The sequence below is a fragment of the Pseudoalteromonas sp. SWXJZ94C genome, from assembly GCF_015864385.1.
Lineage (GTDB): Bacteria > Pseudomonadota > Gammaproteobacteria > Enterobacterales > Alteromonadaceae > Pseudoalteromonas.
The window spans coordinates 1-57671 of record NZ_JADYXF010000027.1; the positions used below are offsets into that span (position 1 = coordinate 1).

Sequence of the window (57671 nt, forward strand, 5' to 3'; positions counted from 1 at the left end):
GGAGCGGTACACGAGGCTCGAACTCGTGACCTCGACCTTGGCAAGGTCGCGCTCTACCAACTGAGCTAGTACCGCATTTTTATTTCTTCAGTTATCTTACGTTGGTGCGCGACAGGTCGCGTTCAACATTCTAGCAACTGAGCTAGTACCGTATTTTTATTTCTTCAGTTATTTTACGTTGGTGCGCGACAGGTCGCGTTCAACATTCTAGCAACTGAGCTAGTACCGCACTTTTATTTCTTCAGTTATTTTACGTTGGTGCGCGACAGGTCGCGTTCAACATTCTAGCAACTGAGCTAGTACCGTATTTATTGATGGTAATTCAATCACTCAAACACACTAACCCCGCGTGGGTTATCGTCTTGAGCGGGGCAGGATTCTACAATAATGAGCTCTATTTGCAAGTGTTTTTTATAAATTAAAAAACTTTTCTCTGTAGACCTTCAATTCCATAATCGAATCGATAATATCATCCAAAGCAAGATGTGAGCCTTTTTTGTTCACTTGAGCAAGAACTTCAGGCTTCCAACGGCGCGCTAATTCTTTAATAGTACTTACATCGAGATTTCGATAATGAAAAAAGTCTTCAAGTTCGCGCATATACTTATTCATAAAGCGTCTATCTTGCCCAATAGAGTTACCACACATTGGCGAAGCGCCAGCTGGTACCCATAGCTTTAAAAACGCTAAAGTTTGCTCTACAGCATAGGCTTCATCAAAGGTACTTGCCTTACAACGAGCAGTTAAACCTGACTTACCGTGCTGAGTGGTACACCACTCGTCCATACCATTTAGTAATTCATCACTTTGATGAATAGCTATAGTTGGTCCTTCGGCTAATATATTCAAATCTGCGTCAGTGACAACAGTCGCAATTTCGAGTATTTTATCGGTCTCGGGTTCGAGCCCTGTCATTTCAAGGTCGAGCCAAATTAAATTTGATTTATTAATAGTCATAATTACCTAAGCGGTGCTTTCCTTTAGATCCAACGCATTTCGATATATCATATTAGCATCATACGTCGAGCTAAAGCTTTTTTTAGGAAAGTCGACATTTAACTAAGGTTATAGGCCTCCAGTGGCAAAACAGAAAAAATTAAGTAAAGGTCAATCTCGTCAGATTAAGGCCAACCATCAAAAGCGTATTAACAGCGCAGATGCAAAACCGGCTAAAAAAGGGGCGCAAGAGTGGCAAACCGATAATTTAGGTCAAGTAGAAAGCGCCGTTGTAATTAGTCGTTTTGGTCAGCATGCCGATGTCGAAACTGAAAATGGCGATGTACTTCGCTGTAATATACGCCGTACTGTGTCTAATTTAGTGTGTGGCGATGAAGTATTATTTCGTCGTGCAAAAGTAAGCGAAGGTGATTTAGCTGGTGTAATTGAAGCCACGCAAGAGCGTCGCTCACAACTTACCCGCCCTGATTTTTACGATGGCGTAAAAGTAATTGCAGCAAATATAGACCAAATATTAATGGTATCGGCTGTATTACCTGAATTTACCCCTAGCATTATCGATCGTTATTTAATTGCCTGTGAAGATATGGGCATTGAGCCAATTTTAGTGCTCAATAAAATTGATTTGATTGATGCTGAAGGTCTTGCCGCAATAGATAAAATCCTCGATATATACCGTAGGCTCGACTACAAGGTATTACTTGTTAGTAATATATCGAGCGAAGGTATAAACGAATTAAAAGAAGTACTTGTTGGGAAAAATAATATTTTTGTTGGGCAAAGTGGCGTAGGTAAATCTACCCTAGTTAATACCGTACTACCCGATGCAGCAATATTAACTAAAGAAGTATCTGAAAACAGTGGCTTAGGGCAGCACACTACAACTGTATCGCGCCTCCACCACTTACCAAGTGGCGGTAACTTAATCGATTCACCAGGAATTCGTGAGTTTGGGTTATGGCACTTAGATGTTGAGCGTGTAACGTGGTGCTTTAAAGAATTCAGAGAATTTATAGGCGGATGCCGTTTTAGAGACTGTAAACATTTAAACGATCCGGGCTGTATAGTTAAAGAAGCTGTCGCTGATGGAAAAATTTCGCAATTGCGTTTTGACAGCTACCACCGAATTTTAGAAACAATGGCTGATGGTCGTGCAGGCTCTCGCGCGCCTCGCGTATAATTTAGGAAAAAACTGTGAGTTTAGACAAATTTAAAATCGCAATGCAGTATGCAATGCCAAAACATTTTATTTCACGCGTGGTGGGTAAATTAGCCGCAGCTAAAGCGGGTGCGTTAACCACCACGTTAATTAAACTATTTATTAAGCAATACAAAGTAGATATGAGTGAAGCGCAATATCCAGATCCCGCTCATTATAAAAGCTTTAATGAATTTTTTACTCGCCCTTTAAAAGACGGCATGCGTCCAATGGTCGAAGATAGCAATATTATTATTCATCCAGTGGATGGCGCAATCAGCCAGCTAGGCGATATTGTTGACGGACAGCTAATACAAGCTAAAGGTCACGATTACAGCTTACAAGCGCTATTGGGCGGCTCACAAGACGACACTATACCGTTTTTAGGCGGTAAGTTTGCGACTATTTATTTAGCACCAAAAGATTACCACCGTATTCATATGCCAGTTGATGGTACGCTAAGTAAAATGATTTACGTACCCGGTGATTTATTTTCAGTGAATCCGCTTACAGCGCAAAACGTGCCTAACTTGTTTGCACGTAACGAACGTGTAGTAGCAATTTTTGAAACTGAAATTGGTCCGCTTGCTATGGTGCTTGTTGGCGCAACAATAGTGGCAAGTATAGAAACTATTTGGGCAGGTACAGTAACGCCACCAGCAGGTAGTGATGTATTTAGTTGGAAATACCCAACCACTGGCGATAACGCTATCACGCTTAAAAAGGGTGACGAAATGGGTCGCTTTAAATTAGGCTCTACTGTGGTACTTGCATGGGGTGCTGATAAAGCTGAAATACTGGACGATCAATTACCAGAAGTGGTTACTCGCTTAGGTACTGCGTTTGCAAAAATTAACGACTAAAATCAATCGTTAATTAGAAATCAAAAAAACCCCGTTTAATTAACGCGGTTTTTTGTTGTAGACGTAGCCCATCACGCCAGCAAGCTGTGCGTCTACGGTGTTTATTACATCGAATTTGACATGAAACGCGCTGTGTTGTAGACGTAGAGCTTGCTCACGTTAAAAGCGCTGCTTTTAGCTTATACCTACTTGCAGGCTGCACCGTTTATATTTTTATGGGCTTCCCCCATAACGCCAGCAAGCTGTGCGTCTACGGTGTTTATTACATCGAATTTGACATGAAACGCGCTGTGTTGTAGACGTAGAGCTTGCTCACGTTAAAAGCGCTGCTTTTAGCTTATACCTACTTGCAGGCTGCACCGTTTATATTTTTATGGGCTTCCCCCATAACGCCAGCAAGCTGTGCGTCTACGGTGTTTATTACATCGAATTTGACGTGAAACGCGCTGTGTTGTAGACGTAGAGCTTGCTCACGTTAAAAGCGCAGCTTTTAGTTTATACCTACTTGCAGGCTGCACAGTTTATATTTTTATGGGCTTCCCCCATAACGCCAGCAAGCTGTGCGTCTACGGTGTTTATTACATCGAATTTGACGTGAAACGCTGTGTTGTAGACGTAGAACTTGCTCACGTTAAAAGCGTCAGCTTTTAGTTTATATCTACTTGCAGGCTGCACCGTTTATATTTTTATGGGCTTCGCTCATCACGCTAGCAAGCTGTGCGTCTACGGCGTTTATTACATCGAATTTGACGTGAAACGCTGTGTTGTAGACGTAGAGCTTGCTCACGTTAAAAGCGTCAGCTTATATCTACTTGCAGGCTAGGCTACACCGTTTATATTTTTATAGGCTTCGCCCATCACGCCAGCAAGCTGTGCGTCTACGGCGTTTGTTACATCGAACTTGACGTGAAACGCTGTGTTGTAGACGTAGAGCTTGCTCACGTTAAAAGCGTCAGCTTTTAGCTTATACCTACTTGAAGGTTACACCATTTATATTTTTATAGGCTCCCTCCATCACGCCAGCAAGCTGTGCGTCTACGGCGTTTGTTATATCGAATTTGACGTGAAACGCGCTGTGTTGTAGACGTAGAGCTTGCTCACGTTAAAAGCGTCAGCTTTTAGTTTTTTAACGCCGCATGTAATAACAGGCACAAGCCCCTCAAAAACCTATTTTCCACACTCTTTACACTCTAAATCTTTAATCACTTTAAAGTGCTGTTGTTTTAAGGTGAGCGCATCAAAGGTTATAAACACGCCCCCCTCTGCATGCCCCAGCAATAAGTTAAGCGTAAGTTGCGCCTGCATAGAGCCTATTACACCAAGTAGCGGGCTAATTACTCCTGCGTTACTGCAATTTATAACTGGTGTAGCTTCACTTTGTGGAAAAACACAGCCATAGCACGGGCTATCATTTTGCCTAAAATCAAAGCCCATTAACTGCCCTTTAGTTGCCAATGCAGCACCCGAAATTAACGGTGTTTTATTAGCAATACAATAACGATTAACGCAATAGCGAGTGCTAAAGTTATCAGAGCAATCAAGTACGATGTCAGCACCTTTTAGCATGTTAGCTGCATTACTCTTATCTAACTTTTGGCAATGCGTTACTATTTTTATTTGATTATTAAGACTCGCTAATATTTTACCCGCTGCAGCCACCTTGTTTTGCCCTAAGTGGTTTATTTTATAAAGCACTTGACGCTGTAAGTTTGAAAGCTCAACTTCGTCATCATCAATTAAAATAAGCGTTCCAACACCCGCAGCGGCTAAATATAAAAGTGCAGGACTACCTAACCCGCCAGCACCCACGACTGCAACCGTTGAGGATTTAAGTGCTAACTGCCCTTCAAGCCCAACTTCTTCAAGCAATAAATGGCGACTGTAACGTAGGGTTTCTTTATCGCTTAGCTCATTCACTTTTACTGACCTTGTTAGTATTAATACGCAGTACTTATGGCTACTTGCAGAGCGCTTATAGCCTCTACGTAATTATCAGCCTCGGTAATCGCACGCACTACGGCAACACTGCCTACGCCGGTTTTAGCTACCTGCTCAGCACGGCTTAAATCAATACCGCCTATCGCCACTGTTGGATAGCTTTGCATAAGCGGTACAAATTTAATCAGCTTTTCAAGACCTTGTATTTGGCCTGTCATGTCTTTCGTGGTGGTTGGGTAAATAGCACCAAATGCCATGTAACTAGGGCGATAATTATGAGCACGCAGCATTTCATAAAAGCCATGGGTAGAAAGCCCAAGCCTTAACCCAGCGTCTTTAATAGCGGCTAAATTAGCAATCTCTAAATCCTCTTGTCCTAAATGCACGCCATATGCACCGTGCTTAATAGCTAACTGCCAGTAGTCGTTTATAAAAACCTGTGCGTTGTATTGCTTGCCCAGCTCAACAGCTTGCTTAATGAGCTCATCAAGCTCGTCTTGCGTTTTATTTTTAACGCGTAACTGCGCTGTTTTAATGCCTTGTTGTAAGCATTTTTCTAGCCAATCGGTACTATCTACAACCGCATATAAACCAAGCGATTTACTTTCACAAGGTGAAAAATCAGCAGCCATATTAAAATCAAGCGGCACATCAAAATCTAGTTCATCGCCCAGCCAGCTACCTGGCTCAATTACTTGTGGGTAGTCAGCTAAATTAGTGGGGAACGAGGTCTGAGCAACCGGCCCAATCCCCTCGCCGTATCGAACAGACTGTTTTAGTCCTTGGTTTATATACGCTTTAGCTAAAATAAATGCATCTTTTAATGGGTAGTCTTTAGCTAAACACGCAGCAATGACCGAAGCCATGCTACATCCGGTGCCGTGGTTATGCGGTGTTTGTATTTTTTGGTTGCCTAACCAGTATTCTTCACCATTTTGCATATTACTATCAATACAATAATCAATGCAGTAGCCACTTGGGTAATCCCAATGTCCGCCTTTAATAACAACGGCTTTAGCGCCCCAGCTTAATAACTTATTAGCCGCTTCTTTTATTGCAGTCGGACCAATTAAATACACACCGGTTAATAACTGTGTTTCGTGTGTGTTTGGAGTTATTACATCTACCAGCGGCAGTAAACATTCTTTTATTGCGCTTACCGTGTCTTCTTCTGTTAGTAAGTCACCGCTTGAGGCAATAGCGACAGGGTCATATACAATAACGGGAGGCACTGGCCATTTAGCTTTATAATGACTTATATGCTCGCTGATTAACTGAATTTGCTGCACGTTGGCTAACATGCCAATTTTTATCACTTTGGCTTTCATGTCTTTTTCGAGTGCAAGTAACTGCGATTCAATAATCTCAGTTGACACTGCATTAATAGCTTCTACACCTAAACTATTTTGCGCAGTCAATGCTGTAATAGCAGTACACCCATGTACACCAAAACTTTGCATTGCTTTTATGTCTGCTTGAATGCCTGCACCGCCGCCAGAATCAGAGCCGGCAATTGTCCATACTACGTTATTCATATTTGTCTCCTCACAGCGATTACATTGAACTAACGAGCTATTTAATTAGATAAAATGCTCATATTTTTAATAAAACTGCTATTTTTCTTGGTGCCAAAATGGCATGCCCATTGTTGGGGTTGATGGAGCTGCAACGTCTTTTTCAGGCATCGCTTTTGCTTTGTATGCAAAGCGCCCTGCTTCAACTGCGGCTTTAAATGCGCGGCTCATAGTGATTGGGCAGCCAGCACCTGCAATGGCTGAATTTAATAATACCGCATCATACCCCATTTCGAGTGCTTGGCAGGCATGTGATGGCAAACCTAAACCAGCATCTACTATCAATGTGGTATCAGGTAGGCGTTCTCGAATAGTTTTTAAATTATAGCTATTTAACAATCCCTTACCGGTGCCTATTGGTGCTCCCCATGGCATAAGCACCTCACAACCTAGCTCATTTAAACGCTGGCAAAGTACTAAGTCATCGGTGCAATAAGGCAATACTTTAAAGCCATCATCAATCAATATTTTTGTCGCTTCAAGCAATGCAAAAGGATCTGGTTGTAAATTGTAATCATCGCCAATCAGCTCTAGCTTTATCCAATCGGTGGCAAATACCTCTCGGCACATTTTTGCAAGCGTTATAGCTTCTTTAACACTGTGACACCCTGCGGTATTAGGGAGTATTTTTAAACCTGTATTTTTTATTAACTGCCAAAAGTCATCACCGGCTGCTGCACTTTGCTGGCGCCTAAGCGAGACGGTTACAATTTCAGCCCCAGAGGCGACTATCGATTGGGTCATAATGTCGGGCGATGGGTAGAGCGCAGAGCCTATTAATAAGCGACTCTTTATTTTCTCTCCATAAATATTTAAACAGTCTTTAGTTTGCATAAGCCTTATCCGCCTTGAATAGGCGACAATAGCTCAATATTGTCGCCTTTATTAAGTACATAGTTACCGTGCTGACTTTGTGGAATAAATTCGCCATTAACAGCCACAGCAAAAGGCGCGACTGCACCAAAACTTTGAAGTACCTCAACGAGTGCTTTGCTATTAACATTAAGTAGCTCACCATTAATTGTAATGTTCATTTTATTCTCACTCTATTCGTGAAATTACTTCAGCTACTAATGCTGGCGCCAACATATAACCATGGCGATACAATCCATTAATGCTAATTACACTGCCAACTTGTGATACTTCTGGGCGGTTATCACTAAATGCGGGCCGCAATCCGGTTTGAATATTAAGTAGTCGTGCTTCGGCAAATCCGCTGTGTACGGTATAAGCCGCTGAAAGTAACTCAAGAGTTGAGCGCACTGTTGCCGCGCCGCTGTCTTGTGACTCTATTTCAGTCGCACCTATTACATATTCATTATTGGGTTTAGGCGCTATATAAATTGGATAACGCGGGTGCATTAAACGCACTGGTCGCGTTAAACTGACCTCTGGTGCGTATAACCTTGCTACTTCGCCACGCACGCCTCTAAGCGGTTTATCACTTTGAGTATTTTTAGCACCAAGCCCACGACAATCTATAATGTAATCGAATGGTCGATTGTTTATTTTGTTGTCGCTAATGGTTACGCGCTGATTAAATACAAATTTTACTTTGCGTTTATTGAGCTGTGTAAAACTGGCTTTATAAAATGCTTGGTTATCTATTTGTCCCTCGCAGGGTAAAAATAGACCTTGATTAAAACGCCCTGCAAGTTCAGGTTCAAGCATTGTAATTTGCTGGGTATTCACATGCTCAGCAGTATAACCAGCTAACGGTTTTATACGTTGTGCAAAGCTTTGTAAATCGCCTTTATCTTGCTGATGCGCAATTACCAAAGTGCCTTGCTGCTGAAAAAAAACGTCACTTTCAAGCTCAGCAATAATGCCGGGCCAGCGCTTCATTGAATCAAGACCCATTAAAGCTAAATCAGCCTCGCATAACACCGACTCAGCAAGCGGGGCGAGCATTGCCGCAGCTACTTTGCCCGCACTATTTTTTGTATGCTCGTCGTCCGCTTCAAAAACAGTCACTTGGTGCTGTTTACTTAGCCCAAGCGCTGCCAACCTGCCCGCTAAACCAAACCCAACCACCGCAATGTTATAAAACATAAAAACCTCCAAAAGCAGTTATTAGTAATACAAGTAGATGAGAATTTACTTCGCGCCTCTAAAATCAATTAAAAAGCGAGGCATAAAATCTCATCTATCATTTATATCTAACTTCTAGCCGATAATTACTTTATACCGCTTTGTGGTAAATCTCTGAGCCTGTTTGCTTAAACTCAGCTGACTTAGCTTTCATTTCGGCTTCTACATCAATCATTTTTATTTCAATAGCGTCGCCAGCGTTGTTTGGATCAATACCGCGTGATTCGAGATCTTTAGCGTAATCGCGTACTTCTTGGCTAATTTTCATTGAACAAAATTTAGGACCACACATAGAACAAAAGTGAGCAACTTTACCTGATTCTTGCGGAAGGGTTTCGTCGTGATACTCGCGAGCTCGGTCTGGATCTAAACCAATATTAAATTGGTCGTACCATCTAAACTCAAAGCGCGCTTTAGACAATGCGTTGTCACGCTCTTGCGCGCCTGGGTGCCCTTTTGCTAAATCGGCGGCATGTGCAGCTATTTTGTAAGTAATTAAGCCTTCTTTAACATCTTCTTTATTTGGCAGACCTAAATGCTCTTTAGGTGTTACATAACAAAGCATTGCACAGCCGTACCATGCTATTTGAGCAGCACCAATACCTGAGGTAATATGGTCGTACCCTGGTGCAATATCGGTCGTTAGCGGACCTAATGTATAAAATGGCGCTTCGTCACAATGTTTTAATTGCTCGTCCATATTGGCTTTAATCATGTGCATTGGCACATGTCCTGGACCTTCAATAAATACCTGCACGTCGTGCTTCCACGCAATTTTAGTCAGTTCACCTAATGTACGTAGCTCACTAAACTGCGCTTCATCGTTGGCATCAGCAATCGAACCAGGGCGAAGCCCATCACCTAATGAAAAACACACATCGTATTGTTTTAAAATTTCGCAAATATCTTCAAAGTGCGTGTATAAAAAGTTTTCTTTATGATGCGCTAAACACCATTTAGCCATAATTGAGCCACCGCGCGACACAATACCGGTTACACGTTTAGCGGTCATTGGTACATAACGAAGTAATACACCGGCATGAATAGTAAAGTAATCAACACCCTGCTCGGCTTGCTCAATAAGCGTATCGCGAAAAATTTCCCACGTTAAATCTTCAGCCACACCGTTTACTTTTTCAAGTGCCTGGTAAATAGGTACTGTGCCAATAGGTACAGGCGAGTTACGTACAACCCATTCGCGGGTTTCGTGAATGTAACGCCCAGTCGATAAGTCCATTACGGTGTCTGCGCCCCAGCGGGTAGACCACACCATTTTTTCTACTTCTTCTTCAATAGATGAGCTGACCGATGAATTACCAATATTGGCGTTAACTTTTACTAAAAAGTTACGACCTACAATCATAGGCTCTGTTTCTGGGTGATTAATATTGTTTGGTAAAATAGCGCGACCACGGGCTATTTCGTCGCGTACAAATTCTGGAGTGATAAATTCAGGAATACTCGCGCCAAACGACTCGCCTTTATGCTGCGCCGCAAGTAATTCTTTACGAATTTCTGCACGCCCCATATTTTCGCGAACAGCTACATATTCCATTTCAGGAGTAATAATCCCTTGGCGTGCGTAATGCATTTGCGTTACGTTTTTGCCTGTTTTACCACGGCGAATTTTTGGAAGGTGATCAAACCGAATATGATCCAGCCCTTCATCTGCCATACGTTGCTGCGAAAACTGCGACGTAACTGACTCTAAAACTTCTGTATCACCACGGCTTTCAATCCATTGTTCACGGAATTTTGGTAAGCCTTTGCGTACGTCTAGTTCAAAATTAGGATCGGTATACGGACCCGACGTATCGTAAACACGTAGCGGATCGTTTGACTCATAAACAGGGTTTTCATCTGTACCGCCAATAAACGTATCACTTAATGTAATTTCACGCATACCAACGCGCACGCCAGGTTGAGCACCTTCAACGTATACTTTATGAGAGTTTGGGAACGGTTGACCCGTTAAGTTATAAATATATTCAGACGCGGCAGCACGAGTTTCTCGGCGCGACGCTTTATTTGTAGTATTTGACATGACTTACCTCATTGCTTAAGGATTGTCTTGCCAGATATTCCGAGGAATAGAGAAAGATCGTAAAGTAGCGTTTATGCTACTTTGCAGCCTAAAATAATTAAAATCACTTTATTGTGCGCATAAAAAAAGACGCACAAGCGTCCCATTTTAGGCAGCTTGTTCCCTACGCAGGTATTAACCTGATCAGGTTCACGGATCCCGCTTTCGCGATCTCAGCCACAAACTAATTACTTAGCTTTGGCACTCCGACAAGTATTGATATATAAATTCTGTTCGTTGATTTGAAAATACTATCCATCAAATCTGCGCTGAGTGTACGTCAGTTAAAAATTGCCCGCAAGGGGCTGTTTTTCAAAAATTCAAAATTATTTAGGAATAAACACAAATGTTTGCTCGCCTTGCATGACTAATTGTTGGTCTTGCATTTTAAGCTCTGCACCTTGTTTAAGCGCTTTTAACAACTGTTGCTCAAACTCATCAAGTTCTTCGCCGCACGACTTTCTAGTCATACCAATTTTGTTTACAGTTAGGCTACTCTCTTCAAGCTCACCTTCACCAAAAAACTTATTACACCCAGCAAAACCATTTACTTGTAGCGCTTCAATAAAACTCATTGAGGCATTAAAAGAAGGCGGAATTGCTAAACCATCTACACGTGATAATTGCCATTGCGTGTATTTAAGCTGCTCACTAGTAACCGTCCCTGTCGATGCGCAACCAACACACAAACCGATTACAAGCATCGGTATTGCTGCTAATTTCATACTATTGCTAACTCATTGTATAATTACTTTAATAATAACAATATTTATGCGATTTATCCGTTAATAATGCATGTTTTAAATGTAAATTTTGTTCTATGATAGTTTAAAAGTTGTTCTTTTAATCATTAAGTTGTAGTTTTGAACACGTTATTTATTTGCTCCGGTAAAAAAGGTCGTCCTTTTTCATTAACCGCAGTTCCTATTACTAATGCATTAAGCATTACTTTTTCATCGTGCTTACGAACTATCGTTTGCTTAAAACCAAACTTTAAACGGCTAATACGCAAAGGCTCTACAACAACATAAAATTCATCACTCGGTAATAGTGAGTGTTTATAATCCATTTCACTGCGCATAACAACAAGGTGAATTTTATCTTTTGTAAGTTGAGCAAAATCAACTCCATGTGCGTATAAAAACTCATGGCGAGCGTGTTCTAAATAATTAAAATATACACTGTTGTTTACAATACCTTGTAAGTCACATTCGTAATCACGTACTTTAAAGTCTACTTTAAAGGTCATATTAGTAATCCTGATTATTTAACGTATAATTGCCGCGTTTATAGCATATGTGTTGAAATAATTGCTACCATACGAGTCCCTAAAATGGAGTTAAGTAACCCAATGAACTTACGTTTGTCTTTAATTACCGCAGCAATATTGCCGCTGTTCGGTGCACCACTTGTAGCTCACGCTGATGATAGCGACCTAGAAAAAATTGTTGTTACCGGCGATTTCCAACGAGAAAGCATTCAAACTTTAAGCGCTAGTGCAAGCTTATTCAGTGAAGACGAAATTAATCAACGTGGTGCAAGTTACTTAGATGAAATTTTAGGCAGTGCTGCCAATGTTAATTTTGCATCGGGGGCATCGCGTGGTCGTTATATTCAAATTCGTGGCGTGGGACTTCGTTCACAATTTGTAGATCCGATCAATCCATCAGTGGGTTTAGTTATTGATGGTATTAACTATTCAGGCCTTGGTGGCAGCTCGTTATTATTTGATATTGACCAAGTAGAAATTTATCGCGGGCCGCAAGGTACACGCTTTGGCGCAGACGGCATGGCAGGTATGATCCAAATGCAGTCAGCTAAGGCAACAAACGATCCTAGCTTAAAATTACAGGTAGGCGCAGGCACTTATAACAGCCGAGAAGCAGGTCTTGCAGCAAGTACAGGCTTAACCGACGATACAAGCGCTCGCGTTAGTTACTTTAGAAGAAAGTCAGATGGTTATGTAGATAACCTATATTTAGACGACGAAACTCAACAGCAAGACGAACAAGTAGCGCGTTTCAAATTAAACAGCCAACTCACAGCTGATTTACATACCGAATTAAACCTTCACTACATCGATATTAATAACGGCTACGATGCGTTCACTCTCGATAACAGTCGCAACAGTGTTGCCGATGAGCCTGGTCAAGATAATCAAGAAAGCTACGCAATTGGTCTCGCTAATACCTACACCGGTCTTGATGCATTCGATGTAAATCTAAATTTATCAGCCATTGATACCGAGTTACTTTATAGCTTTGATGAAGACTGGGTATGTAATGATGCAAGTGAGCCACAGTTATGTGCTGCTGGTTTACATCCTGATGGATACAGCTCAACAGATCTTTACAGCCGCGATCGCGATGATCAATCAGTCGACCTACAATTTAATTCTAAAACGGGTAATTGGGTTGCCGGTATTTATTACCAAAGCCGTGATGTAGATTTAGAACGCCAATACACGTGGCTAGCAAGCCCATTTACATCAACATACGAAACCAGCAATATTGCTGTATATGGTCAAGTAGCAACACCAATTGGTCCTAAAACGACATTAATTACTGGTTTACGTGTTGAGCAATACCAAGGTGACTACACCGATAGTAACGGCTTTATAGAAGATACTGACGATGTAATGGTTGGCGGTAAAATTGCTCTAGAATATCAAGTAATTGATCGTACCATGATCTACACCAGCATAACCCGTGGCTACAAAGCCGGCGGTATTAACTCAGAAGCACTAGCGAAAGCTAAAGATGAAGGCTTGAACCTAAGCGCTGACTTTTTCCAACAACATACTAGTTTTGATCCTGAGTATTTATGGAGTGGTGAATTTGGTGTTAAAGGCTCATCACTTGATGACAAATTTACGCTTCGCTTAGCTGCATTTTACATGCACCGCGACGACATCCAGTTAAAAGCATGGCAAGTAGAAGGTCAGCAATTTACCGGTTATGTTGATAACGCAAGCTCTGGCAGTAACTACGGACTTGAAATTGAAGGTAGTTACCAAGTAACTGATAACTTATTTGTTACCGGCAGCGCTGGTTACTTAGAAACAGAAATAGATGATTTTGTAACGCAGTCTGGCTTAAATCAAGATGGTCGCGAACAAGCACAATCGCCTAAATATCAATATGCTTTTACTGCTCGCTATAACTTTACAAGTGAGCTTTACGGTATGATTGGTGTTGAAGGTAAAGATAATTACTACTTCTCTGATAGCCACAACTCACAAGCACCAAACAGCAACTTAGTTAATTTAAGCTTTGGCTACGAAGCTGATATGTGGGCAGTACGTGCATGGGCTCGTAACGTGTTTGACGAAACAGTACCTACTCGTGGTTTTGAATTTGGTAATGACCCACAAGATGGTTACGCAACGCATACATACACACAACTAGGTGAACCTCGCGTAGCAGGTGTCACGTTTACGCTTAATCTGTAAAACACAGCAGTTGGCTTTCAAATGAAAGCTTTCAGCAAGTAATAAAAAACACCGCGTTTAATTTAAACGCGGTGTTTTTTATTTATAGGTGAGGTTTTATACCTCGCTTTTTATAAAGTTAAATTACACGAGCGCGAAATAAATTCGCACCTACAGGTTTGGCGTATGTTGTTGGGTTTGATTTTTATTGTAGGTTTGATTTTTATTGTAGGTTTGATTTTTATTGTAGGTGAGGTTTTATACCTCGCTTTTTATAAAGTTAAATTACACGAGCGCGAAGTAAATTCGCACCTACAGGTTTGGCGTATGTTGTTGGGTTTGATTTTTATTGTAGGTGAGGTTTCATACCTCGCTTTTTGCTTTTTAAAATATTAAAGCCAAGTTACACGAGCGTGAAATAAATTCGCACCTACGGTTCGGGTCTACATTTTTATTGTAGGTGAGGTTTTATACCTCGCTTTTTACTTTTTAAAATATTAAAGCCAAGTTACACGAGCGTGAAATAAATTCGCACCTACAAGTTTGCTACTTGCGCCTACAGGCAAAGCATCACGCTCTTTGCACGTCAAACGCAATTACGTCTTTAATTTTTTGTTTATTGGTTGCTAGCATTACAAGCCTATCAATCCCCAAAGCAACACCTGCGCATTGCGGTAACCCATGCTCTAGCGCTTTAATTAAACGCGTATCCATTGGCACTTGCTTTAAACCGTTATTAGCCCGATATTCGTTATCGTCGTTAAACCGTTTAGCTTGCTCGCTGGCATTAGTGAGTTCGTTAAAACCATTCGCTAATTCCATATTTTTATAATAAAGCTCAAAGCGCCCTGCTACGCGTGCATCGTGTTCACAAATTTGTGCAAGTGCCGCTTGAGAAGCTGGAAAATGATAAACAAAACACGGTTTTTCTTGCCCTATCGTTGGCTCTAGCTTCATACAAAACAATAATTGTAGCAAAGTGTCTTTATGCGTTTCGTTTTTGGCTATATCAGCAAATCCTTGCTCACAGGCAAGTTGCTTTAATTGCTCTATGTTTGCTGTTAACGGATCGAGCCCTAATGCTTGTTCAAACGCTTGCTGATAAGTAAGCCTTGTTGCCGGCTCTACACCTAAAACGAGCTGCATTAGTTCATCCATTTCATCCATTAAAGCAAATTCATCAAAGCCTGGGCGATACCATTCCAGCATAGTAAATTCTGGATTATGATGACTACCCGCTTCTTCATTTCTAAATGCTTTACAAAGCTGAAAAATAGCGCCTGAGCCTGCCGCTAACAAGCGCTTCATAGCAAACTCTGGAGATGTTTGTAAAAACAATGAAAGTCCATCAGCGTGCCCTGGACCTACAAATGTGGTATTAAAACTGGCTAAGTGCACGTCGGTTACACTCGCACCACTCAAACTTGGCGTTTCTACTTCTAAAACATCACGCGCATAAAAAAACTCACGAATGCGACGTAATATTGCTGCACGTTGCTTTAGTGTTTCAATACTTGCGCTAGGTGCCCAAAGATCTGCTGACATATTTTCTCCAAAAAAAATCCCAGCGTAAGCTGGGATTTATTAAGCTGAGTTAAGTGTTACTTAACACGGCTTACGTATTCACCGTTACGAGTGTCTACTTTAATTACTTCGCCAATTTGTACGAATAATGGAACTCGTACTACAGCACCAGTACTAAGCGTTGCTGGTTTACCGCCAGTGCCCGCTGTATCACCTTTAAGACCAGGATCTGTTTCAGTGATCTCAAGCTCAACAAAGTTAGGTGGAGTAACTGCAATAGGGCTGCCATTCCATAATGTAATTGTACATAGGTCATTTTCAACTAACCATTTTACTGCATCGCCTAGTGCTTTTTCGTCAGCGGCAATTTGCTCAAATGATTCGTTGTTCATGAAATGCCAAAATTCGCCGTCTGTGTATAGATACGCTAAATCTGTATCCATTACATCAGCACCTTCAACTGATTCACCCGATTTAAAGGTTTTTTCAAGCACCTTACCAGAGATAAGTTTACGGATACGAACACGGTTAAACGCCTGACCTTTACCAGGTTTTACCATTTCATTTTCTAAGATACTGCAAGGCTCGCCGTCCATCATAATTTTTAGGCCGCCCTTGAACTCGTTGGTGCTATAATTCGCCATCGTTTCCTCTATTTATATTTTTTCGAGTAATCTACGTGCCAATGATACAAAGAAATGAAGCAAATTTGCATAAAAACTGGCAAAAAGAATTAGCAAATGTAGTTACCTGCCCAAAAACCTTGCTTGAAATGGTCGGTTTATCGAGCCAAGTCCATGAAAACGACCTAAAAGCCCGTAGTTTATTTCCGGTACGCGTGCCTATCCCTTTTATAAAAAAAATACGCAAAGGCGATCCAAACGATCCCCTTTTGCTGCAAGTAATGCCACGTCATCAAGAGTTTTTAACTAAATCGGGTTTTAATAAAGATCCCCTACTTGAGCAAGATAACGACCAACCTGGCCTTTTACATAAGTATAAATCACGTGTTTTGGTCATGTTTAAAACCGGCTGTGCTGTAAATTGTCGTTACTGTTTTAGAAGGCATTTTCCGTATCAAGAAAATCAGCTCAATAAAAAAAGTCTGCTTGAAACACTGAGCTATATAAAATCAGATGCTGATATTAACGAAGTAATTTTAAGTGGTGGCGATCCACTTATGGCAAAAGATGATGCAATAAGCTGGTTTTTAGATGAGCTTGAGCAATTACCACAAATTAAACGAATGCGAATTCATAGCCGTTTGCCAGTGGTTATTCCTGCGCGAGTTACCGATGAGTTATGTGAGCGATTAGCAAAATCGCCATTAAAAATTATTTTTATTAATCACATAAACCACGCCAACGAAATAGACGCTGACTTTAAAGCCGCAATGCAAAAACTTAAAGTTGCAGGCGTTACGCTTTTAAACCAGGCTGTTATTTTAAAAGATATAAACGACACCGTTGATGCGCAAATAAACCTAAGCGAAGCATTATTTGATGCAGACGTATTGCCATATTATTTATATTTACTTGATAAAGTTGAAGGGGCGAGCCACTTTGATATTAACGAAGCACAAGCAATTGAAATAATGGCAGAGCTATTAAAAGCTCTGCCTGGATTTTTAGTGCCTAAATTAGTAAGAGAAATAGGTGGTCAAAAAAGCAAAACACCTATCGATCTTAAGCTAATTTAAGCTAGCATTTAAACGTATATATTTACGTTATTACCCAATGATGCAGTTACCGATTTAGCCGGTGTTTGCGCACTTGACGATTGTGCAGCACCTTCAATAAGTGCAAGAGCCGCCGCGCCATCTGCTAATTGCTGCTTTTTAGATAAAGCAGCGCTGTAAAGCTCACTGCCTTGGCCTGAGCCAGAAACAGCGGGTAAACTTGTGCCTGATATATTCATATAACAAACCTGACTTTTAAATGTAATCCAAGTATTATGTCGGCAATGCAGTGCAAAGCTTTAGGAAAACCATGGATTCTATTATTGAACAACTCAATGCCAACTTAAAAATTGTTTACCGTCAGGCACTTGATGCTGACAAAAAACTCGACGAGCTTCAACAGCAAGGTCTCGGTAAGTTTAAAGCCTTATTTACTGCCGATTCAGGCTTTAACTTTGAAGCTAAACGTTTTAAACCGTATGTACTTGATGTGGCAGCCGATGTCGAAAGCTTATCTACCGATGGTTTTAACGAAGAAAAGCTTAAAACAACCGTTATTAAGTTACAGCAAATCCTAACGCTGCTAGCTACTTTTAAGTAATACCAATCAGCTTAAAAATAAAAATGCCGCTATTTAGCGGCATTTTTATGTTAGGGCTGTTTATTTTTCGAGGTTGAACAAGTTTCAATCCTCAAAGGTCAACACTTCCTAATCTAAACTCGGTAATATTTGCTCACCAAACCACTCTGTCAGTAAACGTTTTTCGTAATAAAACGACTCATCTCTACCCATTTTAATCTTATTCATAAAGCCCATATCTTTAAGCTCTACGTCACTATCTTTACTAAGTACGGTACCGTCTTTGTCGGTTAAGGAATAGTCTATTTTGATGCGTGGGAAGTAGATTGGTTTTACTACGCGAATTTCATCCATACCGCCGTAACGCACGTCACCCGCTAAATCTAAATCGATAAATTCTACATTTAATTTATAATCTGTTGGCAACTGCTCTGCTAATTTAGCCATATGCTTTTCAAAACTAGCGGCAATATTTTTATGATACGAACCTTTAGCTTGGTTTGATGGGCGTACATCGCGATAATCATTAAAGTCATGCCATTTAACAATTGACTCGCCTGCATGAGCAAATGCAGGTAATGCTATACACATTGCCATTGCTATTTTTTTAACTGAATTCATATCTTTCTCCACAAAAGGGGGTCTAACTACAATAGTGTAGTTAGGGTAAGCACTGTATCAATATTAAAATATTTAGTACTCTACTATTAATATACCAATACTCAGTACTACATTTATATTAGCAGCTATTTATTAACTATAACTTAATCACGAACCTAAGTAGCGTCTAAAGTACATAAAAATATAGAGAAAAATAAGTTAACTGCCTTATTAAAGAAAGACCTAATTTAAACAATAAAAATTACAGATAAAGCATGTAAATAATCGTAATGTATGTTGAAATTAATACAACTGAAAATGTTACCCATGGAGCTTTTATGACTATTTTAGTAACCGGCGGCGCAGGCTATATTGGCTCACATACCGTTTTAGAACTTCTACAGCAAGGCAAAGATGTTGTTGTTATTGATAATTTAAGTAACTCATCACAAGAATCACTCACACGTGTAAAAAAAATCACAGGCAAAGACGTTACTTTTTACCAAGGCGACATTCTCGATAAATCTTTTTTAGATTCTGTATTTGCTAAGCACACTGTTGATAGTGTTATACATTTTGCGGGCTTAAAGTCAGTGGGAGAATCGGTTGCTAAACCGGTTGAATACTACCAAAACAACGTACAAGGTACTTTAACGCTTGTTGATGCTATGCGTGACGCTGGTGTATTTAAGTTAGTATTTAGCTCATCTGCTACTGTATACGGCGACCCTGCTAGCTTACCTATTAAAGAAGACTTTCCTGTAGGCGGTACTACAAATCCGTACGGCACATCTAAACTTATGGTTGAGATGATGCTGCAAGACATTGTTAAATCAGACGAGCGCTTTGCGTTTGCTATTTTGCGTTACTTTAATCCTGTTGGCGCGCACGAGTCGGGCTTAATTGGTGAAGATCCTAATGGTATTCCAAACAACCTTTTACCATTTATAGCGCAAGTTGCGGTAGGTAAATTAAAACAACTTGCTGTTTTTGGCGATGACTACGATACCGTTGATGGCACTGGCGTGCGCGATTACATACACGTAGTAGATTTAGCAATTGGTCATTTAAAAGCGCTCGATAAAATAGCGACTAACACGGGTGCGTTAGTTTATAACCTAGGTACTGGTAACGGATATTCTGTACTACAAATGGTTAACGCATTTATTAAAGCTAGCGATCAAGCTGTGCCATATCAAGTTTCACCTCGTCGCCCTGGCGATATTGCAGCTTGTTATGCCGCACCAGAAAAAGCACTTAACGAACTTGGTTGGGAAGCTGTGCGCGGTATAGACGCGATGATGCAAGATACATGGCGCTGGCAATCAAACAATCCCAACGGTTATAAAGGATAAGTAAAAAAACATAAAACATAGAAATCACGAGCTTTGCTCGTTACGCCAGCAAGCTGCGCGTCTACAAGTAAATTTAACCACAGCGTTAAGTTTTGGCTGTAGGCGCAGAGTTGCTCACGCGAAAAGCGCCGCTTTTAATATTTATAATGAATAGCTGTTCATTGATTTCTCTAAAGTGAAGCGCCCTCTTAACCTCTTTGTGAATAAATTACTTAAAATACGATTGCACAAAAAGAAGTGAAAAAGGGGTAAATGAGAAGACACCAAAGAATAGAAATTACGAGCTTTGCTCGTCACGCCAGCAAGCTGCGCGTCTACAAATAAAGTTTAACCACAGCGTTAAGTTTTGCTCATCACGCCAGCAAGCTGCGCGTCTACAAATAAGTTTAACCACAGCGTCAAATTTTGCTCGTCACGCCAGCAAGCTGCGCGTCTACAAATAAGTTTAACCACGGCGTCAAATTTTGCTCGTCACGCCAGCAAGCTGCGCGTCTACAAATAAGTTTAACCACAGCGTCAAATTTTGCTCGTTACGCCAGCAAGCTGCGCGTCTACAAATAAGTTTAACCACGGCGTCAAATTTTGCTCGTCACGCCAGCAAGCTGCGCGTCTACAAATAAGTTTAACCACAGCGTCAAATTTTGCTCGTTACGCCAGCAAGCTGCGCGTCTACAAATAAGTTTAACCACGGCGTCAAATTTTGCTCGTCACGCCAGCAAGCTGCGCGTCTTCAAGTAAATTTAACCACAGCGTTGAGTTTTGGCTGTAGGCGTAGAGCTTGCTCACGCGAAAAGCGTCGCTTTTAATTACTTATATTTAAAAGCGAATATTTTTATTATGTCTGTGCCCACTGTCTTAACAAGTTGTGATAAACCCCTGTTAATCTAATAATCTCAGGGCTATCTTGTACTTTTTCACGTAAGCCTTGAATAGACGTATCTAAATCAAACAGTAAACCGCGTTTTTCGTCGCTATTAACCATACTCTGTAACCAAAAAAACGAGGCTAATCTACGTCCGCTTGTTACTGGCATTACACGATGTAAACTGGTTGATGGATACAACACCATGCTTCCTGCTGGCAGCTTTACACTGTGCGAGCCATAGGTATCTTCAATTACAAGTTCGCCGCCCTCGTAATCCTCTGGTTCATTAATAAATAAGGTCATTGATATATCGGTACGCACTTTTACTGGCGTACCTGGCACTTGTCTAATCGCATTATCAACATGCACACCAAATGATTGCCCGCCTTGATAGCAATTAAAGAGCGGAGGAAAGATCTTTGCGGGAAGTGCAGCCGACATAAACAAATCGTTACGTGCAAGTGCGGCCATAACAATGTCGCCAAGTTCTCGGCATTCAGGGCTGTTTTCAGGAAGTTGTAAGTTGTTTTTTGCTTTGGTTGATTGATGCCCTGCGGTAATACTGCCATCAGCCCATTGCGCTTTGAGTAAAACCTCATGGCAATAAGTAACTTCTTCTTTAGTTAATAACTGCGGTATTTTAACTAACATGTGCGCCCTCTCACATAACAATATAATCTAAATAAGCATTTGAATAAATTAGTGAATTAAATAAATTTCAAACTCAATTAGGTTGGTATTATAAATAACTAAGGGCAGAAATATCTGCCCTTAGTTATTATGCACTCTTTAACTAAAATTTAAAAAGAGTAGCTTGCCGTTAAGCTAAATTTACGCCCACTACCTGGTACAAAGTGACCACCGCCAAGTTGGTCAACGTAATCTTTGTCGCCAAGGTTTTCACCGTTAAGTTGTAAGCTCAAATCTTTTGATACGTCATAAGCAACCATAAAGTCAAAAATAGTGTAGCCTGGCGCACGAGAGCGTGTTGAAGTTGTGCCATTGTAACGCTCATCTACATATTGCGCGCCTACACCAAACGATAATTGCTCAGACACGTCATAGGTAGTCCACACACTTGCGCTATTTTTAGGTGTACGAGCAAGTTCGTTACCAATTTGAGATATGTCATCACCAAGTGCTTTAGTCACTTCACTATCTTGATAAGTGTATGATGCAATAACAGTCCAATCTTTAGTAATTAAGCCAGTAGCAGAAAGCTCTAAGCCTCTCACTCTTTGCTCACCACCAAGTAATTCATCTGAAGTATCATCAGCAAAAGGGCTGTCAGTACGGGCATTCGTTTTTTCTGTACTGAATAATGCTGCATTTGCTTGTAAGCGACCGTCAACTAAACTCCACTTAGTTCCTAACTCATAACTGCGGCTTTCTTCGGCATCTAAATCGGCTGCATTACTGCGAGTAGAAACAGTAAGACTTTCAGCAGATGGGTTAAATGAATTACCCGCGCCTAAATAAATACTGCCATTTTCTACTGGTTTATACACAACAGCTGCATTCCAACTAAATAAGTCATCGCTTGTTGTAATTAACGCACTTGGATCATCGTAATCATTATGATAATCAGTAGTGAAGCTATCAAAACGAACTCCACCCGTTACTTCCCATTGCTTATTAAGCGTTATAGTATCGAATGCATAAATAGCTTGGTTTTTAGCTTTTGCTTCTATGCTTGTACCATCACGACCATATACACCTGTAAATGCAATTGTTGCATCTGGGTTGTATAAATCGTTACGTATTCCGTCTTCAATTAAATTGTCTGGTGTAGTTGCAACAAAGTTGTAACGGGTAAATGTTTCATTAGCAAGTTCAACACCTACCACTACATCATGAGTAAAACCAGCAAACTGGTAATTACCAATTAAATCGAGCTGGAATGCAACAAGCGAGTTATTTGTATCACGTGTTTTTTCATCAGCAAATGTTATATCTGTATCAGTTGTCACCGAAAAATAACGCGGTGCGGTTGTTACAGACTCACGCTTAACAGTACCAATTCGCGCTTGAGCACGAACCATAGTATTTTTTGAAAAATCATATTCATAACGTGCAGTTGTTGAATAAGCTTCAATATCTTCGTAATCACGGTAAATATTACCGTAAAAGTTATCAAAATCGACAGGAGAAGGCGAACGCGCGCTATCTGCAAGCTCAGCTACAGGCGTATCGCTGTAAACCCAAGGAATGCCGTAATCAGGTAAGTTGTCTTGACGTTGATACTCAAAATTTATATCAAAGCGACTATCAGTGCCCAGCCCCGTTGCAAATGCAACTGCAATAGCATTTGTTTCGTTTTCAACATAATCACGGCCAGCAACATCGCCTTTATCAGCAAGTAAATTTATACGTAACGCACTCGTTTCGTTTACTTCAATATTGGTATCAAAGCGACCACGGTAATCATTTTCAGTTCCTAAACGCAGTGAAACATCGTTAAACTCACCTAATGTTGCTTTTTTAGTTTCTAGGTTAACACTACCACCCGTAGCACCACGACCAGATACAGCAGAGCCAGGACCTTTAGCTACTTCAACCGCTTCAATGTTATAAATATCGCGCGTGTAGCCTGCAATATCACGAATGCCATCAACAAAAATGTCATTTGTAGCGCTAAAACCACGAATAGACATGCTATCGCCAGTAGGTGAGCCACCTTCACCAGCAGCTAAAGAAATACCTGACACATTACGTAGTGCATCTTGTAAGCTATCTACGTTTCGGTCTTTCATTACCGCTTGGTTAATTACAGTGACTGTTTTAGCAGTATCTAATAGCGGTTGAGTATATTTATGCGATGTTGATTCTTCCACAACATAGCTAGACTCTGCCTTAGTTTGCGCTTTTGTTACCGATAGTTCTTGAACATCTTGTGCACTTGCCCAAGTTGAAAGAGTCGCTGTAACAACCGCTGCAATTGGCTTTATGAAGGCATTTCCTTTATTCGATGGCTTACTCATGGTTACTCCGAGGTTTTGTTAAGCACTTAACTATTGTTAATTGAAGGTACATATTTAATTTCGGCAGAATCCTACCACCACAATAACGCAATGTAAACGATAATTGTTATCAGTTGTGTTGTTATGTGAATTCATATATTGTATACGTACTTAAAAATTAACAGTAATTACGCCCCGGTAATTGCTTGTAGTAACTTTCAGGATTGTTGTTAAGTAATGCGAAGCTTAATTAAACCAATAAGTGTGGTTATCGCACTTTGTAGCGCCATGGCAGTAAAGGCCGATACGGTTAGCGAATTAGAACAACTCGTCAATAAATGGCTGCAAATAGAAAATCAAAACAGTGAACTAAATACACACTGGCTTGATCAAAAAAGTAGTATGGAACAAACCTTAACGCTTTTAGATGCCGAGCAGCAGCAACTTAGTCAGCTTAACCAACGCAGGCAAAAGAATACCAGCGAATTGACCCAAAAACGCGAGCAACTTGTCACTAAGCAAGCTGAATTAGAAAATGATCAGCAACAACTAAACGATCAACTCGCACGTATTTCCCAGCAGTTACTTTCATTACAAGTACAGCTACCTCCACCGCTATTAACCAGCTGGAAAAATGCAGGTGACTTAACTAACTCACAGTTAAATACTACCGACAAGCTACAAACTGCACTTAAAATGCTGGAATTACTACGTGATTTTCAACAACGTATTTCCATACACGAAATGGCAATTAAGCACCCAGACGGACAAGAAGTATGGGTTAAGCAGCTCTACCTTGGTGCAGCGCAAGCATGGTTTGTAAGTGAAGACTTGAGCTATGTGGGTATTGGCTTTCCAAGCGATTTAGGTTGGCAATGGGAGTTTGACCCTAGCATTAACGCTGAGCAAGTTGCGTTAGGAATAGCCGTACAACAAAAAAAGCGCGCTGCTGATTGGGTAACACTGCCTATTTTAAGTTATGCAAACAATACGCAAAAAGGGGTTAAGTAATGACTTTTGCCCACACATTTAAAACGTTTAGCATCTTAGTTTTATTATTCAGCGCACACATTTCTTTTGCAGCAAGCAGTGATGACGCTAAAAAAAGTATTTTAAGTGATATTAAAACAGCGCAGCGTACGCTAAGTAACACGCAAAACAGTGTTGCTAAAGAGCAAGCCTTACTTGGTAAAAAAATATTTAATAAACAGCAATCACTTAGTAAATTACGTGAAGAGGCTGCGGTAAATCGCCGCCTTGCTGATGAAGACACTTTAAGTTTAGAGCAGCTGCAAACACGTCTAGATACATGGCAGCAACAACAGCAATACCAACTTAATTTATTAAATCGCTTTGTCCGCCAAAATAGTGATAGCGAGCATGTTACTAATAATCAAAACGAATTATTAAGCCAAGTTGTTTCACTAATTAGCGATCAAGAACAGGCGCTTTACCCACACTTTAAAAAGCAGCCTGTTGTGCTTAGTAATGGTGAATTAAGCCAAGCAAGCACCTTGCAAGTCGGCCCTGTAGCTTGGTTTAGCACGCAAACACCTAAACTTGCAGGTCTATTAAATTTAGATGATGAATCTAATGCATTAAAAGTAGCGTTAGTACAATCAACAAGTAACGACAACCCACTTGATAACACCTTAAAACAAAATGGTGTGGGGTCTACATTACTTACTTTCGACCCTAGTTTAACGCACTTAGTAACCAGCCAAGCACAGCAAGAGAGCCCGCTTGAACACTTAGAAAAAGGTGGCTTATGGGCTATTCCTATTATTTTATTTGCCTGTTTTGCACTGACTATTGCGTTATTAAAAGCCGCGCAGCTATTGCGTTTAAGCAAAATTAAAATGCATTCACAAATGCAATTACAGCAATTTTTTAAAGCTGAAAATACAAATGAATTTGCTGGTATGCAAAAACAGTTATTTAACTTAACCCTGCAAAGTGAAAAAGGGCAAGTGAGAGACGATCAATTGTTTAATCAATTAATTCACGATAAGCATAAGCTTGATAACTTTATTGGCGCAATTGCAGTTACAGCTGCAGTAGCTCCATTATTAGGTTTATTGGGAACCGTAAGCGGCATGATCGAAACATTTAAAATGATGACCTTGTTTGGTTCGGGCGATCCAGAAGTTGTATCGGGCGGTATTGCACAAGCACTAATAACTACCGAGCTTGGCTTAGTAGTTGCTATACCAGCACTGGTGTTAAACGCCCTACTATCGCGCAAAGCTAAAGCTTATTACAGCCAACTAGAGGGCTTTGCATTGCAACTAAGTCAGTTAGAAAAAGGAGATAAATAATGTTTGATCAAATTATTGGTAATCCTATTTGTTGGTTTATTATTTTACTTGCTTTGTTTGTGTACCAGCTGATTTTTCATGACTTATTACATTTAAAACATTACAAGGCACAGCGTACAGGTTATTGGCAAGAAGTTAGCTCTATTTTAACTGCCGCCCTGCCCCTGCTTGGTTTACTCGGTACTATTGTTGGTTTGCTCGATACATTTAAAGTAATGGCACTGGGGCACAACGAGTTAATGAGTGAAGCTATTGGCGATGCATTGCTTACAACCCAGCTTGGGCTTGTTTGCGCCATTCCCGCATGGCTAATGCAAGCGTACTTAGGTTATTTGAAACGTAGCCCTAAATTACACACACAACAAAATATACCAAGTAAGCAGTTAGGATAACCGTTATGCAATCACGTTTAAAACATCGGTTAGAGCAAGAGTCAGGGCAGCATATTGATATGTCGCCTTTGTTGGACGTTGTATTTATTTTGCTAATATTTTTTATTGTTACCACCGTATTTGTACGCGAAAGTGGCGTTGAAGTAGATAAACCTCAAGCAGTATCGGCAAGTCGTCTTGAGCAGCAAGTTATATTTTTAGCAATTACCGACTCCCAACAAGTCTTTTTTGATGGCAGCCAAATTGGTGTTGCTGGTGTGCGCAGCAGCGTAGAACAAATGCTAAAACAGCAGCAACGCCCCGTGGTTATTCAAGCTGACAAATCAGTTCCTACTGAGTTATTAGTTCAAGTAATTGATGAAGCAAAGCTTGCCGGTGCAGCGCAAGTTAATTTAGCGACCAAACAATAATATGCACGCTATTAACCTGGTTCAAAAAAAACGTAATATTCGCCATCCATTATTTGCCTTTGGTTTAAGTTTACTCGTACTTACAGCGGCATTGTTATTACTATGGCTTGGGCAACTAGCTGAGCACGTGGTGCAAGACAAAGTAATTGTGCGCGAGGTAGCAATGGTTGCATTACCACCTCCACCTCCGCCCTCAATACAACAACAGCAAGCAAACGAGCCGATGCAAAGCTTAACTGTACAAGGCGCTGGTGCTTCTATTCAGGCTGTTAAGGTTAAAATTAATAGTAATTTAAATGTTGTAAAACCCGATACGCCAAGCATTAAAGTAAATACACCACAACTGCAATCAATAAGTGTAAATTGGGATGCATTTAGCTTAAATCAGCTTGATGGTTTACCTACTTTACTTACGCCAGTAAAAGCGATTTTACCAAAGAGTTTAACCCGTCAAGGTATTGATGTATTCACTGTAAAGCTCGACGTGTTTATAGATGAAAGCGGTAAGGTAAGTTTAATTGAGGTAGTGCAAAACCCATACCCAGAACTAAAACCCGCAATCGACAAAATTATTAAACAAAGCCGCTTTAGTGCACCTAAAAAAGAAGGTGAGACTGTACGCGCTCGCTTTATTTGGCCAATTGAATTTAAACCTTAAGCCCTATTAAAATGAAAAATATGAACGCAATTAAAACGCTAAAACCATTAACTCGCGCATTTATTACTTCTTTAATGTGCTCATTGCCTTTATTAGGTGTAAGTAGCGTGCATGCAACCGCTGCTAGTGATACTAATGCGCCACTAAAAGTGACACTTACACCTAGCGATCCTACATGGCAACTGGCAATAAATAATAAGTTATTAGGTCCAACTGAAGTACTTATTGAGCCAACCGAGCGCGGTTTTGCCCGCCAAGTACAACCGCTATTACAAGCCGGTAATTACAGTGAAGTTGCTGCACTATTTAAAAATCGTGATATGAATCAAGACAGCACCGCTTTAAACTTATTGCGCGCACAAGTTTTGCTTTCAATAAAAGATTTTGATAAAGCCGAAGCCGCTTATTTAGCATGTTTAAAAGCATCACCAAGTTTAATACAAGCGCACCAAGGCTTAAGCCTTTTGTACATGCAACAAGCAAACTACAATAAAGCGCAAACGCACTTAGTTCGCACTATTGAGTTGGGTCAGGCTGATGCACAAAGCTATGCACAGCTTGCTTATATTCATGTGCAACATAATCAACCTTGGAGCGCTGTAGCAGCCTATCGCCAAGCGCTTATGCTAGCGCCAGAAACAAGTCAATATCAGCAAGGGCTATTATTTGCTTTAATTGAATCAGGTGATTTAAATCAAGCTAATGCATTATTAAAAGAGTTACTTAACAAAAACCCTGATAACGCAGAACTTTGGTTGCAACGTGCACAAATTGCATTGCAACTAGAACAAAATAAAAATGCACTTGCGGCAATTGAAGTCGCACTTAAACTTAACCCTAAAGATACGAGCAATCAGCTTCTTGCTGCACAATTACACTTAAGCCAAGGTAGCAGTGAGCGTGCCGTTACTTTATTAAAACAAGGCTTAAAACATGCAGGTAAAAAACAACAAACAGCAGTAATTAACACCACAATGCAAACACTAGGATGGCTTGTATCGCAGCAGCAATGGGGATTAGCTAAAGAGCTTATACACAGCGCTAAACGGTTCACTAAACAGTTACCACGTGATGAGCAAGCACAGTTTTCGGTTTACAACGCACAGTTAGCAATACAGCAAGGCAATACAAATGGAGCAATAAAAAGTTTAAATAGTGCTCTTAAAATCAATCCAAATTTAGGCGATGCCCTACTTAGCCTTGCAAGTATTTATCGTAATAAAAACCAGCTTACCCAAGCCAAACTAATGTACGTACGTGCACAAGCATTACCTGATTATCAGTTATCTGCATGGCTTGGATTATCACAAGTAGCAATTGATTCTAAAGACTACCCTGATGCACTTAAGCACCTAAAAAAAGCACTACAAGCAAATCCGCAGCGCCAAGATTTAATTACTAATATTCGTGCCCTTGAAAATATAGTACGCCAAGAAGGATAGATGCTTTTAAGCAAATCGAGTGCTGCGCTTTAGACAGACCAATGAATAGCTATTAGTTATAAATATTAAAAGCGGCGCTTTTCGCGTGAGCAAGCTCTACGCATACCGGTAAAGTTTGACGCTGTGGTTAAATTTACTTGTAGACGCACAGCTTGCTGGCGTGACGAGTAAAGCTCGTAATTACTAAAAACGGCGCTTTTCGCGTGAGCAAGCCCTACGCCTATCGGTAAAATTTAACGCTGTGGTTAAATTTACTTGTAGACGCCCAGCTTGCTGGCGTGACGAGCAAAGCTCGTAATTATTAAAAGCGGCGCTTTTCGCGTGAGCAAGCTCTACGCCTACCGGTAAAATTTGACGCTGTGGTTAAATTTACTTGTAGACGCACAGCTTGCTGGCGTGACGAGCAAAGCTCGTAATTACTATGTTTATGTCTTCTCATTTACCCCTCTTTTACTTATCTTTGTACAATAAAGTTTTAAGTAACTTATTCACAAAGAGGGTTAAAGGGCGCTCCGCTTCTCGCGTGAGCAAGATCTACATAAAACTAAAACGTTACCAATTTTGCATTTCGACTATGCGCGACTGCGTTCGCGCATATTCAAAGCTTAGTTTTTTGCCTGTATAAAGAGTGTCAATGTCGGCTTCGGCATTTATTACCAGCAACTTATGGCAATCGTAAAACTCATCCACTAACGCAATAAAACGACGCGCTTCGTCATCTAAAGTATGCTCATCTAATGTTTGCTTTTCGCGTTGGTAACTGTCTTCAATGCCATGCACAATAACTTTACCCGTAGCATTTACACCCATTTTTGGTACATTTGATATATATAAAACATCAAACTGCTTTGCTAAAAACATGTAGTCGTTAGCGCTACGAGGACCAGAGCACAACGCCATAAAATCAATCATTAACGCATTATCGGTTTTTAATAAATAAGGTAACTCACGTCCATGCACACTGATTGTGTTGCTTTGCACTGCTGTAGGATAGTCAATTAAAAATGCAGATTTAAACGCTGACTCTGATAAGCCAATAAAATAGTGACTACTATTTTTACCGTGTCTAAAGCGATGATCTTCAATCCCTTCAACACTAATTATATGACAATGATTATTTACTAAATCGATAGTGGGCAAAAACCGCGCTCGTTGTAAGCCATTATAATAAAGCTGCTCTGGCTTTGCATTAGAGGTAGCCACCAGTACTACACCGTGTTTAAACAGTGCGTCGAATAATCTTGCCATAATCATGGCATCACCAATGTCGCTCACAAAAAATTCATCAAAACACAGCACACGAATATTTTTTGCCCACTGTTTTGCAATTAAATTTAATGGATTTTTTTGACCTTGCAATTGCGCTAGTTGAGCATGTACTTGCGCAATAAAATGATGAAAATGTAAACGCTGTTTTTGAGTCGTAGCTAAGTTTTTATAAAATAAATCCATTAACATAGATTTACCACGCCCAACAGGTCCATACAAATAAACCCCTTTAACTAACGGTGCTTTTTGCCACCAAGTATGGCTTGTCTGCAACTGCTCACTCAAGATATTTAACGCACTCACTGCATTTTGCTGAGCAACATCAAAACTTAGTTCACCAGAGGCAACCTTTGCTTTATATAGGCTTAAAATTTGTGTGCTCTGCACTGTCATGGTATTTCACTATCCGTTATAATCGCGCCCATTGTAGCCGACTAAAAATGTGAACCAAAATGAAATTCCCTTGCCGCTTAGATAAATTTATTAGCCACTTAGCAGAGCTACCTCGCTCAAAAGCGCGCGCTAGTATAAAACGCAAAGAAGTAAGCGTTAATGGCGAAGTGGTAACCTCACATGATTCTCATATTCATCAGCAAGACGAAGTGCTTTTTCAAGGTGAACCGCTGGTATTTTTAGGTAAGCGCTACTACATGCTAAATAAACCAGTTGGTTACGTTAGCGCCAATAGCGACGAGCTTCACAAAACAGTATTTGATTTACTCGATGAGCCAAACATGAGTGACTTTCACGTGGCTGGTCGCTTAGACATAGACACCACGGGCTTGGTGATTATTACAAACGATGGTGAGTGGTCACATAAAATCACATCACCAAAAAGTAATAAATTTAAAACCTATTTAGTCGAAACCCAAGAGCCCATTACTGATGAAGCATTAGAGCAATTACGCGAAGGTGTGATGCTGCATAACGAAAAAGATTTAACTCGCCCTGCTATCGCCGAACGACTTGCTAATTACGGACTGCGTTTATCAATAAGTGAAGGTAAGTTTCATCAGGTTAAACGTATGCTTTATGCTGTAGATAACAAAGTGGTTGAATTACACCGCGAACAAATTGCTGGTATTAAATTAGATGAAAACCTAGCAAGTGGTGAGTATAGATTGCTAACAGCTGATGAAATTAAGCTATAACCTATATGATTTTACAAAAAAGTATCATACCTAAATGCACTCGTTTTATAATCATTCCATAAATAAAAGGAGCTCTAATGAATATATTTAAACGTTGTAATTTAGCAATTTTAATAACCTCTATAACAATATGCTTTTCAGTCAGTGCAAAGTCCAATAGAAGTAGAGTACAACGCTTATTTGGAAAAATATAATTCAGCAATTAAACAACATAATTATGATGATGCTTGCCTAGCTGCCGAGAAACTTTTATCAATGGACTCTTCTGATACGTTTTCCCTTTTAAGATTATCTTATTGTTCAGAAAAGTTAGATGGTAAATATAAAAAGGTCGTTGAGTTATATTGGAAAAGTGTAGCTCGTTCAAATAAACAAGAAATCGAAATATTAGATTTTATAAAAGTAATTAATTCATCTAAATAGTTCTAACTCTCTAATTTAGTGCAGATAAAATTGTAAACAATTACGATTTTATTTGTACTAAATCGTAATCAGCCATACCTGGCACTATAGCTTGCAAACGAGATTCGGTTACATCGAGCGTATTTAAGCATTCACAGTATTCTGAGGCTTTAAGCTCTAACTGATGCGCCTTTTTTTGCAATGATTTATCAATCTCTTTTGTGATGATATCCATACGCTGACCCATGTCGTTAATACGATCTTCTATATTACCTTCGCGCGATTTGAACGCACCGCCTAACGACACAATAATTGCACCAAGCGATCCGTGTACTGCGGAATGAATTTTTTGGCTAATTTCTTTGGTAAAAAAATCATCAATTTGAGAAAGTGATTGCGGAGCAATAAAAAAGAAGTCATCGCCACGTTTAAATTTATCCATTAACGCACGCTCTACATACTTAAGCTGGGTTTTAAGTACTTCAGGGTCTTTATCAGACATTCCCTCTACAACATGCTCTATGGCGCTTAAACCTAAATGCACACCGTCGGTTGCTAAGTTAACTAACTCGGGAACTGTGTGGCGAATGCCACTACTAAACTGCTCAAGGACTTTGCTTTCATCGTCGCTCAAATCAACCCAATAACCACGAATAAATAACTGATTATTATTATTAATTTGCACACGAGTTTGACCGTTATCAACTATACGAATTACATCGTCTGTGATTATTAAACCGTGTCTGAGTTCTACGTCGCATTGAGGTTGAGCTAATACACTGGTACTTGTAAGGGCTATGGATAACGCCAATATCGAACGAGATAGAAACGCCATAAACACCTCAAAAAGACCAAAATGGAAGAGCGGTAGGTTAACAAAAAACCAACTTTATGCAAGTAAAAGTAACGAAAGGAATACAAACGTCGAATTAATAAAGTAAGGCGATAACAGCTTAAAAAGCGAGGTGTAAAACCTCACCTACAATAAACATCAAACCCGACAACATACACCAAACCTGTAGATGCGAATTTACATCAATCATGTAACTTGGCTTTAATATTTTAAAAACAAAAAGCGAGGTGTAAAACCTCACCTACAATAAACATCAAACCCAACAACATACACCAAACCCGTAGGTGCGAACTTACATCAATCGTGTATCTAGGCTTTAATATTTTAAAAACAAAAAGCGAGGTATAAAACCTCACCTACAATAAACATCAAACCCAACAACATGCTCCAAACCCGTAGGTGCGATTTTATATCGCGCTCATGTAACGTGGCTTTAAAGTTTAAAAAGCGAGGTATAAAACCTCACCTACAATAAACATCAAACCCAACAACATGCACCAAACCCGTAGGTGCGAACTTACATCAATCGTGTATCTAGGCTTTAATATTTTAAAAAACAAAAAGCGAGGCGTAAAAACTCACCTACAATAAACATCAAACCCGACAACATACACCAAACCCGTAGGTGCGAATTTATTTCGCGCTCGTGTAGCATAGCTTTAAAGTTTAAAAAGCGAGGTGTAAAACCTCACCTACAATAAACATCAAACCCAACAACATGCACCAAACCCGTAGGTGCGAATTTATTTCGCGCTCGTGTAGCATAGCTTTAAAGTTTAAAAAGCGAGGTGTAAAACCTCACCTACAAAACAAATGAAGCGAGGTGTAAAACCTCACCTACAACGGTATTTACCACCGAGCTTTGCACGGCAAAAAGGAGACAATATTTATTGCTGATTGTCTCCTTATAATTGTAATAATTTTTTAAATTGGCGAACCAGGTGGTATTGGTAACGCTTTAAAATTACTCGGCCACGTGCCGGTTTTTAAAAATTGATTAATCTGCTGTGCTAAATATTGTTTAAATGCACTTTCGCCGGTGCTGGTATGACTTAGTAATGAATTTTGATTAAAGTCTTCACTTAGCTTCGTCAGGTAGTAACTTAATTGAGCTTGCACTTCAGGGCTTACAGCATCGTTTGCAACTAAATCTGCCATTGTTTTTGCAGTTAAAAATTGTACGCGCTGAGTGATTTTTCCTGCCATAGTATTTGGCGACGATACGTTAAATACTTGACTGTAAAGCTTCTCAAGTAATTCATCTAAGCTGTAAAAATCATTACTACGTGCTTGCTGCTGCGCTAAACGGTTTAAGCGCTGAGCGTTTAATAATAACGATAAGCTATGTTGTACAGCAACTTCAGGTAATGCCATTGCATCAAGTGTTAAACCTGTACGGCCAACTATACTTTCGCGTGATTTAGACTCGCCATATGCTTTTGGCGGAATAAGAGATAATACAGACTCTGGCAATAATAAGTTACTAGACTTAAGTGTTGCAAAAATAGCATTTACTGCTTCTTGCTGTATTTGCTTTGCAACTACTTGCGCGCCTTTAACTTGCGCATCACTGCGTATTTCGTATTCGTAATCAACTCCCGCTATAAGTTTAACAGCAGCCTCAACCTGAAAACGATGAAACAAGTAAAGCGGGACTAGCTTTTCTTCTAATTGTGAAAGTGCATCACCGGTTTTAATATTATTAATACCAAACTGAGAAAGCGCTTTTTTACGAACATCTAGTACTCTTAAAAGCTCCTGTGAAGGGTTAGCGCCGTTATCCCATAAATGAGCAGTCGGATGCGATCCACCTTTTGCACGCGCATCACGGTCTGATATAAATTCAAGCCCTTTTGCTTTGTTCTCTTTTAAGATAGCGGCGAGTTCTGCGCTTTCATCTTGATTAGTGAAATCGCTGTAACCATATTTAATTACTTGGGTATCCCATACACCCATGCCTTTAGCATAGCCGCGCGTTACATCTAGCTTACCCTGCTCATTAAAGCTAAGTAACGGATGAGGATAATCCATTACAGAAGCTCTATCACCTACCGATGCAGCAAAGTTATGTGAAATACCCAACGTATGACCAATTTCGTGCGCGCTTAATTGGCGTATACGATCAAGCGCCATCGCTTGTAAATTTTTAGCAACTTCATTACCTTTTAAATAAGGTGCAGCAAGCGCTTCGGCAATTAAAATATCTTGGCGTACACGTAAAGAGCCAAGTGTTACATGCCCTTTAAGGATTTCACCTGTACGAGGGTCGATTACAGAACTTCCGTATGACCAACCGCGTGTTGCACGATGCACCCATTGAATAACGTTATAACGAATATCCATAGGATCGGCATTGGTTGGTAATACTTTTACTATAAATGCATTTTTGTACCCTGCAGCACTAAACGCGTCATTCCACCACTTTCCGCCTTCAAGTAAAGCGCTTTTTACTGGTTCTGGTACACCCGGATCTAAATAATAAACAATAGGTTTTACTGGTTCGCTAACAGGTAAGCTCGGATCTTTTTTAGCTAAGCGATGACGCGGTATATAACGCACATACATAGATTCACCTAGTGGTGCTGCGTAATCTTTATGTTCAATACTCCAAAAACCTGATTGCGAATTAAATTTACGCGGTACGTAGTTATCATCAGGTAATTGAATAAGAGAGTGATGCATATGCACAGTAAGAGCGTATGGGTCTGCGCTAACTTGGCGAACAAACTCACCAGGCTTTGTACCTTTGAACGTAAGTACTGATTCAAGCTCTGTGTTTTTTACAAATGCTTTTGAGCGATTCATATCAACAGCACTTCGCGATTCATCAAGGTTAAAGCTACCTTGTTTACGGGCAGCAAGTGTTCGGCTTACACCATGCACGTCACTTAATAAATAAGGGGTGTAATCAATCAGCGCTGTACTATTATCCTCTGCAACAACTTTAAAACCAGCAAGTATGCTTGATGCAAATGCTTCTTTAATACTTTGTTGTTCCGCTTTATTACTCGTATTAGCACGGTAGTAAGTATTTACAGCGCGTAACATTACTTTGTCACCAAAACGCTCAAACTGAACTAAATAAGTGTTACCTAACTGACCGCGATCAAGCCCTATGTCGTTAGAGCCAATACCGTACGGTAAACTTTGTTGAAGTAAAAACTGCTGTTCAAACTTATCAACTTTTAAGTACACCTTGCCATTTTGGGTATCATAAAAGAATGAATAGAAGCCTGGAAAATGATTCATTTGCCCAGTAAATTCATCAATAGACTTAATTGCTGCGTGCGCTTGGGTTATGATAGAGAACAGCACAGTAAGGAATATGTAACATAATAGTGATATTTTTTTCATAATCTTATCTTTGTTATTTGTGTTTTAAGTACGATTAGGTGGTCCCATTATAGGGTGCTATTTAAACAATACAGTTATTTAAGACGAATTTCAGCGCTTTAAACTAATCTCTCTCACTTTGTGATTAATTTGAATATGTTATCAGGAAAATAAAATGCGTAGACTCCCTCCAGTATTACTTGAAGACGGTTGCCCAAGAGAGCTTTTATCATTAATTCGAACAATTTTAGCTGCATGTAAAGAAATTTCATTTCGTGTTGGTCAAGGTGCACTTTCAGGCGTGTTAGGTTCAACTCTTGATGAAAACATTCAAGGCGAAACTCAAAAAAAGCTCGATGTATTATCTAATCAGCTGTTAAAAGATATTTTACTGGAATCTGGAACGGTTAAAGCAATCGCTTCTGAGGAAGAAGACTACACAGTAGCTGGCAATCAAGATGCTAAATATATTGTTGCATTTGATCCCCTTGATGGCTCATCAAATACTGATATTAACTCACTTGTGGGTACTATCTTCTCGATTATGGAAGCACCTGAAGGCTCTGATGCTGCTGATGAAAGTATTTTTATGCAGCCGGGCCATAAGCAAGTTGCAGCTGGTTACGTACTTTATGGTCCGTCGACCATGCTTGCACTTAGTACAGGTAAAGGCACGCGTATGTTTACTCTTGATAAAACACAAGGTAGCTTTTTACTAACACAAGATTTTGCTGACATTCCTGCTGAGACTAACGAATTTGCTATTAATTCATCTAATCAACGCCATTGGCAACCAGCAATGCAAAGCTATATTAATGACTTAGAAGCTGGCGAAACAGGTCCTCGTGCTAAAAACTTTAATATGCGCTGGATTGCAGCAATGGTTGGCGATGTGCATCGTGTATTAAGCCGTGGTGGTATTTTTACTTACCCTACCGACACTAAAGATCCTAAAAAACCTAATAAACTACGCTTACTTTACGAAGCCAATCCAATGGCTATGCTGGTAGAGCAAGCTGGCGGCATTGCCTCAACAGGCAGTGAACGTATTATGGATATTCAGCCTGATGCAATCCACCAGCGTGTGGCTGTAATTTTGGGTTCTAAAAACGAAGTGGAAACATGTTTGGGATACCATAAGTAATCGTTTAAAACGGTAATTCTCGATTTAAAAAAAACCGCGTTCAATTTGAATGCGGTTTTTTATTACTTATAAGTTACATGATTGATGTAAATTCGCACCTACAGGTTAAGTGTATGTGTTGATGTAGGTGAGGTTTTACACCTCGCTTTTTAAACTTTAAAACCACTACATGAGCGCGATGTAAAATCGCACCTACGGATTTGGTGTATGTTGTTGGGTTTGATGTTTATTGTAGGTGAGGTTTTACACCTCGCTTTTTAAACTTTAAAACACGTTACATGAGCGCGATGTAAAATCGCACCTACGGATTTGGTGTATGTTGTGGGGTTTGATGTTTACTGTAGGTGAGGTTTTACACCTCGCTTTATTGGCTGCTTAGCGCTAAATCAAATTTTTACCAACGTAACTAATTGCGCAAGCTTTTTGTGACTAAGCTCACCCATTTGCTCACTGTTACTAAGCGCATAAATAACGCCGTCATGTTCACTGCAATTAATATCATCTCTCGACTCAATTACATTAGCCCACAGCTCTAGGTCATCCAAGTCGATTTCGTTATTTAAACAACGTTCTAGTACATCAATTAGTACTGTGGTTGTTAAAGTATAAATAATATTTTGACTGTTTGCAGGAGTTGAAACAATAACCGAAATGGCATCATCTCTGCGTTCACCAAAAGTAATAAATTCAGCTAATGCTTTTTGTGTGTTCATAATATTTGGTATGCTTATGCGACTAAAACTTTAAAGAATAATAATGACTCAACTCAACTGCACCCATTGTAATACCATGCTCACTTGTAACGTAGATAATATATTGGCATGTTGGTGCAACGAACTTCCTGCCATTTTACCTCTTGATACCACAACAACAAGCTGTTTATGTAGAAGCTGCACACTCGATAAAATAAATGCCTATTTAGAAAACATATATACGCAGCCGATTAAAATCCAAATTGATTTTGCAAAGCCATTTAGAAAAAGTGACAATTTAATTGAAGGGCTCGACTACACCATGCAAAGCGGCTACATGATATTTAGTAAGTGGTTTTTTTTAAAGCGAGGTTCGTGTTGTAAAAATGGCTGTAAAAACTGCCCATATGGTTTTAAACAATAAACGCGAAATAAATTCGAATCGACCTGTTTTTTACTAAATTTTTATTATTTCGCTGCGTAATGGCGCCATTTTAGAAAGAATTTTATTTTGCACACTATGACTTATATTTTGCTCATTCATTGCATTAATAAGCAAATCAACCACACGATTAAAGTCTTTTTCCGATATATGCATTCCAGTATGAATATCAACCATTGAATCGCCATCATAATTACACGGACCGTTAACTAACATACAAAGGTGGGTAATAAAACCTTGGCGAAAGTGTGTAATATTAGCGTGTTCAAAGTAATGAAATACTTGCTCATCGTTACCTATTTGATAAATAAAACTATCAATAAGTCTTTCTATACCCGCTTTTCCATCAAGTTGTTGATAAAGAGATAAATCAGATTTACTCGCACAACCCCCTAACAAGCCTATACATAATAAAGTTACTGCAAAAGATTTCATTACCAATACCCTGTTACCGATAAGTACCAACCTGTTTGATCGTTTACTCCAGCAATGCGTCCTAAATCTAAATAAGCAGCCGTTACACTTATATCTTTATTAGGCATCCATACTACAAACACATCTTTCCAATCTTGCTCACCTAAATTAAGATTATTCGCTTTTTGACGGTATTCAACTCCTACGGCGACTCCCCTACTAAAAAAGATAGCGGTACTCCCTTCTAATAATATTTTAGAGCCATCGTTTACACCACCATAACCAAGTAAACCTAATTCATTCGCTTCGCTGTATCGAGTAGTTACGTTCCAAAACCAGTTATAGCCAGCAATTGCGCCTAAATGGAGTTTGCTCGCAGCTAAATAAAAATCTGTTCCACTGGTGCTTTCTGCGCCAACAAGTTTTGCAACGGCACCATCATCAAGAGATTTATGCTGAATACCTAAACTTAGCTGTGGCCACTTACTATAAACAATATCACCATATAAACGAATTTTAGCACCCGTAATAGATTGCTCTATTTCGGTATCAAATGCTGGTACATCAAACTGCTGTACCGCATAACTCAGCTCTACGCGATTAAATAAATTAAGCTGAGCGCCGCACACATCTAGCGTGTAGTCGGTAACATCGGCTCGACTACAAAAGCCATTAACCGAAAACTCATCATCGCTAGCGTAACCCGCTAATTGCGCCCATGGAACAATACCACCACCGCCACTACCTTCAATCTGAGAAACGCCAGGAGTTGCTAATAGTTTTCCGCTACTAGCCATGCTTGGTACGCTTATCAACAATAGAGCGCATGCTATAAAGCTCTTAATTTTTGGCATAATAATCATTTAACCATTCTTCTAATTGCTCAGCTTTTAAAGGTCTACTTAGGTAATAACCTTGTGCATGATCGCACTGCATATCTTTTAGTAAGTTTAGCGAGCCGAGTGTTTCAACACCCTCAGCTACAACCGAGAAACCTAATTGGTGTCCTAACGTGATTGACGATTGCACTATAAATTGATCTTTTTGCGATTCATCAAGTTTTAAAATAAAACACTTATCTAACTTAAGCTCGTCGATAGGTAGCATTTTTAAGCGCCCTAGTGATGTTTGACCTACACCATAATCATCTAAAGATATTTTAACGCCAATTTCTTTTAAGTTTTCGAGCGCTTTAATCCCTTTTTCTTCATTTTCAATCATATCGCGCTCAGTTAGCTCAATAGTGATTAATTTAGGGTCTACTTTATATTTTTTAAGCGTACGAACTAACGCTGAATGAAATCCTGGGAAAGCAATATCTTGCGCTGATACGTTAATTGCAGCTTGTAAATTAATGCCCTTCAATTGCCAATCGGCAACTTGAGCCACAACGGTATTAACAACCCATGCTGTTAGCTCAACAATTAAACCTGACTGCTCTGCTAAATCAATAAACACTTCAGGGTTAACCCAACTGCCATCTTTACGTTGCCAACGAATTAAAGATTCAACTTTATCTATTTTCTGCGTTTTTATATGCAATTTAGGTTGATAAGTCATAAATAGCTGACCATCATCATCGCTAATTGCTTGCTTTAACTCATCAAGCATTATTAAACGATCTAAATGTGCTTCATCTTCACCTATTTGATAATAATGAATACTTTCGTTTTTGTTGGCTGCGCTATCTACTGCTATTAATACACGGCGCATTAAGTCATCGCTCATCGTACCTTGAGACGGATACTGTAAAATACCAGCACTGAAACGTAAGCTAATTTTTAATTTTTGAATAGTATAACAAGACTGTAGCTGCGCTATTAAACCAACCACACCACTTTTAAGCTCTCTAGCGGCTGCGGTTGGGAATACAGTTAAAAATTCATCTCCGCCAATACGGGCATGAAAACCGCCTAATTCATCTGAAAATTCAGCAATACGACACGCAACCGCTTTTAAGCAGTCGTCACCAATACGCGGACCTAACTTATCATTAATATGACGAAGCCCTTTTATATCAATTGCAACCAATGTGTATTCCACATTATCTTTTAGTTCGTCATCTAGTACTTCAAGCATGGCTGAGCGATTATAAAAGCCGGTAAGTGAATCGTGTCGTGCTTGGAAATTAATTTGCTGCTCACGCTGGTTAATATCGTTACCCATGCTACTAAACGCCTCAGCTAGGGTCGCTATTTCTGTACTTTGTTTTTCGCCTTTAAACTCAAAACTATAATTACCTTGTGCAAACTGCCTTGCAATTACAGCCAACTGAGAAAGCGGCGTAGTTAAATTATTAGCAAGTAAACTACTTGTAATTACACCTACAAACATAGTCAAAATAGCTAATATCAGTAAAGTAAATAATAGCTTTTCGAAGTCGCTATAACCTTGTGTTAAATCGGCGCTGAGTAAAATAATAATTGGGTGGGTAACTAAAGAAGTAAGCTCAATATCTAGATTACGATACACCTGGTATTCACCAAAAAATCGTGAAATAGTTGCTGTATTAAAGTAATTAACAGGGTCAAATTGAGCAGGTCGTTTTATTAAGGAGCTAATAACTAAATCATCTGCACGGCCAATAAAGCTTACATCCATACCTGTTAAGCTTTTAAGTTCACTCGCTACGCTATCGTCAATTTTAAAGCCAACTAAGCTGTAAGCTACGGTGCGAGGGGCTTTTACTGGAAGCAAAATAACTTGATATAGCTCTTTATTTAAAACAACAAAACTTGACTGCTCTGGCGCATTTAGCAATTCTTTCATTAATGGTTTTAAATCGTGTTCAAAATCATCTTCGCTAGTATTTGCCGAAATTAACTGACCAGACAAATTAATTAATAACATAAGATCTGCGTCTATACGCTGGCTATGATTGAACAAAACACTGCTTATAGTACCTGCATCGCGTGTTGCAACGGCTTGTTTAAAGCCAAAATCAGAGGTCAGTACTTTTGCGGCAGTTAGCAATAAACTTTCTTTTGATTTTAAGTATTGCTTATAAACACTTTGCGCTACATTTATATCTTGGTTTACTTTTTCTTCTTGAAACTTACTTGTAGACCACAAAAAACTAAAGAGGCTAACTAAAGTGGTTAATAGCACTAAACCTACGCATAAAATAGTTATACGGTTTTTTAAACTATTCGTCATTTCCAGCCTTAAACTTACTGCCAAACGTATTACGGGGTTCTGGCGATGAAGTATTAATTGTTACTAATAATTGCTTTTGAGAATTAATTTTTATAATTTTTTTATTCTCCAATGGTGCTGTTTGTAATGGGTGCCATACGCTCACCTGAGTAGGCAATACCGTAACAGGTAAACTAACGTAACCTTTTTCATCCGTTTTATAAACATACTCACTGTTAGCTACATAAATATAGCCAACCATCGAGTCATGAATATTACAGCCCAAAACAACCACACCTTGTTGTTCAAACGTAATTGGATCTTTTGGTTGTCCTGAATATAACTTTAGCTGAAAAGGTTTAGCTTGCGAAAAAGAATACACGTTATGACGAATATTATCGCTATTAGGAAAATTGACTTGCTGCCCTTTTTGAACAATAAGTAACTCAGGTAAAAATTGTTTATGAACCTGATCCATAATAGCAACGGGAAGGTTAGATGAAGTGAGCTGATTTTTAATGGAAATTAATTCAACTACTGTATTTGATAACTTTTGACCATGTTGATCTTCAATTACTAATTCAATATTCGCACTTAAAGTAAAGTGGCTAAAAAACAACCCAATACCTAAAAAGTAACGACTTTTTATAAATTTTTGTAATGCCCAACCAAACATAACAACACCTAAATATTAATCTTAGGTTAAGTTAATTGGAGACGAGTACTAATTGCAAGAATTATAGCCCAGTAACTAAAAATAAAAACTTAGCTACTGGTATTATTAATGATTTAGTGCTGCTATTTTATAATTAACCCATAATCGGTATCTAAAATAGAAATAACTTCTTGGCGAGGATCGTCAGGAATTATAATGTCTTTGCCTACAATTTTACTTGCTATACCAACATAGGTATTTGAGACATCAAGCATTACTGATTCAGGTAAAATATAATCTTTTGCTAATTGCTCACGCTCACTCATGCGGTCTTTATTTAATAATACATCACTTTCTGGCACATTATTAATGAGCAATTGGCGAAAACCCTCTTTAGAGTTTTCAACAATTTTACCATCACGATAAGCAGCGTCATCCCAAATACGAGACGAATCAGGAGTACCTACTTCATCAATATAAATAAGTTGTTGTACGCCATTTAAATCCTCTACGTAACCAAATTCAAATTTAGTGTCTACAAAAATTTGATCAAGCTTAGCAAGCTCATCACTAATTAATTTAAAGCCCTCTACTAATAGTTTTTCGTATTTAGTTACATCGTCTGCCGATTTAAAATTAAACACATCTAAATTATTAGTAATATTAGCGCGAGTAATGTTTACATCATCAACAGGTGGAATGTCAGCTACGCCTTCAATAATACCTTTTGTAGAGGGTGTAATTAATACGTTATCGAGTTTTTGATTCGCTTTTAAGCCTTCTGGCAAATCAATTCCACAAAAATTACGAACACCTTTTGCATAGTCGCGCCACATGCTACCAGTAATATATTGGCGAGCAATCGCTTCTACCTTTACTGTACTTGCTTTGCGTACAATCCATACGTAAGGATGCGGAATATCAACAATATGATTACCCGCAAGACCCGCTTTATCAAACAATTTAAACCAATGTGATGCAACCGAGTTTAATGCAATACCTTTACCTGGCACGCCATTTAAGCCGTTTTCGCCTTGCCAAATACAATCAAATGCAGAAATTCTATCGGAAATAACCATAATAGCCAGTTCAGTACCCGTTGGTACTTTATAGCCTTTATCTTTAATTAATCGTGCGCTATCTTCATCAGTTAACCAATAAACTGAACGAACTTTACCGCTGTGTACTTCACCTTTGGTGCGAATGGGTAAGTCATCGTTTACGTCTAAAACTTTATAGCTAGTCATGCTATCTCCGGGGTTAGGGATGCTTTTTAAGCAAAGTATGGTTTGGGGTTATATGGCAGTATAATAATCTAGGCTACCGCAAAGCTCAATCGTGAGCTTAAACAAATAAAAGGCATATATTTATATGCTTGTCGCAATGGGGTAAACTAACTTTGCTAACTAGCCTAAGGAGATAGCTTGAATTACCTAACCGCTACTAAAAACAAAAAATATTTAATGTATATTTCTCAAAATTATTCGTACGCTATTTTGAGACCTCTGCAAGCACAAATTTTAGCGCATGGTGGCGAGGTACGCTGGTTTCTGGCAGGTAATGAAGTTGACTCAAAATTTTTAACCACAGACGAGCAGCGCTTAAATACAATAAAAAACGTTAAAAACTGGGCTCCTGATATAACTTTTATACCTGGTAATATAGTACCAAGCTTTATTCCTGGGAAAAAAGTAGCTGTGTTTCATGGTTTTAATTCTGAAAAACGCAGTTCTGAGGGTAACCGTGGTCACTTTACTATTCGTGGCTGTTACGACTTATATTGTACCCAAGGACCAAATACGACGGAGCGTTTTAAAGAGCTTGCTAAACAACATGGCTTTTTTAAGGTAACCGAAACCGGCTGGTCAACGCTCGATCCACTTTTTAGCGAAACCTTAAACAACCCATATGTAAGTAACGATCCGCGCCCTACATTACTTATTTGCTCAACTTTTTCGCGTAAATTATCGTTAGCTCCAAAATTATATGAACAAATTAAGCAATTTAGCGAACAAGGTAAATGGCGTATTTTGATGCAGTTTCATCCAAAAATGCCAACTGAGTGGGTTGCTAAATACAAAGCACTTAGCAATGAAAACCTAACGTTTATTGAAACCGATAACGTTTTGCCATTGTTACAAGCAGCCGATGTAATGTTGTGTGACACATCATCAGTACTTTTAATGTTTTTATTATTACGTAAACCCGTCGTTACTTTTTGCAATCAAAAACCACAACCTCATTTACTTGATATAACCGATGCAGAAGAAGTAGAAAACGCTATTACACATGCGCTTAGTAAACCCGCCGATTTAATGAAAAGCATTGAAAGCTACTGCCAAGAACTACATCCGTATACCGATGGTCAATCGAGCAAACGCGTATTAAATGCAACAAATGAATTTTTACAAAATGACGAAAAATTAAAACCAAAACCGCTTAATATTGTCCGAAACTTTAAAATGCGCAAAGAGCTAAACTACTGGGGTTGGTAAAAAAACATGATGATCGACCTAAAAAACATTACTTTTAAATGGCATAAAAACGATAATAAACCCACGCTTACTATTAGCGAATTAGTAATTAAAAAAGGCGAGCGCGTTTTTTTACATGGTCCAAGTGGCTCAGGAAAATCAACCTTACTTACCTTACTTGCCGGTATTAATACAGCCACCAGCGGCGATATTTTTATATTAAATAAAAACTTAAATACACTTAGCAATACTAATCGCGATGTATTTAGGGCTGATCATATTGGTTATATATTTCAAAACTTTAATTTACTTCCTTATTTAACACCTATCGAAAACGTAATTTTAGGATGTCAATTTTCTAAGAGTCGTCAAAAAGTAGCTCTCAAGCAGTCTGCCTCTCTAAACCAAGAAGCAACAAGATTACTAAATGCCCTTGGTTTAACTGAGCAATATCATAAAAAAGATGTCGCTACATTGAGTGTAGGGCAACAGCAACGCGTTGCTGCAGCGCGTGCATTTATAGGCAGTCCTGAGCTAATAATTGCTGACGAACCAACCTCTGCACTTGATACGAATAATCGTGAAAGCTTTATAAAATTATTGTTTGAACAAGCTAAACATTCAAACAGTACGTTAGTGTTTGTAAGCCATGATGAGAGCTTGCAGCCTTTATTTGATCGCTCTATTAACCTAATTAGTTTGCAGGAGAGTGTATGATCCTCGCAAAGCTCGCCTACAAAAGCTTATTAAACCGTAAAGCCAGTGTGTTTTTAACACTGTTGACCATTGCCATTAGTGTCATGCTTTTACTCAGTATTGAACGTATTAGGGTTGACGCTAAAAGTAGTTTTAGTAATACACTCTCTGGTACTGATTTAATTGTTGGTGCGCGTACTGGCGACATTCAACTCTTACTTTCTTCGGTATTTAGGATTGGGCACGCAAATAACGGCGTAAGTTGGCAAAGTTACGAGTACATAACAAACCAACGTGGCGTTAAGTGGAGTATTCCTATTAGCCTAGGTGATAGCCATAAAGGACAGGCTGTAATAGGCACAACTCTCGATTATTTTACTCACTATCGTTTTGCTAAAAAGCAAAATTTAAGCTTTAGCAAAGGGCATGCCTTTGAAGCAATAAATGAAGTGGTACTGGGCAGTGAAGTAGCAAATAAATTAGACTATAAACTGGGTGATAACATTGTTATATCGCACGGAATGGGCAATACCAGTTTTCATCACCACAAAGATAACCCATTTACAGTCGTTGGCATTTTAAATGCTACCGGTACACCTGTTGATAAAACACTGCATATTCCACTTGCTGCAATTGATTTGATTCATGGTGGCTCTAATACTGAACACGCTGAACACGAAAAGCATAATAATTTAACAGGTCATCCAAAACAAATTACTGCTTTTTTAATGGGGTTCGAATCGCCTTTATACACACTTCAAATTAGGCGCAATATAAATCAATATAAAAAAGAAGCCCTGCTTGGCATCATGCCTACCGTAACACTTAAAGAATTATGGGGAATACTCGCCATAGTAGAAAAAATACTACTGCTGTTTTCAGCCGTTGTTGTATTAGTAAGTTTACTGGGAATGCTAACCACCCTACTTGCTAACTTAAGCCAACGCCGGCGAGAGCTTGCAATATTACGCTCTGTAGGTGCTCGCCCATGGCAGTTGTTTACATTAATAAGCTTTGAGTCACTGCTAACCATGTTTATTGGTTGCTTAGTTGGCTGTGCATTATATTATTTAGCTTTGTTTACTGGCGGGTCATATTTACAAAGTCATGCTGGTATCAGCGTTAACATAGCAATGCTCTCTTACTATGAACTCACTCTTATAGGCGTTATTATGGTTGCTGGTTTTATTATTGGCTTAATACCTGCCACACGCGCTTATTTTTATTCACTCAGCGATGGCATGAGTATAAAAACATAACTATTAGGTACTTTATGACTTTTTTTAAAACAGCACTTTATTACGGCGCTTTAGTAAGCTTACTGCTTACTAGTTTTGTAAGCCATGCAAATCCACCAAAAGAAATTTTTTGGGAAGACTTAATTCCTAAAAACCATGTGCAAATAGATACTCAAGCACAAGCTAATCACGAAGGTAGCGATCAAAACTGGATACAACCAGACTTAGACGCACCTGTTGTAAAAGAACTGGATGGTCAGTCTGTAAGCTTACCTGGTTTTGTAGTGCCATTAGAGGGTGACAGCGAGGTAATTACCGAGTTTTTACTAGTGCCATATTTTGGGGCGTGTATACATGTGCCACCACCACCGCCAAATCAAATAGTGCATGTAACTATTAAAGGCGGCGTACCTATAGATAGCCTATACGACGCAATTGTTGTAACCGGCGTAATAAGTACACAAGCATGGTCGGGCGAAATAGCGCAAGTTGGCTATAAAATGAAAGCGGTAGGCGTAGCACCATTTGAGCTTTAACGTTAATGGTCAGCTTTTAAAGCTGACCATTAAGTATTATTTAATTTAGGTACTGGATAAATTAAGCTAACTTATTTTTGGCAATTTGGGCAAAAAACCGTACTGCGCTGCCCTAGCCGTATTTCTTCTAGTTGCGTTTTACACGTCATACACGGCTGACCTTTACGCCCATACACGAGTAACTGCTGAGCAAAATACCCTGGCTTACCATCACTTTGTGCAAAGTCTTTAAGTGTTGTACCACCTTGTGTAATAGCCGCAGCAAGCGTGTCTTTTATAATAGGAATAAGCGCTTGGTAGCGTTTTAGTGATACTTTACCCGCTTCTAGCTTTGGGTGTATACCCGCTTTAAAAAGTGATTCATTAGCATAAATATTCCCAACTCCAACCACCACTGCGTTATCCATAATAAACTGCTTTACGGGTACTTTTTTATTTCGTGACTGCTCGTACACTCGTTTAGCAAAAAAATCATCCGTAAGCGGCTCCGGACCAAGCTTAGAAAGTAACTTATGTACTTCACCTTGCTCTTGCCATAAACAACAACCAAAGCGACGAGGATCGTTTAAACGCAGCGCTTTACCGTTACCAAAAATAAATTCTACATGGTCGTGCTTTTTTAATGGCTCGCTTTTATCTACTACGCGTAAATTACCCGACATACCTAAATGCAAAATAGTACTGCCCAGCTCGCAATGTAATAATAAGTATTTTGCACGGCGCTCTATTTCAGTCACCATTAACCCTTCAAGTTGATACACGTCATCGGGTACCGGCCAGCGCATACTCGCGTTATAAATATTCACCTTAGTAACAACTTGGTTTTGTACGTGGGGAGTAATGCCCATTCGGCTAACTTCTACCTCTGGTAATTCAGGCATTAATTAAACTCACTTTATGAAAAATCAAAACTAGGAAACAACTGCTTAGCAGTCGCTATATCAAGTGCAAGTACTCGTTGGCTATTTTTTTCGAGTAAATAATAACTCGCATCATCTTTATATAATAAATATACCCATGGAAAACTCTCCCCAGCAAGCTCAAATGTAGCAACAGACAAAGGTGCTTTAGGGTTAAATACAACAGACTCATTAATATTCATAAGCTCAGTACTTTGCCAATGATTTATTAACTCACCAAGCTGTTGCTCAGATGCTTGCCAAGTAAGCGGGGCATTATCTTGCAATACGGTTGTACGCCAACTTGTGCCTATACGCTCAATTTTTTGATCAACAAACTTAAGCGTTAATACAAAACTTTGTGTTGGTAATATTGCCTGTAAAGAAGGCTCATTAGCACTGCTAAAAAGTTGTTTATGCCAGCCATTTAAAAAGAAGATCATTATTAGCATGGAGAAAATTATAACGTTATTCCAACCTTTACGACCTAGTTGCATATTCACACACCCAATAAATTCAAGATTTTAAAGTGTAACTAAAACTTAATTGCACTGTCTATATGTTAAAGCGCGCATACTTTGTTAGAATATCGACAAATTTAAAGGAGTTCCGTCAATGTCTATGTATGTAGTGGGCCATAAAATCCCAGATTCAGATTCAATTTGTGGTGCAATTGCACTGGCTTATTTAAAAAACCAAATCGATGAACCAGCAATTCCAACGCGTCTTGGTGAAATTTCACCAGAAACTAAATTTATTCTTGATAAATTTGGCTTCGAAGCACCAGAGCTTAAATTAAGCTACGCTGGCGAAGACGTTTTTATTGTTGATCACACAGAAAAAACACAAGCACCGGACGATATCGACCAAGCTCGCGTTGTTGGCGTGGTAGATCACCATAAATTAGGTGATTTAACATCATCTACTCCGCTTGAATGTTGGATCCGCCCTGTTGGTTGTTCAAACACCATTATTAAAATGATGTACGACTTCTACAGTGTAGAAATTCCTAAAGATATCGCTGGTATTATGATGTGTGCAATTTTAAGCGACACTGTAATATTTAAATCGCCAACATGTACCACCGCCGATATTAAATGTGTTGAAGCGCTAGCTGAAATTGCAGGCGTAGAAGATTTTAAAGAACTTGGTATGGATATGTTCCGTGTTAAATCAGCGGTAGAAAACACACCAGCGCGTGATTTAGTAATGCGTGACTTTAAAGACTTCAACATGAACGGTAACCTAGTAGGTATTGGTCAACTAGAAGTAATCGATCTTGCTGTTTTTGACGATATTAAAGCTGATCTTGCAGCCGATATTGCTAAGCTAAAAGTAGAGGGTAACCGTCACTCTGTGTTTTTACTGCTTACCGACATAATGAAAGAAGGCTCAGAAATGCTAATTGTATCTGACGATGCAAACTTAGTTGAGCAAGCTTACGGTGTAAAACCTGAAAATGATAAAGTGTGGTTAGAGGGTGTACTGAGCCGTAAAAAGCAAGTAGTACCGCCACTACAAGACGCGTTTTTAAAAGCATAAACGCCTATAAATACAAAAACCGATATTGTTTTACACTATCGGTTTTTTTATAACTAAAAATTATAAAACTTATTAATTATCCTCGCTGCTACCCACGCTTCCTAAAATAAGTAATACTTAACAACTTATAAATAAAAGAGAAGTGACCATGCTAGATTTTTGGTATAAAGAGTCTCCACCATTTCCAAAAGATCATAAAGACTTTTGGCGCACTCGCTTAATAGCTCACTCTTTGCTTATAACGACGAGTTACTTTTTAGTTTTAACACTGCTAAACCTCTTTTACTTTCAAAGCTACGATATTGCTTTAATTGATGCTTTGGGGCTTTTTGTATCGTTAGGTATTTACGTCGGCTTTAATAAATCGACCAATGTAAACGCTGCTGCATGGGCTGTAACACTAATGGTTTGCGGCTTAATTATATTGTTTATAATTTCTGTAGGTGGGCATGCGCATTCTTTATTTTGGGCTACGTTAATTCCTCCTTTTGCATTTTTTTTAGTTGGTAGAAACTGGGGAAGTGCATTAAGTGCCGTCGCTTTTATTGTTTGTGCATATCTTGTTTACCAACAACAACAGCAAACCATAACGATTGGTTTAGGCTCTTTATTTAATGTGATTGAAGTAAGCCTTGCTCATATTTTGATTTTTAGATTTTACGAAAAAACACGTTTTTCAGCCTATAATCGGTTGTCTATTCGTAACCTCGAAATTCAACAGTTAGCAGAAACAGATAAATTAACAGGATTATACAACAGACAAAAGTTTGATTTTGAGCTCTCAAAATTAATTGCTAACAATGCAAACTCGACCACCGACAATGCTAATATCGTACTAATTTGCGATATAGATCATTTTAAAAATATAAACGATACCTATGGTCATTTAGTTGGCGATAACGTACTTACTGGGTTTGCAAAAATACTAAAAGAAAAGCTCACAAATAATGCTCTTATTGCACGATGGGGCGGCGAAGAATTTACTATTATTTTATCAAATACATGTTTGAGTGATAGCGTTGAACAGGCGAATGAATTACGCGAATATATAGCCAAAAACACAATTACAAATATAGCGTTTACTATCAGCATTGGTTTAGCTACTGTACAAAAAGACGATACCGTATTAAAACTGTTAGAGCGGGCAGACAAAGCACTATATAAAGCTAAAAATAATGGGCGAAATAAAGTATCTGTAAGCGATAATAACTGCGTTATTACCGCCAATTCTGCCCAACCAAGCGGGCCTATAACACAAGCTTAAGCGTACTGCCCTGCAGCAAATCCACAACTCCATGCATACTGAAAATTGTAGCCGCCCAGCCAACCTGTTACATCGGTTACTTCACCTATAAAATATAAACTTTCGGCTTTTTTAGCTTCAAACGTTTTTGAACTTAACTCATCAGTATCTACACCACCTAGGGTAACTTCTGCTGTTCTATAACCTTCGGTGCCATTTGGTTTAATTTGCCAACCATGAATGTAACTCACTAACTCATCAATTTGGGCATGTGTAAGCTGATTAATATTACAATCTGGAATCGCTTTGCTTTCATGCAGTATTTCTATAAAACGTTTAGGTAAAATTGTCGCAAGGCTATTTTTTAAAGACTTTTGGGCTTGCGTTTCGCGCCAATCAGTAAGTTGCTCTCTTAGGTTTATTTCAGGTAAGAGATTGATAGTTACAGCCTGCCCTGCTCGCCAAAATGAGCTTATTTGTAATATTGCAGGACCTGATAAACCACGGTGAGTAAATAATATATTTTCTTTAAAGGTAGTACCGTTTTCGCTTGAAACTTCACATGGGATGCTAATTCCCGAGAGCCCTTCAAAACGATCTTTATCATGCTGATGCAAGGTAAACGGCACCAAGGCTGCCATCGTTGGCAAAACATTTAAACCAAATTGCTCAGCAATTTTATAACCTATTGGGGTTGCACCTAGTTTTGGCATGGTTAAACCACCCGATGCAATTACTAACGACTCACAGTTAAGTGTTTCTTGCTCTGTAATAACGCTATAGCCGATTTCTGTTTTTGAAACGCTAAGTACTTCGTTGCGTAGCTTTATATTTACCCCAGCCCATTCGCATTCGGTAAGTAAAATATTAACTATGTCTTGTGCGTTGTTATCGCAAAAAAGCTGACCCAATGTTTTATGGTGATAAGCCAAACCATGTCTGTCCACCAGCTCAATAAAGTCATGCTGTGTATAGCGACTCAAACACGACTTAACAAAGTGAGAATTTCCGCATAAGTAGTTATCTGGTGTTGCATTTTCGTTTGTGAAATTACAGCGTCCACCCCCACTTATTAAAATTTTACGACCTGGTTTTTTACCCATATCAAGTACTGTAACACTTCGACCTCGGTACCCTGCCTGTGCCGCACACATCAATCCGGCAGCTCCCGCGCCTATTACTATTACATCTACTTGGGTCATTAATTTATCTCATTAAAAATTTTTTTAGATTATAGCAAATTTAAACATGTTCAACGTATCGAAATAACTATTGGTAATATCACAACAGATTAAATCTATTCTATTTAAATAAAATAATAAAACACACCAATAAGTAATACTTTGTAACTTATTTAATTTTAACAGGTAAATACTAAATAACGACAAAGACCCTATGTACCTTAGTTATAACCAAATGAAATAGGTACATAATGAATTGATATTTTAACTTATTTAACAAATGCTTTACTTTTGTTCCCGCAACGTGAAAATTAATCACGGAATAACTAATAAAACTAGGGATAATTATGACGACAAGTAAAACCTTTAAAAAGTGCGCTATCGCATTAACGCTAAGTACACTTTTTGCAGCAACATCAAGCATTGCTACTCCAACTCAAGACGCTTTACCTTCAATGACTGATATGTCAGCAAAACTACAAAGCCAAAGTGGGCTAGAAACGCAGTTCATTATTAAATATAAAAATAACAGTAATGATATGGCTAGTTTATCAACAGCTGATGCAAGCCCATCAGGTATGAACAAACGTGCACAAAGTTTTGTTAAAAACTTTTCATCTAAAAAAGGCAAAGTAAAAGGTAAATATGTACGCGCTATGGCGCTTAGTAATCACCATGTAATGCGTGCCGATAAAAAATTAAGCGCTGCAGAAGCCCAAGTATTCATGCAAGAAATGGTTGATTCTGGCAATGTTGAGTACATTGAAGTAGACCAAATGTTAAAGCCTTTTTCTACTCCTAACGATCCTCGCTTTGACGACCAATGGCATTACTATGAGCAAGCTGGTGGTTTAAATTTACCTACCGCTTGGGATACAGCAACAGGTAGCGGTGTAGTTGTTGCGGTACTTGATACAGGTTACCGCCCACATGCAGATTTAAACGCTAATATTTTACCGGGTTACGATATGATTTCTAACCTGTCGGTAGCAAACGACGGCGGTGGTCGAGATAGTGATGCGAGCGATCCAGGTGATGGTGTTGCTGCAAATGAATGTGGTTCAAATAGCGCTCAAAATTCTAGCTGGCACGGTACGCATGTAGCCGGTACAGTTGCCGCTGTTACTAACAATGGCGAAGGCGTGGCTGGCGTAGCTTACGACGCTAAAGTAGTTCCTGTTCGAGTGCTTGGTAAATGTGGTGGTTTAACATCTGATATTGCTGACGGTATTATTTGGGCATCTGGTGGTAGTGTTTCTGGTATTCCATCAAACGCCAATCCTGCTGATGTTATTAATATGAGTTTAGGTGGTAGCGGCTCATGTAGCTCTGCAACACAAAGTGCTATAAATACAGCGCGCAGTAACGGAACCGTTATAGTTATAGCTGCCGGTAATGATAACGACAATTCAGCTAACTATAATCCAGGTAACTGTAGCGGCGTAGTAAATGTTGCCTCTGTTGGTCGTAACGGTGGTCGTGCATATTACTCTAACTTTGGTAGTAATATTGATGTTGCTGCACCAGGCGGTGCACAAAATTTTGCTAACGACTCTGAAGGTATTTTATCTACTTATAATTCAGGTTCATCTTCACCTTCAAGCGATAGCTATGCTTACTCGCAAGGTACATCAATGGCGGCACCTCATGTTGCAGGTGTAGCTGCTCTTATTAAACAAGCTAAACCAGATGCAACACCTGACGAAATAGAAAGTATTTTAAAATCAACAGCTCGCTCATTTTCAGCAACGTGTACTAGTTGTGGTACAGGTATTGTTGATGCCGCAGCTGCCGTTGCTGCAGCCAGTGGTGACACTACTCCACCAGCAGGTGACGATAATACGCTAACCGATGGCGAAGCTAAAACAGGCCTTAGTGGCGCAACAAATGCTGAAGCATTTTATACAATGACCGTTCCAAGCGGTGCAACCAACGTTACGTTTACAATGAGTGGTGGCACAGGCGATACAGATTTATATGTACGTGCTGGCAGTAAACCAACAACAAGTACGTATGATTGTCGTCCATTTGAAAATGGTAACAATGAAGAGTGTTCTATCGATAGCCCTACTGCTGGCACTTACCATGTAATGCTGCGTGGTTACTCTGCTTATTCTGGCGTGAGCTTAGTTGGAAATATAACAGGCGGCTCTACTGGTGGCTCTACTCCACCTCAAGCAGGTGGCGGTACTATTAGCGACGTAACAGCGAATGCAGGTGAATGGAAACATTACACACTTGACGTTCCTGCCGATATGTCTTCATTTACAGTAACGACATCTGGCGGCACTGGCGACTCAGATTTATTTGTTAAGTTTGGTAGTCAACCAACGACTACAAGCTACGACTGTCGTCCTTATAAAAGCGGCAACGCAGAAACTTGTACATTCACTAATCCACAAGCGGGTACTTGGCACTTAAGCGTTAATGCTTACAGCACCTTTTCTGGCTTAACACTTAGCGGACAATACCAACCATAAGTATATTTCTCTCCCTACAAAAAAGACCGAGCTAAATTAAATAGCTCGGTCTTTTTATTTGTACTTATACCAATCTGCATCAATTTAACGAATTAAATAGACCCCACATTTAAGAGGATTGATATTATTTACATTTGTTGATTTATTAATTTTTAAAAACAAAAAACCCAGCCTAAGCTGGGTTTTTAAATTCTAAAAGAAGAACTAAAATTACTTAATTTTAGCTTCTTTAAAAAGAACATGTTTACGAATCTTTGGATCAAACTTTTTGATTTCCATCTTCTCAGGCATGTTACGTTTGTTTTTGTCAGTAGTGTAGAAAAAACCAGTACCGGCAGTTGAAACTAAACGGATTTTATCGCGCATGATTCAGATCCTTAAACTTTAACGCCGCGAGCACGGATTTCTGTAAGAACCGTGTCGATGCCTTTTTTATCGATAATACGCATACCTTTAGTAGTAGTGCGTAATGTTACAAAACGTTTTTCACTTTCAACCCAAAAACGGTGTGTTTGTAGGTTAGGTAGGAAACGACGTCTAGTCGCGTTTCTCGCGTGTGAACGGTGATTACCAACCGCTGGACGCTTACCTGTAACTTGACATACTTTAGACATGTCTATATATCTCCAATAACTTCGCTCGAGCTTAATTTAATCTAAGGCCGTGTATTTCCGCCCTAGAGATAAATCGAAGGGCGCTCTTTATACAGCTTTTACAGGCAAAGATCAAACACTGATCTATCCAATCAGCTCATATATGTAAATTTGATAGCGGCTAATTATAAAGATCGAATGCCCTTAGGGAAAGTAAAAACTGCATTTAAATTAAACTAATTTGCCAAAACACGTTAAACAGCTCATTTTTAACACACTTATCCATCAAACAAAGTTAAATAAGGCCTCGCTCGGCAAAAGAAACACATGTTTCCCCTCCAACAATGATGTGATCAAGCACAGTTATGTCGACCAATTGCAGTGCTTGTTGTAATTTATTAGTAATAAGTTTGTCTGCTTGGCTTGGCTCAGCAATTCCACTTGGATGGTTATGTGCAAAAATAACAGCTGCGGCATTATTTTTAAGAGCAGCTTTAACGACTTCTCTTGGATAAACACTTGCTGAGTTAATAGTGCCATAAAAAAGTATTTCGTCTTTAACTAAACGATTTTGGCTATCGAGGTAAAGCACCATAAATACTTCTTGCTGCAAACCACGCATTTGAATCGTTAAATAGTCGTACACTGTATTGGGTGAGTTAAATACAGCCTCTCGTTGGCAACGCTCCTGCATATAACGCTGGCTTAGCTCTAATACAGCCTGCAACTGCACATATTTAGCTGTACCTAATCCTTTTTGTGAACAAAACTCTTCAATACTCGCATTAAACAAATTGTGCAGTGTTTTATTTTCGTTAAGCAAATGCTGTGCAAGCTCTATTACGTTCATACCAGGTAAGCCCGTACGTAAAAAAATAGCGAGTAATTCAGCATCACTTAATGCTTTTGCGCCTTTTTCAATTAACTTTTCGCGAGGGCGAAGTGAATTAGGTAGAGAGGTTAATTGCATTATTAATCCAAGAGCGTCAAAAGTGTCTTATAACTGTAATGCAAATTTTAAAATTAACCTGATTATTTTAAATTTTAAGGCAAATTTAAATGCCAATTGCAGGTCTATTACAAATAAATTCAATACAGTTAATGCTCATAATAGAGTAGCTGCATGAGATAAATTTATTATTTAGAGCTAGGGTCTGTTGATCTTTCAAGGTTGAATTTGCAGCAGTCTGTTTGGTATTTAGGCAAGGCAGAGCCTATACAGTGTGGTTATTCCCCATAAATAGGCGATAACGTAGCATTAATGCCAAACAGGCGCTGCCCAAAGGGTTCTTCCTAGGGGCTATTTACTCTTTGTTGCTCGGTTTTGACTTAGCCCACTAGGTTACAAATCTCGCGCCGCGATTAAATAGCCCCTAGTTTGAACAAATTTTAATCCGCAAAGATCAACAGACCCTAGAGTTAACTTAGTTATTTCGAATTAAAAAACTTAGCTGTAAACGTAAAGATTTGTTATTTTAAACACAATATAAAATAAGGCTTACAAACAACCATGATTGATTTAACCAATAAAAAAATAGTACTTGGCATTAGCGGTGGAATTGCAGCTTATAAGTGCGCAGAACTCGTTAGACGATTAAAAGACCATGGTTGTGAAGTTAAAGTAGTAATGACTGAGTCAGCAAAACATTTTATAACGCCTTTAACCATGCAAGCCGTGAGTGGCGAAACAGTCTCTGACTCATTATTAGACCCTTCAGCTGAAGCTTCTATGGGGCATATTGAATTTGCTAAATGGGCTGACTTAATTTTAGTTGCGCCAGCTACTTGTAATATTATTGCTAAAATGTCTGCTGGTATTGCTGATGATTTACTAACAACGCTATTACTCGCTACGCCTGCAAAAGTAGCTGTAGCACCAGCAATGAACCAACAAATGTATGCACACCCTGCTACGCAAGCTAACTTAGCAACTCTAAAAGCACGTAACGTACTTATTTGGGGACCTGGTAAAGGCGAGCAAGCATGTGGAGATATAGGCGCAGGACGCATGTTAGAGCCTAATGAACTGGTTGAGTTATGCATTGCAAAAGAGCAACCACAATTACTTTTAGGTAAAACAATTACAATAACAGCAGGCCCAACACGTGAACCACTAGACCCGGTTCGTTTTATATCAAACCACAGTTCAGGAAAAATGGGTTATGCCCTTGCAGAGGCCGCTTTACTATTAGGTGCAAAGGTTAATTTAATTTCGGGTCCGGTTACTATTAAAGCCCCTACTGGCGTAAATTTAATAAATATTGAAAGCGCTGAGCAGCTATTAAATGAATCACTAACTTATGCACCACAATCAGATGCATTTATTGGTTGCGCCGCCGTTGCCGATTACCGCGCTGCAACTATTGCAACTCAAAAAATGAAA

General features: G+C 39.2%; 55 protein-coding genes, 1 tRNA gene and 1 riboswitch (1 of these 57 running past the window's edge). Of the genes, 24 read left to right on the plus strand and 32 right to left on the minus strand.

Annotation, left to right across the window (positions count from 1 at the left end; translation table 11 throughout):
• Positions 1 to 2: 2 nt before the first annotated feature.
• Positions 3 to 75: transfer RNA gene (locus tag I6F65_RS12625), tRNA-Gly, on the minus strand.
• A 336-nt stretch (positions 76 to 411) separates the two neighbouring features.
• Positions 412 to 957: an oligoribonuclease gene (orn, locus tag I6F65_RS12630; protein ID WP_024613049.1), complete on the minus strand. Its 546-nt coding sequence runs from the start codon at positions 955 to 957 to the stop codon at positions 412 to 414.
• A 121-nt stretch (positions 958 to 1078) separates the two neighbouring features.
• Here orn and rsgA point away from each other — a divergent pair, with 121 nt between their 5' ends.
• Positions 1079 to 2137 carry a small ribosomal subunit biogenesis GTPase RsgA gene (gene rsgA, locus I6F65_RS12635; protein ID WP_197113138.1) on the plus strand — a complete coding sequence of 353 codons (1059 nt, stop codon included), beginning with the start codon at positions 1079 to 1081 and terminating at the stop codon, positions 2135 to 2137.
• 14 nt (positions 2138 to 2151) lie between these two features.
• On the plus strand, positions 2152 to 3018 hold the full coding sequence (gene asd / locus I6F65_RS12640; RefSeq protein ID WP_197113139.1) for an archaetidylserine decarboxylase: 867 nt from the start codon (positions 2152 to 2154) through the stop codon (positions 3016 to 3018).
• A 1167-nt stretch (positions 3019 to 4185) separates the two neighbouring features.
• Here asd and I6F65_RS12645 read toward each other — a convergent pair.
• The 8 genes from I6F65_RS12645 to I6F65_RS12680 form a co-directional block, all read right to left on the minus strand.
• Positions 4186 to 4935, minus strand: a complete 750-nt coding sequence (locus I6F65_RS12645) for a ThiF family adenylyltransferase (RefSeq protein WP_197113140.1) — start codon at positions 4933 to 4935, stop codon at positions 4186 to 4188.
• 20 nt (positions 4936 to 4955) lie between these two features.
• On the minus strand, positions 4956 to 6491 hold the full coding sequence (thiE, locus tag I6F65_RS12650; RefSeq protein WP_197113141.1) for a thiamine phosphate synthase: 1536 nt from the start codon (positions 6489 to 6491) through the stop codon (positions 4956 to 4958).
• Positions 6492 to 6569: 78 nt separating this feature from the next.
• Positions 6570 to 7364, minus strand: coding sequence for a thiazole synthase (locus tag I6F65_RS12655; protein WP_197113142.1), 795 nt, complete (start codon positions 7362 to 7364; stop codon positions 6570 to 6572).
• A 5-nt stretch (positions 7365 to 7369) separates the two neighbouring features.
• Positions 7370 to 7564 (minus strand): sulfur carrier protein ThiS, encoded by a 195-nt coding sequence (thiS, locus tag I6F65_RS12660; protein ID WP_197113143.1) that lies wholly within the window; start codon positions 7562 to 7564, stop codon positions 7370 to 7372.
• A gap of 7 nt (positions 7565 to 7571) precedes the next feature.
• A complete protein-coding gene (locus tag I6F65_RS12665) occupies positions 7572 to 8582 on the minus strand; it encodes an FAD-dependent oxidoreductase (protein ID WP_197113144.1) in 1011 nt (336 codons plus the stop codon).
• Between the two features lie 130 nt (positions 8583 to 8712).
• Complete coding sequence (gene thiC, locus I6F65_RS12670; RefSeq protein WP_166114447.1) at positions 8713 to 10665, minus strand: phosphomethylpyrimidine synthase ThiC; 1953 nt, start codon at positions 10663 to 10665, stop codon at positions 8713 to 8715.
• Positions 10666 to 10808: 143 nt separating this feature from the next.
• A riboswitch (TPP riboswitch) is annotated at positions 10809 to 10923 on the minus strand.
• A gap of 107 nt (positions 10924 to 11030) precedes the next feature.
• Positions 11031 to 11429, minus strand: a complete 399-nt coding sequence (locus tag I6F65_RS12675; RefSeq protein ID WP_331461421.1) for an META domain-containing protein — start codon at positions 11427 to 11429, stop codon at positions 11031 to 11033.
• A gap of 125 nt (positions 11430 to 11554) precedes the next feature.
• Complete coding sequence (locus I6F65_RS12680; RefSeq protein ID WP_024613059.1) at positions 11555 to 11953, minus strand: thioesterase family protein; 399 nt, start codon at positions 11951 to 11953, stop codon at positions 11555 to 11557.
• Positions 11954 to 12037: 84 nt separating this feature from the next.
• Here I6F65_RS12680 and I6F65_RS12685 point away from each other — a divergent pair, with 84 nt between their 5' ends.
• Positions 12038 to 14155 (plus strand): TonB-dependent receptor, encoded by a 2118-nt coding sequence (locus tag I6F65_RS12685; RefSeq protein WP_197113146.1) that lies wholly within the window; start codon positions 12038 to 12040, stop codon positions 14153 to 14155.
• Between the two features lie 549 nt (positions 14156 to 14704).
• Here the strand turns inward: I6F65_RS12685 and epmA are convergent.
• Together epmA and efp are read right to left on the minus strand one after the other, a co-directional pair.
• Positions 14705 to 15679: an elongation factor P--(R)-beta-lysine ligase gene (gene epmA / locus I6F65_RS12690; protein WP_197113148.1), complete on the minus strand. Its 975-nt coding sequence runs from the start codon at positions 15677 to 15679 to the stop codon at positions 14705 to 14707.
• 56 nt (positions 15680 to 15735) lie between these two features.
• Positions 15736 to 16302, minus strand: coding sequence for an elongation factor P (efp, locus tag I6F65_RS12695; protein WP_024609725.1), 567 nt, complete (start codon positions 16300 to 16302; stop codon positions 15736 to 15738).
• 41 nt (positions 16303 to 16343) lie between these two features.
• Here efp and epmB point away from each other — a divergent pair, with 41 nt between their 5' ends.
• Entirely contained in the window at positions 16344 to 17357 is a 1014-nt protein-coding gene (gene epmB / locus I6F65_RS12700; RefSeq protein WP_029880356.1) for an EF-P beta-lysylation protein EpmB, read from the plus strand.
• A gap of 8 nt (positions 17358 to 17365) precedes the next feature.
• On the opposite strand, the gene I6F65_RS12705 is transcribed toward epmB, so the two are convergent.
• Complete coding sequence (locus I6F65_RS12705; RefSeq protein WP_002960797.1) at positions 17366 to 17575, minus strand: hypothetical protein; 210 nt, start codon at positions 17573 to 17575, stop codon at positions 17366 to 17368.
• A 71-nt stretch (positions 17576 to 17646) separates the two neighbouring features.
• Between I6F65_RS12705 and I6F65_RS12710 the strand changes: the two genes are divergently transcribed.
• Positions 17647 to 17937 carry a prephenate dehydrogenase gene (locus I6F65_RS12710; RefSeq protein WP_197113150.1) on the plus strand — a complete coding sequence of 97 codons (291 nt, stop codon included), beginning with the start codon at positions 17647 to 17649 and terminating at the stop codon, positions 17935 to 17937.
• Positions 17938 to 18045: 108 nt separating this feature from the next.
• On the opposite strand, the gene I6F65_RS12715 is transcribed toward I6F65_RS12710, so the two are convergent.
• Positions 18046 to 18537, minus strand: coding sequence for a DUF3016 domain-containing protein (locus tag I6F65_RS12715; RefSeq protein WP_166114455.1), 492 nt, complete (start codon positions 18535 to 18537; stop codon positions 18046 to 18048).
• Positions 18538 to 18854: 317 nt separating this feature from the next.
• On the opposite strand from I6F65_RS12715, the gene galE reads away from it, so the two are divergent.
• A complete protein-coding gene (gene galE, locus I6F65_RS12720) occupies positions 18855 to 19871 on the plus strand; it encodes a UDP-glucose 4-epimerase GalE (RefSeq protein WP_024609728.1) in 1017 nt (338 codons plus the stop codon).
• 835 nt (positions 19872 to 20706) lie between these two features.
• Here the strand turns inward: galE and I6F65_RS12725 are convergent.
• Both I6F65_RS12725 and I6F65_RS12730 read right to left on the minus strand, forming a co-directional pair.
• The gene (locus I6F65_RS12725; protein ID WP_166114461.1) at positions 20707 to 21387 is read right to left on the minus strand and encodes a Fe2+-dependent dioxygenase; all 681 of its coding nucleotides are present in this window, start codon (positions 21385 to 21387) and stop codon (positions 20707 to 20709) included.
• A 149-nt stretch (positions 21388 to 21536) separates the two neighbouring features.
• Complete coding sequence (locus I6F65_RS12730; protein ID WP_197113152.1) at positions 21537 to 23717, minus strand: TonB-dependent siderophore receptor; 2181 nt, start codon at positions 23715 to 23717, stop codon at positions 21537 to 21539.
• A 216-nt stretch (positions 23718 to 23933) separates the two neighbouring features.
• Between I6F65_RS12730 and I6F65_RS12735 the strand changes: the two genes are divergently transcribed.
• Genes I6F65_RS12735 through I6F65_RS12760 form a run of 6 tightly spaced genes read left to right on the plus strand, consistent with a single transcriptional unit; the run spans position 23934 to position 28916 of the window.
• Positions 23934 to 24707 (plus strand): DUF3450 family protein, encoded by a 774-nt coding sequence (locus I6F65_RS12735; RefSeq protein WP_024609730.1) that lies wholly within the window; start codon positions 23934 to 23936, stop codon positions 24705 to 24707.
• Positions 24707 to 26014, plus strand: a complete 1308-nt coding sequence (locus tag I6F65_RS12740) for a MotA/TolQ/ExbB proton channel family protein (RefSeq protein WP_197113154.1) — start codon at positions 24707 to 24709, stop codon at positions 26012 to 26014. Before I6F65_RS12735 ends, I6F65_RS12740 begins: the two co-directional genes overlap by 1 nt.
• A complete protein-coding gene (locus tag I6F65_RS12745) occupies positions 26014 to 26406 on the plus strand; it encodes a MotA/TolQ/ExbB proton channel family protein (RefSeq protein WP_197113156.1) in 393 nt (130 codons plus the stop codon). The genes I6F65_RS12740 and I6F65_RS12745 overlap by 1 nt, the downstream gene beginning before the upstream one ends.
• Before the next feature lie 5 nt (positions 26407 to 26411).
• Positions 26412 to 26816 carry a biopolymer transporter ExbD gene (locus tag I6F65_RS12750; protein WP_024609733.1) on the plus strand — a complete coding sequence of 135 codons (405 nt, stop codon included), beginning with the start codon at positions 26412 to 26414 and terminating at the stop codon, positions 26814 to 26816.
• A 1-nt stretch (position 26817) separates the two neighbouring features.
• Positions 26818 to 27474, plus strand: a complete 657-nt coding sequence (locus I6F65_RS12755; RefSeq protein WP_166114473.1) for an energy transducer TonB — start codon at positions 26818 to 26820, stop codon at positions 27472 to 27474.
• Positions 27475 to 27494: 20 nt separating this feature from the next.
• The gene (locus I6F65_RS12760) at positions 27495 to 28916 is read left to right on the plus strand and encodes a lipopolysaccharide assembly protein LapB (RefSeq protein WP_197113158.1); all 1422 of its coding nucleotides are present in this window, start codon (positions 27495 to 27497) and stop codon (positions 28914 to 28916) included.
• 301 nt (positions 28917 to 29217) lie between these two features.
• Here I6F65_RS12760 and I6F65_RS12765 read toward each other — a convergent pair whose 3' ends face one another.
• Both I6F65_RS12765 and zapE read right to left on the minus strand, forming a co-directional pair.
• On the minus strand, positions 29218 to 29355 hold the full coding sequence (locus I6F65_RS12765; protein WP_197113160.1) for a hypothetical protein: 138 nt from the start codon (positions 29353 to 29355) through the stop codon (positions 29218 to 29220).
• Positions 29356 to 29468: 113 nt separating this feature from the next.
• A complete protein-coding gene (gene zapE, locus I6F65_RS12770; protein ID WP_197113162.1) occupies positions 29469 to 30578 on the minus strand; it encodes a cell division protein ZapE in 1110 nt (369 codons plus the stop codon).
• Between the two features lie 59 nt (positions 30579 to 30637).
• On the opposite strand from zapE, the gene I6F65_RS12775 reads away from it, so the two are divergent.
• Together I6F65_RS12775 and I6F65_RS12780 are read left to right on the plus strand one after the other, a co-directional pair.
• Entirely contained in the window at positions 30638 to 31336 is a 699-nt protein-coding gene (locus I6F65_RS12775; RefSeq protein WP_024609656.1) for a pseudouridine synthase, read from the plus strand.
• Positions 31337 to 31480: 144 nt separating this feature from the next.
• Positions 31481 to 31759, plus strand: a complete 279-nt coding sequence (locus I6F65_RS12780) for a hypothetical protein (protein ID WP_166114338.1) — start codon at positions 31481 to 31483, stop codon at positions 31757 to 31759.
• Between the two features lie 40 nt (positions 31760 to 31799).
• On the opposite strand, the gene I6F65_RS12785 is transcribed toward I6F65_RS12780, so the two are convergent.
• Both I6F65_RS12785 and I6F65_RS12790 read right to left on the minus strand, forming a co-directional pair.
• The gene (locus I6F65_RS12785) at positions 31800 to 32573 is read right to left on the minus strand and encodes a YggN family protein (RefSeq protein ID WP_166114341.1); all 774 of its coding nucleotides are present in this window, start codon (positions 32571 to 32573) and stop codon (positions 31800 to 31802) included.
• A 942-nt stretch (positions 32574 to 33515) separates the two neighbouring features.
• Positions 33516 to 35945: a zinc-dependent metalloprotease gene (locus I6F65_RS12790; protein ID WP_197113164.1), complete on the minus strand. Its 2430-nt coding sequence runs from the start codon at positions 35943 to 35945 to the stop codon at positions 33516 to 33518.
• A 154-nt stretch (positions 35946 to 36099) separates the two neighbouring features.
• Between I6F65_RS12790 and I6F65_RS12795 the strand changes: the two genes are divergently transcribed.
• Positions 36100 to 37068: a class 1 fructose-bisphosphatase gene (locus I6F65_RS12795; RefSeq protein ID WP_024609652.1), complete on the plus strand. Its 969-nt coding sequence runs from the start codon at positions 36100 to 36102 to the stop codon at positions 37066 to 37068.
• A 386-nt stretch (positions 37069 to 37454) separates the two neighbouring features.
• Here I6F65_RS12795 and I6F65_RS12800 read toward each other — a convergent pair whose 3' ends face one another.
• Positions 37455 to 37781 (minus strand): hypothetical protein, encoded by a 327-nt coding sequence (locus tag I6F65_RS12800; RefSeq protein ID WP_166114350.1) that lies wholly within the window; start codon positions 37779 to 37781, stop codon positions 37455 to 37457.
• Between the two features lie 43 nt (positions 37782 to 37824).
• On the opposite strand from I6F65_RS12800, the gene I6F65_RS12805 reads away from it, so the two are divergent.
• Positions 37825 to 38184: a DUF5522 domain-containing protein gene (locus I6F65_RS12805; protein WP_166114353.1), complete on the plus strand. Its 360-nt coding sequence runs from the start codon at positions 37825 to 37827 to the stop codon at positions 38182 to 38184.
• A gap of 33 nt (positions 38185 to 38217) precedes the next feature.
• Here I6F65_RS12805 and I6F65_RS12810 read toward each other — a convergent pair whose 3' ends face one another.
• The 5 genes from I6F65_RS12810 to I6F65_RS12830 form a co-directional block, all read right to left on the minus strand.
• Entirely contained in the window at positions 38218 to 38637 is a 420-nt protein-coding gene (locus tag I6F65_RS12810) for a group 1 truncated hemoglobin (protein ID WP_197113166.1), read from the minus strand.
• Positions 38637 to 39470, minus strand: coding sequence for a DUF3034 family protein (locus tag I6F65_RS12815; protein ID WP_197113168.1), 834 nt, complete (start codon positions 39468 to 39470; stop codon positions 38637 to 38639). Before I6F65_RS12815 ends, I6F65_RS12810 begins: the two co-directional genes overlap by 1 nt.
• The gene (locus tag I6F65_RS12820; RefSeq protein ID WP_197113170.1) at positions 39457 to 41772 is read right to left on the minus strand and encodes a bifunctional diguanylate cyclase/phosphodiesterase; all 2316 of its coding nucleotides are present in this window, start codon (positions 41770 to 41772) and stop codon (positions 39457 to 39459) included. Before I6F65_RS12820 ends, I6F65_RS12815 begins: the two co-directional genes overlap by 14 nt.
• Positions 41762 to 42427, minus strand: a complete 666-nt coding sequence (locus I6F65_RS12825; protein WP_024610510.1) for a methylamine utilization protein — start codon at positions 42425 to 42427, stop codon at positions 41762 to 41764. The genes I6F65_RS12820 and I6F65_RS12825 overlap by 11 nt, the downstream gene beginning before the upstream one ends.
• Before the next feature lie 122 nt (positions 42428 to 42549).
• Complete coding sequence (locus I6F65_RS12830) at positions 42550 to 43653, minus strand: phosphoribosylaminoimidazolesuccinocarboxamide synthase (protein ID WP_024610509.1); 1104 nt, start codon at positions 43651 to 43653, stop codon at positions 42550 to 42552.
• A 177-nt stretch (positions 43654 to 43830) separates the two neighbouring features.
• On the opposite strand from I6F65_RS12830, the gene I6F65_RS12835 reads away from it, so the two are divergent.
• The 4 genes from I6F65_RS12835 to I6F65_RS12850 are packed head-to-tail and all read left to right on the plus strand — an operon-like array spanning position 43831 to position 47350.
• A complete protein-coding gene (locus I6F65_RS12835; RefSeq protein WP_197113172.1) occupies positions 43831 to 44901 on the plus strand; it encodes a CDP-glycerol glycerophosphotransferase family protein in 1071 nt (356 codons plus the stop codon).
• 9 nt (positions 44902 to 44910) lie between these two features.
• On the plus strand, positions 44911 to 45597 hold the full coding sequence (locus I6F65_RS12840; RefSeq protein ID WP_166114394.1) for an ABC transporter ATP-binding protein: 687 nt from the start codon (positions 44911 to 44913) through the stop codon (positions 45595 to 45597).
• Positions 45594 to 46835 carry an ABC transporter permease gene (locus I6F65_RS12845; RefSeq protein WP_197113175.1) on the plus strand — a complete coding sequence of 414 codons (1242 nt, stop codon included), beginning with the start codon at positions 45594 to 45596 and terminating at the stop codon, positions 46833 to 46835. The genes I6F65_RS12840 and I6F65_RS12845 overlap by 4 nt, the downstream gene beginning before the upstream one ends.
• A gap of 14 nt (positions 46836 to 46849) precedes the next feature.
• Positions 46850 to 47350 (plus strand): DUF3299 domain-containing protein, encoded by a 501-nt coding sequence (locus tag I6F65_RS12850; protein WP_197113177.1) that lies wholly within the window; start codon positions 46850 to 46852, stop codon positions 47348 to 47350.
• A gap of 71 nt (positions 47351 to 47421) precedes the next feature.
• On the opposite strand, the gene mutM is transcribed toward I6F65_RS12850, so the two are convergent.
• Both mutM and I6F65_RS12860 read right to left on the minus strand, forming a co-directional pair.
• On the minus strand, positions 47422 to 48231 hold the full coding sequence (gene mutM, locus I6F65_RS12855) for a bifunctional DNA-formamidopyrimidine glycosylase/DNA-(apurinic or apyrimidinic site) lyase (RefSeq protein ID WP_024610504.1): 810 nt from the start codon (positions 48229 to 48231) through the stop codon (positions 47422 to 47424).
• A 14-nt stretch (positions 48232 to 48245) separates the two neighbouring features.
• Complete coding sequence (locus I6F65_RS12860) at positions 48246 to 48746, minus strand: hypothetical protein (RefSeq protein WP_197113179.1); 501 nt, start codon at positions 48744 to 48746, stop codon at positions 48246 to 48248.
• 118 nt (positions 48747 to 48864) lie between these two features.
• Here I6F65_RS12860 and I6F65_RS12865 point away from each other — a divergent pair, with 118 nt between their 5' ends.
• Both I6F65_RS12865 and I6F65_RS12870 read left to right on the plus strand, forming a co-directional pair.
• Positions 48865 to 49791 (plus strand): manganese-dependent inorganic pyrophosphatase, encoded by a 927-nt coding sequence (locus I6F65_RS12865; RefSeq protein ID WP_024610502.1) that lies wholly within the window; start codon positions 48865 to 48867, stop codon positions 49789 to 49791.
• A gap of 148 nt (positions 49792 to 49939) precedes the next feature.
• Complete coding sequence (locus tag I6F65_RS12870; RefSeq protein ID WP_024610501.1) at positions 49940 to 51055, plus strand: GGDEF domain-containing protein; 1116 nt, start codon at positions 49940 to 49942, stop codon at positions 51053 to 51055.
• Here the strand turns inward: I6F65_RS12870 and I6F65_RS12875 are convergent.
• Entirely contained in the window at positions 51052 to 52236 is a 1185-nt protein-coding gene (locus tag I6F65_RS12875) for an NAD(P)/FAD-dependent oxidoreductase (RefSeq protein WP_024610500.1), read from the minus strand. The genes I6F65_RS12870 and I6F65_RS12875 overlap by 4 nt on opposite strands.
• 326 nt (positions 52237 to 52562) lie before the next feature.
• On the opposite strand from I6F65_RS12875, the gene I6F65_RS12880 reads away from it, so the two are divergent.
• On the plus strand, positions 52563 to 54695 hold the full coding sequence (locus I6F65_RS12880; protein WP_197113181.1) for a S8 family peptidase: 2133 nt from the start codon (positions 52563 to 52565) through the stop codon (positions 54693 to 54695).
• A 210-nt stretch (positions 54696 to 54905) separates the two neighbouring features.
• On the opposite strand, the gene rpmG is transcribed toward I6F65_RS12880, so the two are convergent.
• The 3 genes from rpmG to radC form a co-directional block, all read right to left on the minus strand.
• Positions 54906 to 55061 carry a 50S ribosomal protein L33 gene (gene rpmG / locus I6F65_RS12885; RefSeq protein WP_004335545.1) on the minus strand — a complete coding sequence of 52 codons (156 nt, stop codon included), beginning with the start codon at positions 55059 to 55061 and terminating at the stop codon, positions 54906 to 54908.
• A gap of 11 nt (positions 55062 to 55072) precedes the next feature.
• On the minus strand, positions 55073 to 55309 hold the full coding sequence (rpmB, locus tag I6F65_RS12890) for a 50S ribosomal protein L28 (RefSeq protein WP_004335549.1): 237 nt from the start codon (positions 55307 to 55309) through the stop codon (positions 55073 to 55075).
• Between the two features lie 274 nt (positions 55310 to 55583).
• Entirely contained in the window at positions 55584 to 56258 is a 675-nt protein-coding gene (radC, locus tag I6F65_RS12895; RefSeq protein ID WP_024610010.1) for a DNA repair protein RadC, read from the minus strand.
• 540 nt (positions 56259 to 56798) lie between these two features.
• On the opposite strand from radC, the gene coaBC reads away from it, so the two are divergent.
• Positions 56799 to 57671: the 5' portion of a bifunctional phosphopantothenoylcysteine decarboxylase/phosphopantothenate--cysteine ligase CoaBC gene (coaBC, locus tag I6F65_RS12900; RefSeq protein ID WP_197113183.1), read on the plus strand. 321 nt of this gene lie beyond the right edge of the window; the window shows 873 of its 1194 coding nt (coding positions 1-873); its start codon is at positions 56799 to 56801; its stop codon lies off the right edge, out of view.

Bases quoted from the DNA above. Each gene is read 5' to 3' on its own strand.
- orn (WP_024613049.1), bottom strand. From the start codon at position 957: ATGACTATTAATAAATCAAATTTAATTTGGCTCGACCTTGAAATGACA.
- epmB (WP_029880356.1), top strand. From the start codon at position 16,344: ATGATACAAAGAAATGAAGCAAATTTGCATAAAAACTGGCAAAAAGAA.
- I6F65_RS12760 (WP_197113158.1), top strand. From the start codon at position 27,495: ATGAACGCAATTAAAACGCTAAAACCATTAACTCGCGCATTTATTACT.
- epmA (WP_197113148.1), bottom strand. From the start codon at position 15,679: ATGTCAGCAGATCTTTGGGCACCTAGCGCAAGTATTGAAACACTAAAG.
- I6F65_RS12875 (WP_024610500.1), bottom strand. From the start codon at position 52,236: ATGACCCAAGTAGATGTAATAGTAATAGGCGCGGGAGCTGCCGGATTG.
- I6F65_RS12845 (WP_197113175.1), top strand. From the start codon at position 45,594: ATGATCCTCGCAAAGCTCGCCTACAAAAGCTTATTAAACCGTAAAGCC.
- rpmG (WP_004335545.1), bottom strand. From the start codon at position 55,061: ATGCGCGATAAAATCCGTTTAGTTTCAACTGCCGGTACTGGTTTTTTC.
- I6F65_RS12800 (WP_166114350.1), bottom strand. From the start codon at position 37,781: ATGAACACACAAAAAGCATTAGCTGAATTTATTACTTTTGGTGAACGC.
- I6F65_RS12810 (WP_197113166.1), bottom strand. From the start codon at position 38,637: ATGAAATCTTTTGCAGTAACTTTATTATGTATAGGCTTGTTAGGGGGT.
- I6F65_RS12880 (WP_197113181.1), top strand. From the start codon at position 52,563: ATGACGACAAGTAAAACCTTTAAAAAGTGCGCTATCGCATTAACGCTA.
- I6F65_RS12775 (WP_024609656.1), top strand. From the start codon at position 30,638: ATGAAATTCCCTTGCCGCTTAGATAAATTTATTAGCCACTTAGCAGAG.
- I6F65_RS12705 (WP_002960797.1), bottom strand. From the start codon at position 17,575: ATGAATATATCAGGCACAAGTTTACCCGCTGTTTCTGGCTCAGGCCAA.
- I6F65_RS12745 (WP_197113156.1), top strand. From the start codon at position 26,014: ATGTTTGATCAAATTATTGGTAATCCTATTTGTTGGTTTATTATTTTA.
- I6F65_RS12815 (WP_197113168.1), bottom strand. From the start codon at position 39,470: ATGCCAAAAATTAAGAGCTTTATAGCATGCGCTCTATTGTTGATAAGC.
- rpmB (WP_004335549.1), bottom strand. From the start codon at position 55,309: ATGTCTAAAGTATGTCAAGTTACAGGTAAGCGTCCAGCGGTTGGTAAT.
- I6F65_RS12755 (WP_166114473.1), top strand. From the start codon at position 26,818: ATGCACGCTATTAACCTGGTTCAAAAAAAACGTAATATTCGCCATCCA.
- I6F65_RS12710 (WP_197113150.1), top strand. From the start codon at position 17,647: ATGGATTCTATTATTGAACAACTCAATGCCAACTTAAAAATTGTTTAC.
- efp (WP_024609725.1), bottom strand. From the start codon at position 16,302: ATGGCGAATTATAGCACCAACGAGTTCAAGGGCGGCCTAAAAATTATG.
- I6F65_RS12790 (WP_197113164.1), bottom strand. From the start codon at position 35,945: ATGAAAAAAATATCACTATTATGTTACATATTCCTTACTGTGCTGTTC.
- thiE (WP_197113141.1), bottom strand. From the start codon at position 6,491: ATGAATAACGTAGTATGGACAATTGCCGGCTCTGATTCTGGCGGCGGT.
- thiC (WP_166114447.1), bottom strand. From the start codon at position 10,665: ATGTCAAATACTACAAATAAAGCGTCGCGCCGAGAAACTCGTGCTGCC.
- thiS (WP_197113143.1), bottom strand. From the start codon at position 7,564: ATGAACATTACAATTAATGGTGAGCTACTTAATGTTAATAGCAAAGCA.
- radC (WP_024610010.1), bottom strand. From the start codon at position 56,258: ATGCAATTAACCTCTCTACCTAATTCACTTCGCCCTCGCGAAAAGTTA.
- I6F65_RS12655 (WP_197113142.1), bottom strand. From the start codon at position 7,364: ATGCAAACTAAAGACTGTTTAAATATTTATGGAGAGAAAATAAAGAGT.
- I6F65_RS12820 (WP_197113170.1), bottom strand. From the start codon at position 41,772: ATGACGAATAGTTTAAAAAACCGTATAACTATTTTATGCGTAGGTTTA.
- I6F65_RS12750 (WP_024609733.1), top strand. From the start codon at position 26,412: ATGCAATCACGTTTAAAACATCGGTTAGAGCAAGAGTCAGGGCAGCAT.
- I6F65_RS12825 (WP_024610510.1), bottom strand. From the start codon at position 42,427: ATGTTTGGTTGGGCATTACAAAAATTTATAAAAAGTCGTTACTTTTTA.
- mutM (WP_024610504.1), bottom strand. From the start codon at position 48,231: ATGCCTGAATTACCAGAGGTAGAAGTTAGCCGAATGGGCATTACTCCC.
- I6F65_RS12840 (WP_166114394.1), top strand. From the start codon at position 44,911: ATGATCGACCTAAAAAACATTACTTTTAAATGGCATAAAAACGATAAT.
- I6F65_RS12725 (WP_166114461.1), bottom strand. From the start codon at position 21,387: ATGTTAGTTAAAATACCGCAGTTATTAACTAAAGAAGAAGTTACTTAT.
- I6F65_RS12860 (WP_197113179.1), bottom strand. From the start codon at position 48,746: ATGCAACTAGGTCGTAAAGGTTGGAATAACGTTATAATTTTCTCCATG.
- I6F65_RS12865 (WP_024610502.1), top strand. From the start codon at position 48,865: ATGTCTATGTATGTAGTGGGCCATAAAATCCCAGATTCAGATTCAATT.
- I6F65_RS12685 (WP_197113146.1), top strand. From the start codon at position 12,038: ATGGAGTTAAGTAACCCAATGAACTTACGTTTGTCTTTAATTACCGCA.
- I6F65_RS12870 (WP_024610501.1), top strand. From the start codon at position 49,940: ATGCTAGATTTTTGGTATAAAGAGTCTCCACCATTTCCAAAAGATCAT.
- I6F65_RS12765 (WP_197113160.1), bottom strand. From the start codon at position 29,355: ATGAGAAGACATAAACATAGTAATTACGAGCTTTGCTCGTCACGCCAG.
- I6F65_RS12795 (WP_024609652.1), top strand. From the start codon at position 36,100: ATGCGTAGACTCCCTCCAGTATTACTTGAAGACGGTTGCCCAAGAGAG.
- I6F65_RS12850 (WP_197113177.1), top strand. From the start codon at position 46,850: ATGACTTTTTTTAAAACAGCACTTTATTACGGCGCTTTAGTAAGCTTA.
- I6F65_RS12680 (WP_024613059.1), bottom strand. From the start codon at position 11,953: ATGACCTTTAAAGTAGACTTTAAAGTACGTGATTACGAATGTGACTTA.
- I6F65_RS12735 (WP_024609730.1), top strand. From the start codon at position 23,934: ATGCGAAGCTTAATTAAACCAATAAGTGTGGTTATCGCACTTTGTAGC.
- I6F65_RS12715 (WP_166114455.1), bottom strand. From the start codon at position 18,537: ATGAATTCAGTTAAAAAAATAGCAATGGCAATGTGTATAGCATTACCT.
- I6F65_RS12785 (WP_166114341.1), bottom strand. From the start codon at position 32,573: ATGGCGTTTCTATCTCGTTCGATATTGGCGTTATCCATAGCCCTTACA.
- I6F65_RS12805 (WP_166114353.1), top strand. From the start codon at position 37,825: ATGACTCAACTCAACTGCACCCATTGTAATACCATGCTCACTTGTAAC.
- galE (WP_024609728.1), top strand. From the start codon at position 18,855: ATGACTATTTTAGTAACCGGCGGCGCAGGCTATATTGGCTCACATACC.
- I6F65_RS12830 (WP_024610509.1), bottom strand. From the start codon at position 43,653: ATGACTAGCTATAAAGTTTTAGACGTAAACGATGACTTACCCATTCGC.
- I6F65_RS12730 (WP_197113152.1), bottom strand. From the start codon at position 23,717: ATGAGTAAGCCATCGAATAAAGGAAATGCCTTCATAAAGCCAATTGCA.
- I6F65_RS12740 (WP_197113154.1), top strand. From the start codon at position 24,707: ATGACTTTTGCCCACACATTTAAAACGTTTAGCATCTTAGTTTTATTA.
- zapE (WP_197113162.1), bottom strand. From the start codon at position 30,578: ATGACAGTGCAGAGCACACAAATTTTAAGCCTATATAAAGCAAAGGTT.
- I6F65_RS12675 (WP_331461421.1), bottom strand. From the start codon at position 11,429: ATGAAATTAGCAGCAATACCGATGCTTGTAATCGGTTTGTGTGTTGGT.
- I6F65_RS12665 (WP_197113144.1), bottom strand. From the start codon at position 8,582: ATGTTTTATAACATTGCGGTGGTTGGGTTTGGTTTAGCGGGCAGGTTG.